The organism is Inconstantimicrobium porci, from assembly GCF_009696465.1.
Taxonomy (GTDB): Bacteria; Bacillota; Clostridia; order Clostridiales; family Clostridiaceae; genus Inconstantimicrobium; species Inconstantimicrobium porci.
In genome coordinates this window covers 57672-115342 of record NZ_VULX01000006.1, presented here as the reverse complement: position 1 = coordinate 115342, position 57671 = coordinate 57672, and the positions used below count along the sequence as shown (strand labels likewise).

The following is a 57671-nucleotide window of genomic DNA, read 5'->3' as shown; positions in this document are numbered from 1 at the left end:
TATGTGTCTTTCGCCAACTTTGGTTTTTGCGGGAGAAAAGGATCTTATATTTTCTTCATCGAAGCTTTTAAAGGCTGCAAAGGATTCATTCTTTAATAGCAGTATATACTTAATTAGAAATTGTGCGCATATTGCTTTTTTATCAGATAACGTATGTAGAGAAATTAATAAAGAAATCATAAAATTTCTTAAAGAAGATGATGATGTATCAGTAATAAAATATAAAGATGTGGTAGGATAAGCATCATGTAATTATGGTATATGCACTATGCATTTCTTTATGCTATAATGTTGTCTTAGAGGTGAACATTATGGCAAAAAATATTTCGATTTTAGGATCTACTGGTTCTATAGGTACACAGACATTAGAAGTTGTCCGTGATTTAATGAATATAAATGTAATTGGTCTTACAGCTAATACTAACATAGATTTAATTGAAAAACAAATTGATGAATTTAATCCAAAAGTTGTAGCTATTATGGATGAAGATAAGGCAAAAGAACTTACTGAAAGAGTTAAAGGCAAGGATGTAGAAATCTTGAGTGGACTTAATGGCCTTGTAAAAGTAGCAACTCTTGATGAAATTGACACAGTCGTGACTTCTGTAGTTGGTAATATCGGACTTAAGCCTACTTATGAAGCAATAAAGTCTGGCAAAGATATAGCTCTTGCAAATAAAGAAACTCTTGTTTCAGCTGGTAAGCTTATTACAGATGCAGTTAAAGAATATAACGTAAAAATGTATCCTGTTGACAGTGAACATTCTGCAATATTTCAGAGTTTACAGGGCAACAGCGGTAATAAGATAAGGAGAATACTTCTTACTGCTTCAGGTGGTCCATTTAGAGGTAAGGACAGAAATTATTTAAAAAATGTAACAGTAGAACAAGCACTTAACCATCCAAACTGGTCAATGGGAAGGAAGATTACAATAGATTCAGCGTCACTTATGAATAAAGGGCTTGAAGTTATTGAAGCTAAATATCTTTTTGATGTTGATGTAAAGGATATTGAAGTATTAATACATCCACAAAGTATTGTACATTCTGCTGTAGAATATGAGGATGGAGCAGTTATGGCGCAGATGGGAGAACCAGATATGAAGGTTCCGATACAATATGCGCTTACGTATCCAAAGAGAATTAAGAATGATTATCCTAAGGTAGATTTTGGCTTTAGAAATAGTCTTACTTTTGAAAAGCCTGATATGGACACATTCAGATGTCTTTCATTAGCATATAAGGCTCTTGAAATTGGTGGAACAATGACCACTGTACTTAATGGAGCTAATGAAGTTGCTGTAAGTAGATTCTTAGACAACGATATTAAGTTCCTTGAAATTGCAGAAATTATTGAAAAGACAATGGAAGCTCATACAGTACAGTATGATTACACTATTGATGATTTACTGGAAGCCGATAAATGGGCTAAAGAGTATGCATCTAAAATAGTTATAAAATAGAAAGATTTGGGCACACTAATCTATACATATTTTATTATGGTAGAAAGGTGTGCTTTTCTATGAAAAAAGTTGTTATTATTGGCTCAGGTATAGGGGGGCTCTGTACTGCCGCCAGGCTTTTAAATGAGGGATTTGATGTTACTATAATAGAAAAGGAATCTACAATTGGAGGAAAGGTGAATGTAAAGTATGAAAAAGGCTTTAAACTTATTGATGAGGGTAATCTGACATATTACCCAAGCTTGTATATTTATTATCCAAGTGCAGTGGATGATACTTTATGCAGTGATAAGAATGATACAGTGATGAACATAATGGTGCGTGGGCCAAACTTAAAGGTTAGCAGGATTAAGTGGAATATAAGTGAAATTCAGAATTACAGAAATGTGGTGATGGATACAGTCACTAAAATAGAAGGCCTTAAAGATATTGAAAAGCACATTAAATTTGAAGGCTACCTAACACCATATGATCTTAGAGACAGATTTAATTCATATTATGGAACAGCATTTGGTCTTTCACCTGCACTGTATCAGAGTATTTATTTACGACCACATTTAAAATCAAAGGAAATAAGCAACCTTTATTTTATAGGTTCGTCTACACATCCAGGTAATGGCGTTTCGATTATAATTGATGGGACTAAAGTTTTAACTAAGATGGTCATTGATGACAATAAATAATTCCCCAAATATAGTTGACATTGAAATAAATACATGTATAATAATAACTAATAACATAATATTCGGTAAGTTGATCTTATTAAGAGTGGCGGAGGGACTGGCCCTATGAAACCCAGCAACCTGAAAGAAATCTCATTTATTTTTTTCGTGGTGCTAAATCCTACAGGATTGTTTCCTGAAAAATAAGAAGATTTATTGGGGTAGTAGCCTCATTTCTATTTGCAATAAACACTTCTTATAGAAGTGTTTTTTTATTTCATAAATTCTTTGATTTTTCTACAATTCTCAGGTTTTTTTAAAATTAAGTATGTATTTATGATATATGTTCTTAAACTTATATACAAGCAAACTTATCGGGATACTATGAATTACATAATTACTTAGGGGGGATACTTTTGATAGAACTAAAAAATGTATCAAAAACTTTTGCTAAAGGAAAAGAACATGTAAAAGCAGTTGATAACGTTAGTCTCTCAATAAAGGATGGCGAAATTTATGGAATAATAGGTTTTAGTGGTGCAGGAAAATCCACACTAGTACGCTGTATTAACTTACTTGAGAAACCAGACTGTGGAGAAGTTATTGTGGATAATATTGACCTTATGAAATTAAAAGAAAAAGAACTTAGAAAAGTTAGACAGCATATAGGTATGATTTTTCAACATTTTAATTTAATGAAGTCTAGAACAGTTTTTGATAATGTTGCATATCCACTAAGACATACTGGACTATCAAAAGAAGATATTAAAGAAAAAGTAAGTTCATTACTAAATCTTGTAGAATTAGAAGATAAAGCAGCTTCATATCCATCGCAGCTTAGTGGTGGTCAGAAGCAAAGGGTAGCAATTGCAAGGTCTCTAGCAAATAATCCTGACATATTGCTTTGTGATGAAGCTACTAGTGCACTGGATCCTCAGACAACTTTATCAATATTAAAGCTGCTTAAAAGTGTAAATAAAAAACTGAACATTACAATTGTTGTTATAACACATGAAATGGAAGTGATTAAAGAAATTTGTGATACTGTTGCAGTTGTTGAAGATGGTCATGTTGTTGAACAAGGTAGTGTTTTTGAAGTGTTCTCAGATCCTAAACAGCAGATTACAAAGAAGTTTATTTCAACTACATCAAATATTCAGAATATATATGAACTTATTAATCAGAATGAATCAATAGTTCAGCTTAAAGAAAACAGCAAAATATTAAAGCTTAAGTATTTAAAGGACAGTACATCAGAGGCGATTATTCAAACATCTTAATTATTTACTAGTGTTAGCTGAAATAACTGCTGGATTTCTTGTTTGTATCCATATTGTTCCTGGTCCTTGGAATCTACAAACAAGACCTTCGCCGCCTGCTATTGATCCAAAGAATCCAGTTGCAAGTTCAGATGTATATCTCATGCTGCTGTCCCAAAGCACTAGATGATTTGAATCTACTATATATGTTTCTCCTGCAGCTACTTCTTTTTTATGGATTGCTCCATATGCAGATATGAATAAAGTACCAATTCCGCTTGCTTCCATCTGTATAAGGCCTTCTCCTGATAACATTCCATTAAAGCCGCCTGACTTTGTGTTGACATTTATGCCATCAGAAGATGCAAGGAAAGATGATCTTCCAAGTCTGTAGTTTCTTGAGCCATCCATCTCAATAACCTGTATATCTCCTAAATATTGAGGAGATAAAAGAAGTTCTCCATCAGCTTTAGCTCTGAACTTCTGTACAAACATTGCTTCTCCTGAGAATAGTCTACCAAGAGTCTTAGAAAGACCACCTGTTTTTGCTTTTATTTCGAATACATCATCCATTGACACCATAGCACCTGATTCCACAGTGTAGACCTCATTCTGCATGGCATTAATTTTAAGCATTTTGTTAGTGTCTCCATATAGTAATTCGTATTTCTGGTTCATAAAAAGTCCCCTTTCAAATATATTAACTTTAATAATTTTTAGCTATTCTTAGCAGTTCTTTAGTAAAGAAATCAATCATACCGTTAATATCGTTTATGTCGTAATAATTCTTAAGTTTCAGCTCTATTGCACCTGAAAGATTGCCCAGGCTGTGGCAGAGATTATAAAAATTGATTCTGTTTTATGAAGCTGAATTTAATGAAATTAAACTATAATATTGTCTAAGTTCCCAAGAAGTAAATGTATAATTATCTCTTGCGTAAAGACTTACTGACATTATGTTTAGTACATTTGTTATTTTATTATATATGTTAATATTGTCACTGTCATTAACTTTTAAGTGTTCAATTTTTTGTGTATTTTCTTTTGATTAAGCTATGAGGTTATAGTATGCTGATAATTGATAAAAAACATGTTTCTGTGATAATATAATTTTAGAAATCAGATTCTTAAATCATGATAATTAAAAAATATAAATAACAAAGGAGAAATGAATTATGGACAAATTACCAAACTGCCCTAAATGTAATTCAGAATATACTTATGAGGATGGAAGTTTATTAATATGCCCTGAATGTGCCTACGAATGGACTCCAGGAAGTGAAGAATCAAACGAGGATGTACTAGTAGTAAAAGATTCTAACGGTAACATTTTAAATGATGGAGATACGGTTACTGTTATCAAAGATCTTAAAGTTAAAGGTGCTTCAAACCCAATAAAGAAGGGTACTAAAGTAAAAAATATCAAACTTGTTGAAGGAGATCATAACATCGACTGCAAGATTGACGGGTTTGGTGCAATGAGCTTAAAATCTGAATTTGTAAAGAAAGCATAATTTATTGACTAAGTTAACAGGTAAATAGTATATTGGCCTTTTATAGCCAGTTTATTATTTACCTGTTTTTTTGTTTACAACTTGACAAAAATGGAAAAATATCAGTATATTGCGAGAATGAAATATATTTAGTTTTTTTAAGAAGTATATATTTAAGATACTATCTTATTGTATCTATTATGTTTTCTCTAGACTTTATATAAGCTCGTACCTCAGATATTGACAAAGTGCGAATTTTAAAGTTTTCATCTGCCATGTTCATTAACGTATCTTTATCATCATTCAATATTTCTGTAAGTGCACTATTATTTGCTGTGTTATATATTTCATATTCTGTGTATACAGGTGTCATAATACTTTTATATTGATTACATGCTGACTTCAAAGCATTTTGATCATTTGTATCAATATTAGCAAACACATCCATGATTTTATTTGCATAATCTACGTTAGTAGCTACTGCAACATTTTGAAATTTATAATACTTATTATTTGAATTAACATATATTTTTATACCTTGTAAATTATAAAGTGCCTCATTTTGTCCTTTAATAACATTAGCGATTTTTGTAGACATAGATGATTTTAATAAATCTCCTTGTTCTTTATTAAGATTTTTTTGAACATAAGAACTTACTTTACTTTTTACAAGCCCCATTTCAGCATAATCTCTATAAACGAGAGTACTTCCAGGATTTTTTAGTATTGATTTTGCATTACTGAATACTCTTGACGCATCGCTTAATTCTTTGAAAGTAAAATCAACGCCGTTCACTGTAAATTTAGTTTTTAAATTATCAAAATTCACAGAAGCTCCCTTAGATGTAGTTTCTTTAATTTCTTTTATTAAATCATTTATACTTGATTTTAGAGATGATTTATCGTTCACAATTGTGCTGGCAGTACTAAAATTCATTGTAATATCTGTTAAAAAATTTTCCACATAGTAGTTGTAATATTCTGGTTCTTTATTCCGTGATTTATCTAATAAAACATCTTCAAATGATTTATCTAAGGTGCTTCCGTTTACACTTTCATAATGATGAGAAGAAAAGAGCTTGCCATCATTATCAATGCTGTCTAGCGAATATCCTAAATGTGTTACCAATTTAATTTCCTGAGCTCCATCGTGGGATACTATATTCGAGTAAGTTATTGCCATTATTGTGTCCTTTGCTAGATTTTTTTTCATTAGAAAGTTTATATCCGTTGAAGTCGTGTGCATTTTGAGTCATGATATTGGTGTTTAAATTATTTATCATATTAACACTCCATTCAAATTGATTTATATAATAATATTCGTACGTTTATCCCATATATTTACATATAAGTATAAAGTTATGCTAATTCATGTGCTCTTTTCCCCAAATACAAAGTTCATTTAGTACTTTATATAGAGATTGGCCTCTACTTGTTGGATTATATTCTACTTTGGGAGGTATTTCAGGGTAGGATTTTCTTGTAATTAAGCTGTCAGCTTCTAATTTCTTTAGCTCTTCAGCTAAAACCTTATGGCTTATGTTGGGAATTCCTTTTTTTAATTCACCATATCGTATATGACTATTCTTTAAAATGTGCCACAGTATTATAGCTCTCCATTTGCTACCGATAACTGTCATGGCAAATCCTATAGAACAGTTAAAATCTTTTTGCCTTTTTTCTTTATCAGGAAATTCTGATATGATCTCAGTATTCATAAGTTTTCCTTCTTTCTAATTGGTAAGTATCTTACAATAAAGTGCGTACTAGTAATAATACTAAGTATGATTATAATTAATTATATGATATCTAGAATTTAAATTAATTGTCAATATTGATAATACCGATTAGGAGGAGAGTAAAATTAGAAAGTACAATTTATATCAAATAGATGCTTTTACAAAGGAAAAGTTTAAAGGAAATCCTGCAGGAGTTATTACAAATGCAGATGGACTTACAGAGGAAGATATGCAGCACATAGCAAGAGAGCTTAACAACTCAGAAACTGCTTTTATATTCTATGATGACTGCAAAGAATATGATCATCAAACAAGATTTTTTACTCCTAAAGAAGAAGTACCTATTTGTGGACATGCAACTATAGCTGCTCATTATGCACTGGCTTACGAAAAAAAATTGAAGAACTGTACAGTATATCAGAATACTAAAGCTGGTATACTTCCTGTAGAGATTATTAAAGAAGATGATGATTACAGGATTATAATGACTCAAGGAAAGATTGAATATGGAGAAATTATTGATGGGGAAAGCAGAAATGAACTTCTAGCTGCGCTTAATATAGCGGAAAAAGATATCAGAATAGGTTTTCCTATACAGATTGTCTCTACAGGTCACTCAAAAGTGATGATATGTATAAACGACAAGAATTTGTTAAACTCATTGCAGCCGGATAATACTATGCTCACAGATTTAAGCAGTAAAATTGGCTGTAATGGATACTACGTCTTTACATTAGAGGATGAAAACAGTGACATCCTTGTTCATGGCAGAATGTTTGCACCAGCTATCGGCATTGACGAGGACCCGGTAACAGGTAATGCTAATGGACCTCTTGGTGCATATCTTGTCAAACATAGACTTGTCAAAAATGATAACAAGTTATTCTGCTTTAAAGCAATGCAGGGGGAAGCTATAGGCAGAGATGGCATAATCAATGTATCAGTTAAAATTGAAAATAATGAACCTTATCAGGTAAGCGTGTCAGGAAATGCTAAGATAATCTTTGAAACTTATATTTATATATAGGATTTAGGCTTGTTTTACAGACAGAATCTGTATTGTTGTAAAAGAATGTTAATGTAGATAGTGCATAAGGGGGAAAAAAATTAAGCAGATCTAAAGTTATGTGGGAAACTATGAGATGGATAAAAGAAAATATAAAATGATATATAAAGAAGACAAAAAGAGATGTAAAGATAAAATGCGATTTTGGGCTGCTTATTTACTTAATCGTACAATTAATAGTGTGTACTATAGGATTGCTAAATTAATAGTAATCCTATTTCTTTTGACAGTAATTCGTGTATAGTAAGCGGTTTCTAAATTTTCTCAAAAATAAATATAGAAGCCTTTACAATTAAATAGAAAGCGTTTACTATAAAATTATAGTACTAAAATGTTATGGGGGGATAATGAAATGGATGAGATACAGTTATTAAAAGAAAATTTTATAAAAATATTTAATGAGGATTTTGAACATGTTTATTTTTCACCAGGTAGAGTTAATTTAATTGGAGAACATACAGATTACAATGGTGGACATGTATTTCCATGTGCTTTATCTATAGGAACATATGCACTTGTTACAGAAAGAAATGATAGAAAAGTTTGTGCTTACTCTATGAATTTTAAAGATTTAGGAATTATAGAATTTAGTTTAGATAATATGGTTAATGACAAGAAAGATGACTGGGCTAATTATCCAAAGGGAGTCATGAAGATTTTTGAAGATAATGGTTATAAGATGAAAAATGGTTTTAATGTTCTATTCTTTGGAAACATACCAAATGGTTCTGGACTTTCATCATCAGCTTCACTTGAAGTACTTACTGGAACAATAATCAATGATTTATTTGGATTTAATGTTGACATGATTGACATCGTTAAGATGAGCCAGGAGGCTGAAAATAATTTTATCGGAGTTAACTGTGGAATCATGGACCAGTTTGCTGTTGGAATGGGCAAGTATAACAATGCAATCTTACTTGACTGCAACACTTTAAAATATGAATATAGTGAAATTGACTTAAAGGGTTATAAAATCCTTATAGGAAACACTAACAAGAAGAGAGGACTTGCTGATTCTAAGTACAACGAAAGAAGAAGCCAATGTGAAACTGCTCTTCATGAAATACAAAAAATTAAGAACATAAATGCTCTTGGAGAGCTTACAGAAGAAGAATTCGAAGAAGTTAAAGATGTTATAACTGACCCAGTTAACAGAAAGAGAGCAAAACATGCAGTTTATGAAAACCAGAGAACTATAAAGGCAGTTAAGGCGCTTAAAAGAGATAATCTTGAGTTATTCGGAAAACTTATGGTTGATTCCCACAATTCATTAAGAGATGACTACGAAGTTACAGGTATTGAGCTTGATACTTTAGTTGAACTTATATTAAAGAATGACGGAGTAATTGGTTCACGTATGACAGGAGCAGGCTTTGGTGGATGTACAGTATCTATTGTTAAGGATGAATCAGTAGATGAAATAATCAAGAATGTTACACCTGCATACAAAGAAAAGATAGGATATGAGCCAAGCTTTTATGTAGTAACAATTTCAGATGGAGCAAGAAAGCTTCAATAAACTAAGGAGAGATAATTATGATTAACTATGAAATAAACAGACTTATAAATTTTGGACTTCAGAAAAGACTTATCAGTAATGAAGATGTGATATACAGCACAAATATGCTTCTTGGACTTTTAAAAGTTGATGAATTTGATACGGTTGAAGTAAATGAAAGACTTGAAACTGCAACACCAATCTTAGAAGAAATTCTTGATTATGCAGTAGAGAAGAAGCTTATTGAAAATACTGTGGTAGAAAGGGATCTTTTCGATACTTACGTTATGAACTGTCTTATGCCAAGACCTTCAGAAGTAATTGCGAAGTTCATGAAATTTTATAGTGATTCTCCTGAAAGTGCAACAAAATACTATTATGATTTGAGCATAGCTTCTAATTATATTAGAAAAACAAGAATAGATAAGAATATTGTCTGGAAGACTGTAACTGAATATGGAGACCTTGATATCACAATCAACCTTTCTAAGCCTGAAAAGGATCCTAGAGATATAGCAAAGGCTAAACTTGTAAAGTCAACTTCATATCCTAAGTGCCTTCTTTGCAAGGAAAACGAAGGCTTCTTTGGAAGCATGAATCATCCTGCAAGACAGACTCATAGAATTATTCCGTTAAAGCTTAATGGCGAAAACTACTTCATGCAGTATTCTCCATACGGATACTATAATGAACACTGTATTATTTTCAATGCAAATCATGTTCCTATGAAGATAAACAGAAGAGCTTTCATAAATCTATTATCATTTGTTGATGTTCTTCCTCATTATTTTGTAGGATCAAATGCTGACCTTCCAATAGTAGGTGGCTCAATATTATCACATGATCATTATCAAGGTGGGCATTATACTTTTGCCATGGAAAAAGCTGAAGTTGAAAAGACATATAAGATTAAAGGCTTTGAAAATGTATCTGTGGGCAGAGTTAAATGGCCAATGTCTGTATTAAGATTAAATGGTGAAAATAAAGACGAAGTTGTAGATTTAGCAGACCACATATTAACATTGTGGAGAAACTACAGTGATGAATCAGTGGAGATTTTAAGCCACACTGGCGATGAGATGCATAATACAATTACTCCGATTGCCAGAAAGAGAGAGGAAAAGTACGAACTTGACCTTGTTTTAAGAAACAATAGAACAAGTGAAGAACATCCGCTTGGAATATTCCATCCACATAGTGAAGTTCACCACATTAAGAAGGAAAATATTGGCCTTATAGAAGTTATGGGACTTGCTGTTCTTCCTGCAAGATTAAAGAATGAACTTGATATCTTGAAAGAAGATTTAGTTGATGGCGTTAAAGATATATCTTCTGATAAAAGAGTTTCAAGCCACGCTGACTGGTACAAGATGATTGTGGAAAAATACAACGACATCAATGAAAGCAATGCTGAAGATATACTTAAGGAAGAAGTTGGCCTAGTATTCAGCACAGTATTAAGCCACGCAGGTGTGTATAAGAGAAATGAAAAGGGTATGGCTGCATTTGACAGATTTGTTGAAGCACTATAAAGGGTGAGTAATATGACACTAACAATTGTAGATGTTGCTAAAGAAGCAGGTGTATCATCAGCAACAGTATCGAGAGTCATGAACGGAAATTATCCTGTAAAGGAAGAAACGAGGAAAAAAGTCCTTCAGGCTATTGAAAAACTAAAATTTATTCCTAATATGCAGGCACGAGAACTGACTATGAAGCAGTCTACTATTATTGGTGTTATAGTGCCTAGTATAAATAATATGTTCTTTCCTGAAGTAGTTAATGGTATAGAGAAACAGCTAAAGGAATATGATTATTCATTTATTCTTTCATGTACTTGTGATAATAGCTCTGAAGAAAAACGTTGTATTAATAACTTCCTGTCAAGAAATGTAGCAGGAATAATAGTTGTCGATCCAAGCACTGAGAACATTGAAGATAAGTTTTATGATAATATATCAGGCTTTATGCCAATTGTATTTATAAATGGATATAGCAATGTTAAGAATGTGTCTTCAGTTTCTAATGATGAAGCTGAAGGTGCATCTGCAGCAATTGACTACCTTATTGATAAGGGAAGAAAGAATATTCTATTTGTAAGAGGCGATGGAAGTTACTCTTATGATATTAAGGAAAAAGTATATATTGATAAGATGAATTCCATAGACTCTTTTAATGAAGACAATATAATTAATATTGGTTCAGGAAATGGAACAGAAACAGTAGATAATACTGAAAAAATACTAAAAGAGGTACTTGCTATAAGAAAAGTAGATGCAGTATTCTGCTGTAATGATCTTATGGCATGCGGTGTGCTTAATGCCTGCAATAGCCTTAACATAAAAATTAAGGATGATGTTTCAATAATAGGCTTTGATAATATAGATTTAAGTCGTTTTGTAAGTCCTAAGCTTACAACTATGGATCAGAACATGGACCTTCTTGGAATCAATGCAGCAATGCTTCTTGTTGAGAAGATAAACTGTGATAATCAGTACAGCAAAAAAGTACTACTTGATAATAAGATGGTTATTAGAGAAACAGCATAGACAGGTCATAGGTTACAGGATATAAATATTAGATATATTTATAATAAATTGAGTATGAAATCCAGCAGAGGCTGGATTCCTTTTTCTAAGAAGGAATTTAAAAAAGATTATCACTCTGTAACATTTATTATAGATAAAGACCTTAAGAATAAGACTTTACTGGCTCATCCTAATGTTAATACGATGACTGTAAGTATGGAATATAGTGACCTAATTAAGTATATTGAATATCATCATAATAAATATTACGAAATATAAAAGTGATACAATAAGAATGAATGGCATATTTGTATATAAATACGAACAATAAAAGTTATATGTAGATAAATGTTCTTGACACAAGACTATGTATGCTATAAAATGTAATTAATGATGGTCATATGACTGACGGAAGTGGAGTTACCACATGGAGTATGATCGTAAAGCAAGCCGACCGTCTGGGCAGAAAAGCCTGGATTAAAGTCGGCTTTTTTTATTAAATCGAATTAAAGGGGAGTTATTATTATGGCAAAAGAAGTTATTTTAAAGTATGGATGTAATCCAAATCAGAATCCTGCGAGAATTTTCATGACAGACAGTGATCTTCCACTTGAAATACTTAACGGAAGACCTGGATATATCAATTTCCTTGATGCATTAAACTCATGGCAGCTTGTTAAGGAACTTAAAGAAGCAACTGGCCTTCCTTCAGCTGCATCATTTAAGCACGTAAGTCCTGCTGGAGCTGCAGTTGCAGTACCAATGAGTGAAACATTAAAGAAGATTTATTTTGTAGATGATTTAAAACTTTCACCACTTGCTACTGCTTACTCAAGAGCAAGAGGAGCAGACAGACTTTCTTCTTATGGCGATTTTATAGCTCTTTCTGATGTATGTGACGAAGAAACAGCGCTTCTTATCAAGAGAGAAGTATCAGATGGAGTAATTGCTCCAGGATACACTGATAAAGCACTTGATATCTTAAAAAGCAAGAGAAGAGGCACATACAATATAATCAAGATAGATCCAGAATACAAACCAAATCCTATAGAAAGAAAACAGGTTTTCGGCATAACTTTTGAGCAGCTTAGAAATGAAGTTAAGTTTGATGACTCTATATTTGAAAATATACCTACACAGAATAAAAATCTTACTAAAGAAGCTAAAAGAGATCTTATCATATCTATGATTACTTTAAAGTATACTCAGTCTAATTCAGTATGCTATGCTAAAGATGGACAGGCAATAGGTATTGGTGCTGGACAGCAGTCAAGAATCCACTGCACAAGACTTGCAGGAAACAAGGCTGACATCTGGTACTTAAGACAGAATCCAAAGGTATTAAATCTTCCATTTAAGAAGGATATAAGAAGACCAGACAGAGATAATGCAATTGATGTTTATATTTCAGAAGAACATGATGATGTTTTAAAAGATGGAGCATGGGAATATTACTTCACAGAAAAACCTGAAGTATTTACTAAGGAAGAAAAGATTGAATGGTTAAAAGGCTTAGACAATGTAGCACTTGGTTCTGATGCATTCTTCCCATTTGGAGATAATATTGAACGTGCACATAAAAGTGGAGTTAAATTTATTGCTCAAGCTGGTGGATCAATTAGAGATGATAATGTTATTGAAACTTGTGATAAATATGATATAGCAATGGCGTTTACTGGGATAAGATTATTCCATCATTAATATATGAAATAGTCCGAAAAAGGGTTGTGATTCGTATAAATATTATGAATTACAACTCTTTTTGTATATATTTAAAAAGAATGAAGTTTCTGTAATAATTTTATCAGAATCAATAAAAAACTTTATTTATAGTGTAATTTATTACCGAATCAAATGATAAATTATGGATAAATATATAAAATTTTCTTAAGAAATAATAAATTTTACCGATAAGTATAAATATATTATTAAATTTTATGGAGATGTTGTTATGAAAAAAGCTAAGCGAAGTATTAAGAGAGATTTATTATTTATGTCAATTATCCCTAGAATTGTATTGGTGACTATAGTATCATTGGTTGCTGGTATTACTTTAAAGTTAAATATGGTAGATGAAGTAGAAGATGGCCTTAAATGTACAGTAGTTACCACTATTAACGTTTTAGAAAAAGGTTCTGAGGGAGATATTACGAAAGATTCATCAGGTAATTTAATGAAAGGTGAGTTTATACTTGGACAAGACAATAATTTAGTTGATGGAATTAAAAAGCTTACTAATACAGATATATCTATATTTTCAGATGATATTAGAATTACATCGTCCGTTTTGGATAATAAAGGTAAAAGAGTTCTTGGAACAAAAGCAGATGATAAAGTAATTGAAAAAGTATTGAAGTCTGGTGAATCATATTTTGATCAAAAGGTAAATGTAGAGGGAAGAAACTATTTTGGTTATTATTCACCACTTAAAGATAAATCAGGAAATACTATAGGTATGGTGTTTGCAGGTAAACCTTCTGCAGATGTTGAAAGAGTCGTTACGAAAAATAATATTATAATTATATGTATCGGATTAATTGTGACACTTATTGCAGGTTTCTTAGTATTTAAAAAAACTACAAAGATTTCAGATGCATTGGAAGTAGTATCAAATCATCTATTAGATATGTCAAATGGTGACCTAACTAATACAATAGATAATAAATATTTAGCAAGACAAGATGAAATAGGCCTTATAGCTAAAACATCTCAGGTATTAAAAGATAATTTAAGAAATTTAATTGGAAAAACTGCTAATGCAGTTGAACTTTTAACAAGCAATTCAACTGACCTTCAGGTGATGTCTAAGGATTGCTTTGAAAGTACAAAATCTGTTGATGCAGCTATGAATGAAATATCTGGTAGTGCAGTGTCACAAGCAGAAAATACGCAAAATGCTTCAAAACAATCAATAGATATGGGTGAATTAATAAAAGTTATATATAGTAGTATTAAGAGTATGCAAGAAAATACTGATAGTATGAGCAGTGCAGAAAGTGAAGCTGGAAGAATTGTTGAGGAGTCTACAGAATACAATAATATTACTATTGCTTCTGTAAAAAGAATTGCAGAACAAACAGATATAACAAATGAGTCTGCAAAGAAGATAAGAGAAGCTATTGCACTTATTACAGATATTGCAGAGCAAACTAATCTTTTATCACTTAATGCTAGTATTGAGGCTGCAAGAGCAGGTGAAGCTGGAAAAGGATTTGCAGTTGTGGCAGAAGAAATTCAAAGTCTTGCTGAAGAATCAAATAAATCTGCAAAAGTTATAGAAAAATCAATATCTGAATTGATCAAGGAATCTGAAACAACTGTTAAAATAATGAAAGATGTTGAGAATGCTGTTAATAATCAGAAAAACGTAATCAATAATACTAAAGACAAATTTAATGTATTAAGTGATGGTGTAACAAAATCTGTTGATGAAATAAATAAGATAAGTATTCAGACTGAAGGCTTAGATAAGATAAAGGAAGAAATGATTGATATACTTAATAATTTATCTGCAATAGCAGAAGAAAATGCTGCATCTACAGAAGAAACATCTGCATCTATGAATGAATTATCTAATACAATTGAAAATGTAAGCGCAGCATCAGATAAGTTGAAAGAATTAGCTGATGAATTAGATAAGAGTATATCAGTATTTAAATTATAAAAATAATTTAAGTTTTAAATACTTTATTTATGTATATTTTATAGAAAGGTATTATAACAATGTCTTGTTTTTTAGTTATTAAAGAAGATGATTTACTCTGTGCAGTATTTAATGAATATGGCGAAAACTGTACAGAGTTAAGATTATAATTTTTCGCCATCATTGAATTCTGCAGTTTAAGAAATTGTAAAATTACTTAAAGGGGAGAAATCAATGAAAAATTATAAATATAAAAATTTTATATTCTTTTGGATTAGCCAATCTGTTTCGGAACTTGGGAGTTCTATGACTGCTTATGCATTAATTATTTGGGCATATACTAAAACAAATTCTGTTGTAGCAGTTTCTTTTATAACATTTTTTTCTTATTTGCCGTATATACTTGGAAGTATTTTTGTAGGTCAATTTGTAGATAAACATAATAAGAAAAATATAATGCTTATATGTGATTTAGGTGCAGCATTATGTTCAATAGTAGTCTTAGTTCTTGTGGTAAATGAAAAACTAGAAATATATCAAATTTACATTGTTAATTTAATATTAGGTTTTATGAATTCATTTCAATCACCAGCAGAAGATATTGCTGTTGGAATTATTGTTGATAATGATTTTTATTCAAGAGCAAGTGGTATGAATTCATTTTCAAATTCGTTGAATACTGTTTTTACACCTGTGATTACATCATTTGTAATGTCTTTTATAGGGCTAAAAGGAGTAATAGTTATTGATCTCATAACATTTACATTTGCATTTATATTTCTTCTTTTCTTCATAAAAATTCCTGAAGAAATTAGTTCAAAATGTACTGAAGGTGTATTTAAAGGTGTTGATCATGGAGTTATGTTTTTGAAGAACCATAAACTAATTTTATATCTTATAATTTCAATAGCAGTTTTAAATTTAATTTCTACATTGACTTATGAGAACATATTGACACCTATGATTTTAGCAAGGAGTTCAAATAATTATAGTATTTTAGGCATAGTGAATGGAGTACTAGGCTTGGGTGGTATACTTGGAGGATTTTTTGTGTCTATAAAGAAATTAAACATTGATAGTAAAAAATGATTTATTATTGTGCAGCAATATCATTTCTACTTGGTGATTTCTTTATGTCAGTTGGAAGAACATGTCCGTTATGGTGTTTTGCTGCTTTAGCTGCAAGTATTCCAATGCCTTTTATAGGAGCTGGTCAGAATGTAATTTTATATACAACTGTCCCTACAGAATTACAGGGAAGAGTTTTTACTGTAAGAAATGCTCTTCAATATTGCACTATACCTATTGGTACATTGTTAAGTGGTTATTTGGCAGATTATATATTTGAACCAATGATGAAAACCCAGAATGATTTTTGTAAAATCCTACAAATTATAGTGGGAAGTGGACATGGCAGTGGAATGGCTGTTATGTTTTTGTGCACAAGCATTTTGGGGTTTATGGTAAGTATAGTAAGTTATAATATTGTGAAAAAATTATAATTAATATTCTAGGAAGGTTTTATGAAGAGGAGAATTTATTATTTAGATAAGATAAAGGTTTTATTATGTGTTTTAGTTATATGTTTGCATACAGCTGTTGCTTATGGTGCATCAGGATCATGGTTTTATAATGAAAAGAATAATAATTTAGTGGAATGTGCAGTGCTAACAATGTTTGCTGCCATTTGCCAATCTTTTTTTATGGGTTTATTTTTCTTTATATCAGCGTATTTTACACCGTCATCTTATGATAAAAAAGGATGCAAGAAGTTTTTCTTAGATAAGCTTAAGCGACTTGGAATTCCTCTTCTTATTTTTTATTTTTTTATAAATAGTTTAATAATGTATTTAGTTAGCTATTTTCAGAATGGATATAAGATATCATTTCTTAAATACTGGTGTAACCTTAATAGCTTTGGACAAGGGCCTTTATGGTTTGTGCAAGCACTTATATTATTTAATATTGGGTATATAATAGTTAGAAAATTAAAAAAGAGTACTATTAAAATAAATAAAGTCACTGATATCATTATCATGAAGTTGATTATAATAATTGCTGTAGTCTCTTTTATTGTTAGAATAATTATTCCCATAGGTAAAGAGTTCTGTGGCATGCAGTTTGGTTATTTTTCTCAATATATAGTACTTTTTATATGTGGATGTATAGCTTATAACAATAATCTTTTAGATACAATAAGCAAAAAACTTGTTAATAAGTGGTTTATTATAGCACTTATAAGTATTCCTCTTATGCCTGTTATTTTATATTTTGGAGGGGCAATAGATAATATACAGGTGTTCTTTGGTTCATTATCATGGCAATCACTTGCTTATTGCATATGGGAGCCAGTTATGTGTATGGGAATTTCTTTAAAGCTGATTACATTATATAGGGACAAATATGATTACAAATCTACTATTACGTCAAGATTAGCAAAGTGTACTTATCCTATTTTCATAATTCATGCACCTATAAATGTAGCAATAGAGTGTCTATTGATGAATGTTAAAATAGATTTATTCATTAAATTTATAATCACAGCTTCATGTACATTCGTGATAGCCTTTGTATTAAGTGAAGGATATTACATGGTAAAAGAAAAGATTTTAAAATAAATATGGGACTGGTTTAAACCAGTCCTTCATTTTTAAGCCTTTCAAGACTTTGATCCATTGACTGCTGGAGTTCATCTGTAACATAATAATATAAAGCTATCTGCATAAGTGCATTAATAGCCTGTCTGATTTCTACAGCAATATTTTCTTTTTTTGGTTCACCATGTTTCTGACGTTTTATACCACTGTTTTTCCATATTATCACCTCAATATACTTTAATCACACCACTTATTGTAAAAAATACAAATGTAATAGGAAAAGGCAGGAATTTTTTTATCCTGGCTTTAAGAATTATAATAGTTTTAGTAATTCTGTGTTTTTTAAAAGATCTCCTAATGTTACTTTATCTATTGGAACATCATTTAATCCTCCCATATGATATAGTAATTCCTCAAACATTTCCTTACCAGTACATTCTTGCAATGTTTTATTAATATAATTTCCTTTTGAATCAAGATTTAATGCGTAAGCCCATAATACTTTTACATTTTTAGGTTGGTTAATAAAATGAGGATCCTTTGGAACAACCCAGCTCATCAACCAGTTAGAATCTTTTATTGTTACAAGTCCACCCATACCAGGTTTGTCCCCAGTAATATTTTCAATATAAGGTAATACTATATTATCATCTTTTAAAGTTACAGTAAATGAAATCCATTTAGTTTTTGTTATATCAGTACAGAACTTTTCAGGATGTCCAAAGTTGTCAGCTTTCTTTGAAAGTTTTTCCCATACTGAGAAACATCCTTTATCATCAGAAGTATTAAGTACAGCTGAGTTGTTTATATCACCTCTGGTAGTATTCTCTGTCATAGATCCGTTAGTAAATAGCACAATATCTTTATCATTAACATCAATTCTAAAATCTTTAGTATCTTTAATGTAATGAACAGCAGTAGCAGTTTTTTTGTTATCATTAATGTCAAAGTCGATATCTACAACCTTACAGCCTGTCTCGAAACATACATTTTTAGATTTTAGCCAAGTAATTAATGGAAGTATTAAAGAATCATATTGGTTATATTCAGTATAAAGAATTCTTTTCAATTTATTCATACCGTCTATTAAATGCATGAATCTTTCCATATATCTTTTCATTTCTACTACTGAATGATATTTTTTGAATGCAAACATAGTGCACCAAAAATACCAAAAGTTAGTTTTGAAGAATGACTTAGAGAAGAACTGCTCAACAGTTGTTGGACCAAGGGCTTCTTCAGTAAGCAAATGAAGTTTTGTAAGTTCCATTAGATGTTGTTTGGATAAACCAAGTGATGAAAATCACACTTTTCTCCTTGATTTTGTACAAGATGACAATGTGATTCTATAGGTTCTTTAATGTTCAACTCTCTAAATTCATCAAGAACAGTTCTATTTGTGTCTGTTAATGATGGAATAAAACTAAACAAATCCATAAAGCATTCAAAATGTTCTTCTATTTCTCGGCCCCCTCTTGCAGTATAGCCAGTTTCAGCAATTCCAGCACCATCCATAGAACCTCCATAAATAGATGATTCCTCAAGTATGTGGATATTGTTTCCTTTCATGTGAGCATCCCTTAATAGAAATGCGGCGGACGCTAGAGAAGCTATACCGCCTCCAATTAAATAAGCTTTTCTTGCATCAATGTCTTTTGGCACAAGAGTGTTAATTTTTTTAGAGAATTAGCTAATGCAATTTCAGGCAGTTCGTTAGTTGACATTTTGTCTCACTCCTTTTAGATGAGTAAACAATTATTTACCATTATAATATCATATGCATACAATTATTACAAAATATGATAAAATATAATTGTTCAGAAATTAATTGATATTGTATTTTAATCAAATTTAAATGATAAGATTGGGGCGTTAACATGATAAAGAGAATACTTATAGGTACGACTAATCCTGCAAAAAAACAGAGATTTATGGAAATATTAAATGATTATGACTGCGAAATAGTAACACTGGATGATCTTAACATAACTGATGAGCCTGAAGAGTTAGGAAATACACCAATTGAAAATGCAAAAATTAAAGCAGAGTTTTATTCGAAATTTTGTGATAATGTTATCTGCCAGGATTCTGGACTATATTTTGCAGATATGGATGAAGATGATCCTAGGCAGCCTGGGTTGTACATAAAAAGAGTCGGTAATGAAGTATTAAGTTATGAAGGCATGATTACATATTATAGTAATATGGCAAAGAATTTTGGGGGAAAAGCTCTAGTATATTATAAAAATGGAACAGCTGTATTTTCAGATAATTGTTTTAAAGAGTTTATGGCTGATGATAAGACGAATAAAGCAAGAGGATTTTATCTACTTGACCATCAGATATGTGAGCCTATACCTGGTTGGCCGCTTGATAGCATAAGTCAAGATATTGAAAATCATGATAAAGAAACAGAAAATCTTTTGAGAGAGTATGATATTAAGTTCAGAAAATTTATAATTGACTCTTTTAAATTGAAAAAAATTGAAAAATAATTATAGGAGATGTTTAGTATGAAATTTTTCTTAGACACTGCAAATGTTGATCAAATAAGGGAAGCAAATGAAATGGGAGTAATCAGCGGTGTTACTACAAACCCATCACTTATTGCAAAAGAAGGCAGAGACTTTAATGAAGTTATTAAAGAAATTACTTCAATAGTTGATGGACCTATCAGTGGCGAAGTTGTAGCAGAAGATGCAAAAGGAATGATTGATGAAGGAAGAAAGATTGCAGCAATCCATAAAAATATGATTGTTAAAATTCCTATGACTGCTGAAGGACTTAAAGCAGTTAAGGTTCTTTCTAAGGAAGGAGTTAAGACTAACGTAACTCTTGTATTTTCGGCAAACCAGGCACTTCTTGCAGCTAATGCTGGAGCAACTTATGTAAGTCCATTCCTAGGCAGAGTTGATGATATTTCAATGGATGGGATGGAAATTGTAAGAACCATTGCTGAAATCTTTGATATCCACGGAATAGGCACTAAGATTATAGCAGCTAGCGTAAGACATCCACTTCATGTAATTGAAGCAGCAAGAGCAGGTGCTGATATAGCAACAATACCATATAAGATTTTAATGCAGATGATAAAACATCCACTAACAGATCAAGGACTTGAGAGGTTCAAAGCAGACTGGAATGAAACATTCAAGAAATAACTTATTTGTTGAATACGTCTTGTTTTATTATTATTATTAACAAAGGTTTTAATAATTTGTTTTAAATGCATCTAAAGAACAATTATTTTATTACGATAATAATTTTAGTTTAAAATAAGTAATTACTGGAGGTAACGTTATTATGAACGATAATGATATATTATTAGAAGCTGGCACAGGAGAAGTAGAAATTATAGAATTCGTTGTTGATAATACAAACTATGCGATTAATGTTGTCAAAGTTAGAGAAATAATTGATATGCCTGAAAGTGGTATAACAAAGCTTCCTAATCCAAATAAAGAAATTGCAGGTCTTATCTTATGCAGAAATGAGATATTAACATTAGTAGATCTTAAGTATATATTATCTGGAAGCAAAGCTAGTATGACAAACAAGGTAATAATTTGTGAATTTAATAATATAAAGGTAGCATTTAACATTGATGAGATACTAGGTGTTCATCGTATAAAATGGAGTGATATAAGAAAGCCTGATGATTTATCTGCAGCGTCATTATCAGTAGGTAATATACTTCTTGGTGATAAAGTAATATTGATGCTTGACTTTGAAAAGATAGTAACTGATATTTGTCCAAGCTGCGGAATTAGTGAAGATAGACTTGTTTCTGTAGACTACAAGGATAGATCAGGAATACAGTTAGTACTTGCTGATGATTCAGCATTAATAAGACAGCTTTTAAAGGATACTTTAACTAAAGCAGGATTTAAGAAGCTTAGAGTCTTTGACGATGGAGAACAGGCTTTCAATTATCTTCTTTCATTAAAAGAAAAGGATGGTGCTGATTTTATAAAGGAAGCACAGATGCTTATTACAGATATCGAAATGCCTCAGATGGATGGATTGACTCTTACTAGAAAGATTAAGGAAGACGATGTATTAAAGAAGCTTCCAGTTGTAATATTCTCATCTTTAATTACTGATGAATTAAGGCATAAGGGAGAATCTGTAGGTGCTGATGCTCAGCTAAGTAAGCCTGAAGTTGAAGAACTTGTAGATAAGATAGATCATTTATTAAATATTTAATTATATATCTTTTATGATTTTTTTAGCACTCTGCTGTTATGCAGGGTGCTTTTTTATGGTATAGGGAATTCATTGGAAAAGGTTAAATTATTCTTAACAAGATTTAATATAAAGTTAATATTGTTAAAATATAATTACTATAATGGAATATATTCGCTGATATGGTTTGTTATAAAATACATAATAAAACTTTTGATTGTCATACAATATTTACGACATTGATTTGGTAAAGATTATAAAAAGTAGTAATTAATTAAATAAGTGAATGATTCTTTGATTATTACATGCATTATTCGTGCTAATTAGTAAAATACCACTAAATTTAGACTTTTACAAAAATAACATTCGATGTTATTGTATAATTGTGCTATCAAATACAAATTTGATATATAAACTTTAAGGGGGATTTTAAATGTTAAATCATTCAAAAAAATGCAGCCTATTATCATTAATAGTTGCATCAGCTATGACTTTTTCATTAATTACACCAATGCCAGTAAAGGCTTCGGCAAATGATGAAAATAATGAGAGTGTAGTAAATTTGCAGATTTTATCTACAACAGATACACATGGTAGATTTTTACCATATGATTATGCAATTAATGCAGAAAACACTTCGGGAAGTCTTGCTCAGGTTTCTACAAAGGTTAAAGAACTAAGAGCAGTAAACCCAAATACTATAATGGTTGATGCAGGTGATATCATTCAAGATAACTCAGAATCATTGTTTTTAGATGGAGAGTCAAATCCTATGGCTACAGCCATGAATGAAATTGGTTATGATACTATTACTCTAGGTAACCATGAATTCAATTATGGTATTCCAACCTTAAATAAGGTTAAAAAACTTTTCAAGGCAACTGTACTTTGTGGTAATGTCTATGATAAAGATGGTACTACTTTAGGTGCTCCATATAAAGTTGTTGAAAAGGGCGGCGTAAAAGTAGGTATAGTAGGAATGGTTACACCTAACATAACAAGATGGGATGGACCAAATCTTTCTGGATGTAAAGTTACAAATTCAGTTGACGAAACAAAGAAAGCTATTTCAGAATTAAAAAAGCAGGGAATTAATACAATTGTGGCAGTTGATCACATGGGAATAAATCAGGAATATGGTACTAAAGGTTCAAGTGCTATTGATATATTAAATGAATGTCCAGAAATTACTGCATTTGTAGCAGCTCATTTCCATAATAATATTTCAGGTAGTTATTATTATAATGGAAAAGTATATTCTTCAACAAAGAAAGGTATTTCAGTTATATCAAATGATGGTACTGAAGCAACAGGAACTGTAGAGGCTTACAATGAAGCAAAAGAAAAGGGTACTGTAATAGTTGAAGCAGGAAAATGGGGACAAAACTTAGCTCAAATAAACTTAAAACTTACTAAAAATAAAGAAGGTAAGTTTGAAGTTGCTAATAAAGGTCAGGATATTACAAGTACTTCTTATAGTTTAAAAGGTGTTGAAGCTGATCCAGTACTTGTAGAAAAGCTTAAGCCATTTAGTGAGAAAGCTATTGCAGATGCCAATACACCTATCGGAACATTAAGGGATGGAGATCTTGTTCCTGAAAATGAAGTTAAAGGCATTGAACAGGCAAAACTTCAGCCAACACCAATGATTGATTTAATCAATAAAGTACAGATGTACTATGGTGAAAAGGTTGCTAATCACAAAATTGATGTTTCTTCAGCAGCAGCATTTAAAGATGGTGCTAATATAAAAGAAGGAACAATTAAAAAGTGTGGTACGGCTGATATTTATAAGTTTGATAATACATTATATGTATTAAAGATTTCAGGAAAATCATTAAAGAAGTATATGGAATGGTCAGCTTCTTATTATAATCAGTATTTACCAGGAGATTTGACTGTTTCATTCAACAAGTCTATGCCTGGATATAATTATGATATGTTTACAGGATTAAAATATCAAGTAGATATATCTAAAGAAGTAGGAAAAAGAATAACAGGACTTACTAAGTATGATGGTACACCAATTAATGATGAAGATGAATTATATCTATCATGTAATAATTACAGAGCAAGTTCACAGCTTTTATCATTAGGACCTGTATTTAAAGATCAATCTGAACTTCCTATATTAGTTGGAAAATCAGAACAGACTGAGGGCCTTGGTGATGGAAGAATAAGAGATCTTATTGGCTCTTATATTAAAGATGTTAAAGGTGGAACTATTACACCTGAATGTGATAATAATTGGAGTGTTATTGGCAACAATTGGAATGTGCAGAAAAGAGCATTGGCTGTAGCTGCTGTCAATCAAGGAGATATAAGTCTTTCTGGAATTGCTGGTGAACAGACTTCTAATAATTCAAAATCAGTAACTTGGTCAGACGTTAAAGATGTACTAGAGAAACATGGCAAAAAAGTTGTTGATGTTGTATCATTCAATGATTTCCACGGTAGCCTTGAGAATTCAGGTAAGAATACAGGAATGTCTAAGTTTGTAAATTCAATAAAAGAGTATAAAAATGCAAATAAAAACACAATTGTTGTATCAGGTGGAGATAACTATCAAGGCAGCGCTATGTCAAATTTAACTTATGGTAAACCTGTCTCTGCAATGCTTAAACAGATAGGTATTACTGCTTCAGCTGTTGGTAATCATGAATTTGATTGGGGTACAGCACACTTAACAGAATGGAGCAAGGATGGTAACTTTGATTTCTTGGCATCAAATATTTATGATAAGAAATCGGGTAAACCTGTAAGTTATGCTAAACCTTATAAGATAGTTGATATGAATGGAGTAAAGGTTGGATTCGTTGGATTAACTACTCCAGAAACAGAATATAAAACTAAAGCAGAAAATGTTAAAGACATTGAATTTAAGGACCCTGCAACTGCAGCTAAGGAATGGGCTGATAAGTTGAAATCAGGAAGTCTTCCTGAAGGAAAAGCTGATGTTGTAATAGCACTTACTCATATTGGATCATCTCAAGATTCAGATGGAAAAATAACTGGCGAAGTTGTAGATTACAAATTATGTGATGTTGGAAATTTAGATGCTATAGTATCTGCTCACTCTCATCAGCCTGTTTGTGGATATGTTGATGGTAAAGATGCTAAAGGAAAAACAGTCAAGAAACCAGTTGTACAGGGATACTACAATGGTAGATCTTTAACAGATATGTCTATAATATTTGATCCAGAAACAAATAAACATGTAGTTTTACCAAGTCTTGACAACTTATATCAGAGACAAAACACATTAAAAGATGATGCTGAAGCATTAAAGACATATAAACAATTTGAAGAAGAATTAAAGCCAACATTAAATAGAGTTGTTGGTATAACAGATACTGACTTAACTCATGATTCAAGAGGACATCACGGTACTTCTGTACTTGGAAAATGGGTTTGTGATGTAATGAAAGATGCTGCTAAGACTCAGATTGCTATGACTAATGGTGGTGGAATTAGAGCATCAATTAATAAAAGAAGTATAACTATGGGGGACCTTTATACAGTAATGCCATTTGATAATACTCTTGTTACAATGAACGTTACTGGTAGTGAAGTTAAGAAGCTTATAGAACATGGTATTTATAATGATAATATAGGTTGGATTCAAGTTTCAGGAATTAAAGTTTATTATGATAAAAATAAGGAAGCAGGAAATAGAATTTCTGCTATGTGTCTTGATGATGGAAGCAAAATTGAAGATAATAAAACTTATTCACTTGTAACTAACGATTTTATGGCTACTAATGGTGATGGATATAACTTCGATAATGCTAAGAATGTAGTTGATACAGGTGTCCCTGTAAGAGATGCAATGGTAGAAGCCTTAGAGAAACTTACTAAGGAAGGAAAACACCTAAACTACAATTATTTTGAACCTTTAATAGATGGACAAGCACCTGCTAATAATAGCGGAAATAAAAATCCAGGTACTGGAAATCAGGGTCGGGATGATAATAAACCAGGTGCTGGTAATCACGATGATGATAAGCAAGGTCAGAAACCAGGAGAAGGAACTACTACACCTGTAGTTAAACCTAATGATAATAACAACAGTAATAATAAGCCACAGACTGGAAAGCCTGCTGACAAGAACAATGGTTCAAATGGCAGCACAAAAGGTAAATCAGATAAAAATGCTGTTACAGGTACAATGCCAAAAACAGGTTCAATGGCTGGAGAAGGTGCAATGGCAGCTGTAGCAGTTGTATTACTAGTTGCAGGATGTGCTATAATAATCGACAAGAAAAAGAAAGCAGCTTAATTATTTAAAAATTAATAAGTAAATGGAGGGCGTAAGCCTTCCATTTGTTTTTGGTAATTGATTAAGAACAGTTTGTTATTTATAATTGTACATGTGTGAGGGGGTGTCAGAATTTGAAAAAAACAGATCATAGTAATACAATTCCCTTTGAGTCTGTTAAGGTTGGAATATTACTTGCCATCGTTGGCGGATTCTTAGATGCATATACTTTTGTTGGCAGAGGTGGTGTTTTTGCAAATGCGCAAACTGGAAACATAGTACTTATAGGTATCGAAATTTATAATAGAAATTTTCATAAAACATTGTTTGCAGTTGCTCCAGTACTTGCATGTATACTTGGTGTCATTTTTGTGGAAATTATAAAGGAAAAATGCCCTAAAAAACTTGCAGAAGAATCAGAAACAGTAATAATTATTGTGGAAATTATAATATTCTTTTTTATTGGGTTTATACCTAAGTCTGTTAATGATTCAATTGTAAATATAATAGTGGCTTTTGTGTCATCTGTTCAGATTGCGTCGTTTAGAAGGCTAGTAGATTCACCATATAGTACAACAATGTGTACAGGTAATCTAAGAACTGCTACACAGTCAGCATATATAGCTATAACTAAGAAAAATGAAAAAGCTTTTGAAAAATCTATAAGATATTTTAAAATTGTTGGCGGATTTTTAATTGGAGGATTTTTGGGGGCTATGATGACATCATACTTTGGAGTTTCATCGATATGGTTTGCATCTATTGTGCTAATAATTACAGTAATTGTAGTAAAAATAGATAAAAGAAAACATGCTTAGTTTAACTAATTTAATTTATTATGATACAATAGGTGTAGGTAATAAATAATACAAGAGAAGTGTTATTATTTGTTTTATACAATGTAATTATTTCAATTAGTTTAGGAGAGATATAAATGAGCATTAATAGAAATTCTAAATGCTGGTGTGGCAGTGGTTTTAAATATAAGAAATGTCATCTTGCATTTGATGAAAAAATTCAGGAATTATATAATCAAGGCTATGAAGTGCCTAGCAGGGATTTGATAAAGAATCAAAAAGAAATTGAAGGTATTAGAAAGAGTGCAGAAGTTAATAATGCATTGCTTGATTATCTTGAACAAAATATTAAAGAAGGCATAAGTACAGAAGAAATAGATAAAATGGCTTATGAATTTACAACTGCTCATGGAGCAATTCCTGCAGATCTTGGTTATGAAGGATTCCCAAAGAGTCTTTGTACATCTGTAAATAATCAGATATGTCACGGTATACCAAGTGAAGATGTGATTCTTAAGGATGGAGATATTATAAACATTGATGTAACAACAAATTTAAATGGTTATTTCTCTGATGCATCAAGAATGATAATGATAGGAAATGTATCATCAGAAGCTAAAAGGCTTGTTGAAGTTGCTAGAGAATGTTTATATGAAGGAATTAAGGCTGTAAAACCTTGGGGATTCCTAGGGGATATCGGAGCTGCTGTTCAGGAACATGCTGAAAAAAATGGTTATTCAATTGTTAGAGAGTTTGGAGGACATGGTGTTGGTCTTGATATACACGAAGATCCATTTGTATCTCATGTTGGAACAAGAGGTACAGGAATGATACTTGCTCCAGGCATGGTATTTACAATTGAACCAATGGTAAATGAAGGAACATTTGAATTATATATTGATGAAAATAATGGATGGACATCATATACTAAAGACGGTAAACTATCAGCTCAGTGGGAACATACACTGCTTGTAACAGAAGAAGGTGTAGAAATAATTTCTAAGTAGAAAAAGATCAGCAAGTGCTGATCTTTTTTTGTAATCATTATATTATGGATTTATGAGTAAAACTAAAATATATTTATATTTTTAAGTGCAATTGTTTACCAGAATAATCCAATTCGTATAAATTACAAAAATATTGCAAAATAAAACATAAAATTGAAAATTAAGTAAAATGGTTGTATAATTATATATATTAATGGGGTTATATGAAGGGAAAATAAAATGGTCAAAGTATCAAAGGAATTTAAATTAATATCTGCAATTGCTGTAATATCAGTTATTCTTTCTTTTATAGTGCATGGTAGTATTCAAGCAGAAACGTTAGTGACAACCTTTAGTGTTTTTACGGGTTCATTATATGGTGCTGCTTTAATTATGATTTATAATACAGATAATAAGTACATTTCGAAGTTTTATAAGTATTTAACAGTTGGATTTTCAGGATCTGCTATTTTAACTATATCATTCATTTTGCTATTTAAACAGGGATTTAGCAGCATTAAGGTATTAAATATGCTTGGCAAAATGTTCTATATTACTTCATTTTATCAGCCATGTACACTAATATTTTCTTTTAAAAATCAAGATAAAGAAATTAATTATCAAAGATTAATCTTAATCAATATTGTGTTTGTTCTTACAAGTTTGGCAATAAGTTATAGTGATAAAATAGCCTTTTTTAATAATGTTAAGGCTCTTGAAGTAAGTATAAATAGAGATATTGTTATATTGTTACTTGCTTCATGTTATGTTTATGCATGGTATTTGGCAAATTCAAAAAAAAGTAATAAGAACATTGAAAAAAGGATATTATTTTATATAAATAACTATATTATTTCTAGGGTTTTTATACTTATTGTTATTATTGGTACTAACCCATCTAAATCAACTCTTAGAATATTGTTCATGTATCTATTAATTCTGATAGGTGATTATTTTATGGTTAAGATTTTGGTGTCAAAAATAATTTGTCAGCCTGAACAAATAATTTATAAAGAACTGCTTGATAAAAGTAATAGTTTAAAAGAAACAGTTATAGAACTTTCAAAAGCTAAAAAAGATATAGAAGATAATGCTGAAAAATCATTAAAGGTAATTAACAATATTCCTGTTGGAATCTTAGTGCTTAATGATTCTAAAATTTCTTTTGCCAATGAAGAACTATTAAAAATGTTTAACATAGTTGATAAAAGAGTTTTAATAGGTAAAAAGTTAACCGATCTCATTGAAAATAGCAATACAGATTTTAATATGGCAATGTATCATGATAAAAAAATCGAGAAATTAAATTTCTCATTTAATAATGTGAAATTAATATGTAGTTTGCATCTGGTTAAGGTAGAGACATTAGGTGGCGATGATCATATTGCAATCGTTGAAAATCTCTCTGCAAAAATCAGTATCCAAAAACTTCATGATCAGATGGAGAGGCATAAAGAGCAGGAAGTGGTAAAGGATGACTTTCTTGCAAATCTTTCGCATGAGTTTAAAACTCCTATAAATGTAATATATTCTGCAATTCAGATGGAGGACTTAAGTAAAAGAACAGGTAATATAAGTGCGATAACAAAATATAATGATATTATTAAAAAGAACTGTTATAGGCTTATAAAACTTATCAATAATTTTATTGATGCAACAAGATTACAACAAAGAACAATTAAGACAAGTTTTAAAGCAATTAATATAGTATCATTAGTAGAGGATACCACAATGTCAGTTATTTCTTATGCTGAGAACAAAGGTCTTACTATGACATTTGATACAGATAATGAAGAAATATATGTTAATGCTGATAATCTATTGATTGAAAGAGTTGTCTTAAATCTGATTTCTAACGCAATAAAATATAACAAGGATAATGGGCATATAGATGTACTTATTGAAACAAACGAAAATGAAGCTTGTGTAAAAGTTAAAGATACAGGGATTGGTATTTCAAAAGAACATCAGAATAGGATGTTTAATAGATATGAAAGACTTGATAAAAAGCTTGCAAGAGAAAAAGAAGGCAGTGGTCTTGGTTTAAATATTGTTAAGGAGATAATTGATCTTCATAAAGGAAGAATTGAAGTAATAAGTGAAGAGGGTGGAGGTACTACAATTTCCTTTAGTCTTCCTATATTAAAGGAAGGTGAATTCAGTTATGATTATAATGATACAAGTAACTGCGAAATAGACAGTAAATTAAAATATACAGCTGAAGTGGAGATGTCAGATATAATGGAATAATAAAATTAACGGCATATAATTAGAGATTAAATTATGTGCCGTTAATAATATTTAGAGCTTTTTTATATAACATATATTCTTCGATTATAATATCATCAATAGTATTCTGCATATTTTTATTTATGGATATTAATTCATTAATATTTGATGATGCACATATAGAACTTTCAAATTCTGAAGCTGCACTGAACATATCGCTGGCTATTTTCTTTTCTTCATCTGTAATATTTAAAAGTAAATCAAATTCATTATGCAATAGTTCATTTGTATCTAATTTAAGAAGTAAATTACTGAAGAATAAATGATAGAATTGTTAGTGAATTTATCATGCTTTCAAATTTGATTTAATATTCACATTCCTCAAGGTCTTGACACAATATATGTTCTAGCATAGAGGAAGCGTTAATTGGACTTTTAATTGAGTCTCTGACTAAGTTAATCTCATTTTCCTTACTAGTGATTTTCTTTGAGCTGCTTAATAGGTCAGCTTCACCTGAGAGTATAGATGAATTTGATCTTTCAATTGAGGCTATGGAACTTATAATGTTTTTATTCTCTGAAATGAATGTTGAAATACGCTGGCTTTCAGGAGTGATTATAAGTTCATTCTGCGATGGCATTTTAAGTTGTACATTGCATCCATTTGATGTACTCTCAAGAAATTTATCATTATTTACATACATAAAGCGGCTTCTATTCCAGCAGGTATTGGTATTGTAATTGTAAATGCAACTCTTGCACCGACTACTAATGGTTGTATTACGGTAGCCATAAAATCTCCTCACTTTATATCCAAGATTTATAATGTTAGGAATATTTAATAACATTATATTGTAACTTATTAGATATAATGGTTTTTGGTTGCTATTAAGAATTATAATAGGCAGGAAATATAGAAGAATATATAGAAAAGAAGATACTAAAATATATAATTAAAAAAGGTAGTTTTTCCATACTACCTTTTAAAATATATTTATTTAATTTCTGATGTTTTTATTCTTTCAATGTGTAGAGCAAGATATCCAACCTCTACCTCGTCTACAGGCTGTTTTAATTCATGTGCTATTTTATCACATATATTTAAAGCTATATCATATGAATTCGGAAACTGTGTTTTTGTGTACTCATTTATATCAACATGAAGTTTTTCATTTTGTTTTAATCTTACTATCATGAATTTCACATGATTCATTAACCTTGAGTATGAAAGCGAATCGGTTTTTATTTCAATGTTAAATTTATCTTCAACCTTTTCTATTGTTTCTCTTATTATCATTGCAATTCGCATTGATTGTGATACGTTATCGCTGGTTAATGCTGAATGTATGTGAAGGGTAATGTAACCAACTTCATCGTTGCTAATTTCAGCACCTGTTCTTCTTTTTATAATCTCTTTTCCTTTAAGGGCTACTTCATATTCATCTTTAAATAGAGATTTAATATCATCAGAAAACGGGTTATTAACGACCAAATCCTTTTTCAATCTTTCAATTGAAAATGCAATATGATCAGCTAAAGTAACAAGTACTGAATTATCAATTTTTTTAAATCTTTTCTCAGCGATATTTAAAATTTCGCTAGCTATTTCTAGGTATAACGGCTTCATGTTATCAATTAAATCTAAAGAATTACCTTTTTCTGTTTCTTTCTGTAGGCAATAGCACTTTGAGTTTTCGATATTATCAAATAAATCATCTATTTTTCTGTTGAATCCTATTCCTTTGCCTAGAAATACTATTTCATTATCAGATCCATCTGTTGCCAATATAGCATTATTATTCAACACTTTTATTACCCTAAACATTTTCAGTTCTCCTTTTAATATTTAATAAATTTTGCCGTTTAATGAATAAATGATATGCAATAAAAAAAGGCATTATTACCAACTTTATGATACTAATGTCATCTAAATCATTTACAAAAGTACTCTGTTTTTTTCTATATTAACATTTTGAAAAAATAAAGTCAATAATTATTGTTTTATAAATTATTGTTTAAAATATAGCCAATAAATTGAAAAAGTAATAATTATTGAACAAAATAAAGCTGATTCTGGAAAAAATATGGAATATAATGTATAATTAATTATAATATTGTATTAGAGTATTATTTTGCTCTTGAAATAACAAAATAATTTATAGTTATAAATTATTGATGGGAGGAAACCATTATGCAGATAAGCTGGTGGACAATGGGATTGCCGATACTTAGAAATATGGGTATTAATCAATTTAATATGAATAGATGTATGTTTAGATTATCAACAGGAAAGCGAATTAATAGCGCTGCTGATGATCCCGCAGGTCTTGCTATATCACAGAGAATGGAATCCCAAATTAGAGGACTCGAAATGGCTAAAAGAAATTCAGAAGACGGCATCTCACTTCTTCAGACTGAAGATGGATATTTGGATAGTGTACACTCAATTCTACAGCGAATGAATGAACTTGCCACTCAATGTGCCAATGGTACATTAAAACCTGAAGATAGGAAATATGCTGATATTGAATTTCAACAACTTAAAGCTGAAATTAATCGTATTGGCAGGGATGCTGAATTTAACGAAATGCCATTATTTGATTCAACTAGAAATAGTAATATTGATAAAAGTGACAATACTATTAAGATTCATGTTGGTGCAAACAGTAATCAGAATATTTCTGTAAAAATGCATGATATGAATGCAGCTCAAATAGGTATAGGTGATGCTAAAATTGATACACAGGAAAATGCACAAAAAGCTATGGATGCTGTAAAAAATGCTATAAACGATGTGTCAAGAAAGCGTGCTGTTATTGGTGCAACTATGAACAGACTTGAGTTTATAGTTCAGAATCAGGGTAATGCAATTGAAAATTTGACATCTTATCAATCAAGAATTTTGGATGCCGATATAGCTAAAGAAGCAATGGAGTACGCTAAAAACAACATCCTCATGCAGGTTGATCAGTCTTTAGTGGCACAAGTAAATAAACAGGGACAGAACATGGTAGACATGCTAAAGAAAATGTTAGGACAATAATTGAAGGCTATAAGTATATTCTTTATGAAATGCAAATTCATTCTTTAGTAATATGAGGGCTGCAGGACATATGAAGAAACGACCTGAAGAGACCGCTGGGAACAAGGTCGGCTTCGTAATATGTCTTGTAGCCCTTTTTTTATATTTTCTTATGTAATATAAGATTAAGTTTTAAATTTTGTACATATCCTTTGTCATTTTTTTAATAGATACCTAAATCCTTTTTTTGTTCTAAAGATTGATGATATGAGTATTACACCTAGAGCTAATGAACCAGCATTTGATAATGTTGTTACACCATAGTCTATAGCTTTAATGTAGTTTCCTGTTAAGAACTGATACATGCTGTTGTAAACACCATAGCCTGGAACTAAAGGTATCAGAGCACATATACTTAAAATAGTATAAGGTGTGTGGTATTTTATCGCACAAATCTGACAGAATATGCTGAACGATAATGCTGCAATAAAGTATGCAAGATTATCACTGCTTCCAAGGTTTAAACATAGCTTGTATGCAAACCATCCTATTGAACCTGCTATGCCTGATAAAAAAAGGTATTTTCCCTTAATATTAAATAGTATGCCAAATCCATAAGCAACAAAAAATGCCGCAATCACTTCTATAATCATAATTTAATCTCCCTCTACATCATTAGTAATTGTATTACAAGAAATGTTCCAACAGCAGTTGATACTCCAACAAATAAAGCTTCAGCTGCATTAGTAAGTCCAGCAACAAGTTGTCCTTCAAGTATATCTCTTATTGAATTTGTAAGCGATAAACCTGGAACAAGCAGCATGATAGTTCCTGCAATAAGTTTGTCTATTCCTTTTATAAAACCTGCTTTTAAAAATATTATAGAGAATAGTGCAACAGCTGCCCCGCATAATCCATTTCTAAAAAAAGGATTAAGATAAGTTCGACATAGTGTTTCTGATATAAATTGTACAATTATTCCGATAAAAAATGCAGCAACAAAATCAGAAGCATTGCCGCCAAACAGTATCGTAAAAGTAGATGTTGAGATTCCTGCATAAAATAATTTCTTTTTCAAAGAGTACGAATCATCTACATCAATATCCTTTAGTTCTTTTTCACATGCTTCTATGGGAAGTTTTTCATTATAGATTTTTCTAGACAATGAATTAATTTTATGTACCTTGTTTAAATTTACGCCTCTAGAGGTTATTCTCTTGACAATTGTATGAATTTTACCTTTATCTATTGCTGTAACAACAATAGAAGTTGTAGATGCAAATACATCAACCTCTTCAATGCTAAATGATTTGCAAATTTTAAATATTGTTTCTTCAACTCTATATATTTCGCCACCACTTTGTAGCATAATCTTTCCAGCTGTCGTTGAAAAATTTAATATTCTGTCTATATCCATCTTTAAACCTCCGTATATTAATAACATCAGTATTATACATTCTTATAAAATACATATCAATAAGTAAATTTACATTAAAAATAATAAAGATTATAATATAAACTATACATTTATATGTTTATCAGGGGGATTATTAAATGATAAGAGATTTAATATTGAAAAACAGATCATACAGAAGATATTATGAAGAGAGAAATATTGGTACAGTAATATTAAAAGAGCTTGTTGACCTTGCAAGGTTATCACCAAATGGTAAAAATATTCAAGCTTTAAGATATATGATTTTCAATGACAGAAATATAAACGAAATAATTTTCAAAAACTTATTCTGGGCAGGTTATTTAAAGGATTGGAATGGGCCTAGAAAGGGAGAAAGACCATCAGCATATATAATTATGTTAAAAGATACAAAGCTTATGGATACAGGAAGTGAGGATGAAGGGATTGCCTCTCAGAGCATACTTTTAGGAGCTGTGGAGAAAAAACTAGGTGGATGCATTATAAGACATATTAATAGGAAAGAACTAAGAACTTCTCTTAACATAAGTGATAGATATGAAATAAAGCTTGTTATAGCTCTTGGTTATCCAAAAGAAGAAGTAGTAATAGAAGAAATAGGACAAGAAGATGATATAAAATATTATAGAGACGAAAATTTTATTCATCACGTTCCAAAGAGAAGGCTGGAAGATGTACTTCTAAGAATAAATGACGACTACGAAATTGTAAAAGCAAATCCTAATGACAAAGATAAGGTGATTACTGTAATTAATAAGACAACAAAAGATCTCCTTTCAAGGAAAATAAATCAGTGGGAGTATCCATGCAATGAAAATGAAATAGAGGATGATATAAAAAACGGAAATCTTTATGTATTAAAGCTTAATGGTACAATTATAGGAACATTTGGTCTTAAATCTATTATTGAGTATTTTGGTATCAACATTGATACAAGTAAAACACTTTATTTATACAGAATAGCATTAGATCCAGATTACCAGGGCAGAAAGATTGGGGCTAAAATAATAACATTCTGTAAAAAGTATTGCAGCAGCAACAACAAAATCATTTATCTTGACTGCTGGAGTGGCAATAAAGCTTTAAGAAATTTCTATTCAAGCCAGGGAATGGAGTATGTAGGTGATTTTAAAGAAAAAGATTACAGCGTCAGTGTGTTCAAGCTATAGTTGTAATAAATGGTGATAAAATATGAAGAAAATTTTGATAATTGAAGATGATGCACTACTGAAAAAATACATGAAAGAATACCTTAATGCTTATGATTATGATATTAGTACTGTAGAGGATTTTGATAATATTGAGAAGATAGTCATGAATGAAGTTTATGACTTAATACTTCTTGATATTAATCTACCTAAGTTTGACGGATTTTATTTCTTGAAATTGATCAGAAAGAAATTGAACGTGCCCGTAATTATTGTATCTGCACGAAGTGAAGAAGGTGAACAGATAAGAGGCATGGATCTTGGAGCAGATGATTATATAACGAAACCTTTTAGTATGGGTATACTGCTTGCTAAGATTAATGCAGTTCTTAGAAGAACTGAAAAAAGCACAGGCACTATATCTGAGGTTAATGATATAAAGCTAGTATATTCGAATATGGAGCTTAATGATGGTGACAGAGTTATTTCACTTACTAAAAATGAGTTTAATATATTGAAGATATTTTTTGAAAATTATAGAAGAGTTATTACGCGGGAACAACTGATTAATGAGTTGTGGGATGAAGATGAATTTGTTGATGATAATACCCTTACTGTAAATATAACAAGAGTAAAGAAGCTTATAAAAAATAATAATCTTAATTTAAATATTGAGACTAAAAGGGGTATTGGATATGTGTTATGCTGATATGATTCTTAGAACACTAAAAAAAGAAAAAGCTGCCATAATATTATTTGTTTGTGGCAGTATATTAATGAATATTTATTACACAATCCTTTCTAATGTAGGCTTTAAACTGTATCCGTTAATTATTAATATGTTTTTCCTTATTTTATATTTATTCTATAAATTTTTTGCTTATAGAAAGTTATATAAATGTCTTGAAGAAGGAGTTACAAGTCCACAGTATAACGGTGGTAAAAACTCACTTTTTGAAGATGTCATTGAAAAGGAAAAAGAAATTCATAAAAAGTATCTATCAGAGATATCTAAGCTTAATGATAGTATAAAGGAAAGAGATTTAATGCTTATTGAATGGATTCATAATATGAAGACGTCTGTCTCTGTTATATCACTTGCTACAGAAAGCATGAAAAGTAAAGAAGGTTCAGACATAAGGTATGAAAACGAGCTATTAAAAAAGAACCTGGAAAATGTTTTAAATGTTTTCAGAATGGATGAATTCAGCAGTGATTATGTGCCTGAGAGTATAAATCTTAATAGTATAGTAAAAGAAGTAGTTAATAGCGAAAAAAGCAGCTTTATATATGGAAAAGTATATCCTAAAAATAGAGTGAATAGTTCGTTAAATATTTACAGCGATAAAAAATGGCTTAAGTTCGTTATAAAACAGCTCATAATCAATGCGGTTAAGTATTCAGAAGCAAATAGTTCTATTATGATTTTTGGTGAAGAATCTGACTCTAATATTACGCTTCATATAAAAGATAAGGGCATAGGTATCAAGAAAAGTGAGATCCACAGAATTTTTGAACCTTTTTTTACAGGTACAAATGGTAGGTCTTCTGATAAGTCTTCAGGTATGGGACTATATATGGTTAAAAAAATATGTGATAAACTACACATATCTGTAGATGTTTCATCTGAGAGCGGAAAAGGTTCAGATTTTTCACTTACATTCAGAAGAAGTGAGAATTGTTAGATCTTTGTGAGATTATGGTTATTACGTGGAAGGTGCTAATTTAAATGCATCTTCCATTTTGTTTAAATGCTTAGAATATGTGTTGCAACACTTTTTTTCAATCTTACATTGGTGTAAGGTTTTGTAATAATAGTCGATTTGGATAATAAAAAGGCAGCATTATACTAAAAACATAGAGACATTTAGGAGGATGATTATTATGAAAATACTAGAATGTAAGAACTTAACCAAAATATATGATGCATATAAAGGGGCTCAGGCTGTAAAGGCAATAAATAATCTCAGCTTTACTGTAAATGAAGGCGATTTTATAGGTATAATGGGACCAAGTGGCAGCGGAAAAACAACTCTTCTTAATATCCTGTCAGGTATTGATACGTGTACTTCTGGCGAGGTACTTATTGGTGGAAAGAATATAACAGCGTTAAGCAAAGATAAACTTGCTCTTTTTAGACGTGATAATCTTGGATTTATATTTCAGGATTTTAATCTACTTGACAGTCTTACTGTAAGAGAGAATGTGGCATTTCCTCTTACGCTTGATAAAGTTAAACCATCTGAAATAGAAAAAAGGACTGATGAGATACTAAAGTATTTTGATATCTATTCTATCAAGGATTCATATCCTTACAATATTTCAGGGGGACAGAAACAAAGAACGGCAGAAGCACGAACACTTATTAAGAATCCAAAGATTATACTTGCTGATGAACCTACAGGAAACCTTGACTCAAAATCATCATTTAACGTCATGGAAAGTCTTAGAAAAATTAATCAGGATAAGAATTCAACAATAGTCATGGTTACCCATGATCCTTTTGCTGCATCATTCTGCAAAAACGTTATTTTTATAAAAGATGGACAAATTAAATTACAGATTGATTCAGATGGGGCGCGAAAGGATTTCTACGATAAGGTTGTTGAATCACAGATGATTATAGGAGGAGAGAATTAATGGACTTTTCTTCTTTAATTAAAAAGAATATTAAGCATAACATTAGGAATTATACTGCATTTCTATTTGGTAATATTATTATTCAGTGTATACTATTGATGTTTTTCACATTAGCTTTTAGCAGTGAATTTGAAAAAATACCTTCAAGCAGTGCTATCAAATCAGAATTTAACCTTATACTAACAGGCATGGTTTTATTTAGCATCTTCTTTGCTTTATATACAGCAGTTACATTTACAAAGTACAGGGGCAGGGAGTTTGGTGTTTATTATACCATTGGACTTACATCAAAACAGATAATTAAAATACTAAGCTACGAAAATATTATAATATCATTTGCATCATTTATAATTGGTACTATAACAGGTGTATTGTTTTCGAAGCTGTTCTTTATGATAATTTCATCAATACTAAAAACTAGTGAGTACACTGATTTCTTTAATATTAAGGCAGTTGTCATAGTCTTTCTTATTTCTATTGCAATATTCCTTATTTCTACTTTATATCAGCTTTATTATATAAGGAAGACTCCAATTGTCGAAATACTTAAATCAAAAGCAAAGAAAGATATAGGAAAAACAAGCTTCATTACAGGAATTATATCGTTAGTAGCATTTATAGCATCACTTATTCTTTATAAAAAATCTTTTTCAGACACAGAGTATTCATCTACAATGCTTAAAATAGGTTTAGGTGGCACATTTATATCGTTATATTTTGTAATAGGTTTTGCAATGACATTTATTGTTAAAACATTAAAGCATTTTAAACGATTCTATAACAACAATATCCTTTTTATTAATTCATTATCACACAGGTTTTATTCACTTAGAAATGTTTTGTATATAGTTTCAATAATGACATCAGGAGCTATAATATTTACTTCGCTTTCATACAGCACATATAAAAGCGTAAAGATTACTACTGATACAAAGTATAAATATGATCTTAGCTTTGTTGTTCCTTTAAATACTTCAGAGTCTAGGATAAAAGAAATCTTAAAGGATAATGATATTAGAGTAAAACAATATAATGAACTTGAAGGTTTAAATGTCTTTGACTTAAGAGTGACTGGTGAAGATTTAATCCCTCATGGCATATCGCTTGTGATAAGTGAAGATTCATATAGGAAGTTTACAGGTGAAAGTTTAAACTTAAGAGATAATGAACTGCTTTATGGCAAATTATCAGACAGCGGACTTTTTAAAAATTCAAATATACTGTTTGACTGTTCTAATGTAAAAAAAACCAGTACATTTTCAGAATATAAAAAGAAAATACCTGAAAATAAGTATATGTTCTTTGAACAGCAAAATAAGAAGTATAATAAAACATTGGTTACAAACAGCAGTGCTTCAAAGTATTTTATAAGAGGTATTAATATCACTGTCAACAATGAAAACTATAAGAAGCTTTCTAATATGTGTAATGAAGAATCTAAAACTAAAGATATTCTGCTAAATATTGATCCGTATGACTACAATTACTACAAAAAGAATTTACAGCAGGATCTTAAGAAGGAATTTGGTGATAAATTTGCTGATACACTATGTATTAAGCAGGAAGAATTTGATGAATTCTTAAAATCAAGTCAGTTTAATTTATTCACATATTCATTCCTTGGATTCATGTTCCTTATAGGAAGCTCAGCTATCCTTTACTTTAAGACTATTGTAACTTCTAGGGAAGATGTAGAAAGAGCATTAAAGCTTTCAAGACTTGGTCTTACAACAGGAGAAATACTAAAGATCTCATATAAAGAACTGGCAGCAACATTTTTACTACCGCCATTACTGGCTATACTAATTATAGGTTATTTTCTGAAGAATATGCTTAACTTAATTCCAAATGGTGAAGTACTGTTTTATAACTGCTTTCATATATTTGCATTATATGTAGCTATTCAGATAATATTCTACGTTGTGACAGCCTACAAATATAAAATCATAATAAAAGACATATAAGATATGGTATAAGGTCACAGGTTTGTTAAGTAAATCTGTGATCTGTTTCTTTTATCGTTAAATTTTTATATACGTTTATAATATTTAAATTAATTGCCCACACTAATATAAGTGAAAAATATCATTAATTTATAGTAGAGGATTTTGAAATCATGGAACAAAAGATAAATGAACAATCATTACAGGAAAAACTTCAGGAAGAAAAGTTCAAAAAGATGACAGAGTCAAAAATTCCAGGACTTATTATAGAACTTGGTATACCAACAACCATCAGTATGCTTATAACATCATTTTATAATATGGCGGATACTTTCTTTGTGGGTAAAATCGGCACAAGCGCTACTGGAGGTGTGGGTGTAGTATTTTCACTGATGGCTATAATTCAGGCAATGGGATTTACATTCGGTCATGGAAGTGGAAATTATATATCAAGACAGCTTGGTAAACATGATTATGATGATGCATCACAGATGGCATCAACAGGCTTTTTTTCAGCACTTATAGCTGGAACACTTTTTGGAATTACAGGACTACTTTTTATAAATAAACTTGTAGAAATATTGGGGGCAACAAAAACTATAGCACCTTATGCAAAGCAGTATGCTATGTATATATTAATTGGTTCTCCATATATGACAGCTTCACTTGTGCTTAATAACCAGCTGAGATATCAAGGGAGTGCATTTTATGCTATGGTAGGCATAGCAACAGGCGCTGTAATTAATATTGCACTTGATCCTATCCTTATATTTGTATTTAATATGGGAACAGGAGGGGCAGGCCTTGCAACAATCATTAGTCAGTTTGTTAGCTTTCTCCTTTTATTAAAAGGATGTACAAAAGCTGGTAATCTAAGATTGCATTTTAGGGATTTTAATCCTAGTGTAAGGCTTTATAAGGAAATTATAAGGGGAGGACTTCCATCTTTCTGCAGACAAGGCTTATCTAGTCTTGCAGTCATTGCGCTAAATTTTGCGGCAGGTATATATGGTGATGCTGCCATTGCAGCTATGTCAATAGTGAGTAAAGTAACTTCATTTTGTTATGCTGCAATAATGGGATTTGGTCAGGGATTTCAGCCAGTATGTGGATTTAATTATGGAGCTAAACTATATGGAAGAGTACGAGAAGCTTTCTTTTTCTGCATTAATGTGATAACATCATTTGTCATTGTGTTATCTATAATTTGTATTACAGGTGCACCTTATATAATTCAATTTTTCAGAAAGGGTGATATGACTGTTACAGCTATAGGTACAGCAACATTGAGAGCTCAGGCGCTTGTTTTTCCACTTGTGGGCTGGATAACACTAACTAATATGATGCTTCAGACTATAGGCAAAGCTGTAAGTGCCTCTATACTTGCTATGGCAAGACAAGGAATTTTCTTTCTGCCATTTTTAATGGTACTGTCTTATTATCTAGGACTTACAGGTATAGAAATAGCACAGACTGTAGCAGATATTGCAAGCTTTCTTCTTGCACTGGCTCTTGGAATAATTGAACTTAGAAAACTGAAATTATTAGAAAAGCATGAAATGTAGAATTTACATTATAAATTCTTAATTAATATGGTATAATAGCTTACATTGTGAGGTGAGTTGTTATGAAAATTAATGATTTAGAGAATATTATTACTAAGCATTCTTCTTCATCTATGAGAAAGAATGCTTTATGTGTTTTAAAAAGTAGCAGCATTAAATTGACTGGAAAAGCATTTAAAGAATTTTATTCTATATATGGCAGAGTAGATGATAATGATGTGTATGTTAAAATCAATACTTCTAAATCTATAATTGAGAAAGTATCATGTACATGCAGTCTTCATCGAAGTTATAACGGAAATAAGATATTTATGTGCAGCCATATAATTGCATGTCTTTATAAATTCATAAACTATAATAAAAAAGTAGCTAAAAAGAAAGTCGATAATAAAAAAAGATTAGAAAAGAATAGCAAGCCTCAGCAGATTAAATCACAGACTATAACTACTCAAAAAGAATCTAAACCTGCTACTGATAACAGATACATCAAAATAAAGAGGATTAAAAATAATGATAATATTTTTTATGAATGCAGGAAGTTTCCGTATAAAAATAAAGAGATTATTAAAGATACTGAGATAAAGGAGTATGTTTTATCCCTTGGTGACAGAATAATTAAGTTTACCTATGATTACATTGAAGTTTCCTGTAAGGCTAAAAATAAAAATCTGGATCTTTATTTTACAGTCAAAGAAGATGATGAAAGTCTCATTGTTACAACTCATAAAAAGTTACCTTTATCACTAAGTAGTGATAATGATATCTTTTTCTATAATAATGATATTTTTGTGCCAAGTAGTAAGCAGCTTAAATACTACCTTCCATTATATGATGAGCTTAAAGCTAAAAATGTAATTAAGAGGCACCTTACTATTGAAGACTTTGAGAGTATAACTGATTTGCTTTTTAAAGTAAGTAAGAATGTTGATATACGTGAAGAAGTCAGGGAGTTTGTGTTTAATCTAAGCACTATTGAGCTTAATCTTTATGATGAAAATGGTGAAATTTACTGTGATGCTTATGTAAAGTATTTTAGTAAAAAGTACAACTTGTTGGATATGCATGATAGGAAATATGAAAGTATATTAATAAAGCTAGAAAGTCACAATTTCCCAGTAAATGGTAACAGACTAAAATTTACTGGAAATGATGATGATTTGTTTAATATACTTACTAAACAGGACAGCGCGATAAATTCTATAGGAAATGTGAATTTAAGTAGCAGTTTAAGGAAGATGATTCTTGGTAATGATGATATAAGTTTAAACATAGATAACGATGATGATAGACTATTTATGACATATGATATTAAAGGATTATCAAGAGAAGAAATTCTTCAGGCTTATGAAAGCTATAAAAATGGCAACAGATACTTTAAAACTTCATCACATTTTCTAGATTTAGAGGATGATGCTTTTATCAGTCTTTTTAATATAATCGATATCTGTAAAGAAAATGATAGATTAGAAATTGACGAAGATAAAGAGTTGTATGTATTTTCTGCATCTAAAAACATTAATAAAGTACGTGGAATTGATAACTTAAATCATGTGAAAGAAATATTGAGTTGCGATTATGCGGTCCCTGATAATTTAAATGCAACATTAAAGGAATATCAGGAAGATGGATTTAAATTCTTAAAAAGATTATACAAATTAGGCTTTGGTGGAATACTGGCAGATGAAATGGGTCTTGGAAAAACGATTCAGACTATTACTTTCCTGCTGTCAGAAGAAAGCAGAAGATTTTTAATAGTATCTCCATCATCACTTATCTATAACTGGAAGAGTGAAATTGAAAAGTTTGCTCCAAGTTTAAAGGTAGGAATAATATACGGTGTTCGCAGAATTGATGTACTTAATAGCTATGAGGAATATGATGTGCTTTTAACAACATATACTACACTTAAAGCTGATTTAGAAGCATATAAAGACAAGTTTTTTGATGTCTGCATCATTGATGAAGCACAAAACATTAAAAACTATAAGAGTCAGGCAGCTGAAGCAGTGAAATCTGTTAATAGTAATGTGAACTTTGCACTTACTGGTACACCTATTGAAAATAATATAACCGAGCTATGGAGCATCTTTGATTTTGTTAATAGTGGTTATCTTGGTACAATTGAAGAATTTAAAAATAAATATTCATATAACATTGAGCTTCTTAAGAGTATGACTGAACCATTCATACTTAGAAGAACAAAGTCAGAAGTCAACATAGGCTTAAAAGAGAAGAAAGAAAAAATAAAGCTGATACCAATGACTAGAAATCAGCGGATTCTCTATAATTCATATGTTAAGTCTATAAAGAACGAACTTAGGATGAGCAAAAATAGTATATCTATTCTAACCTATCTTACAAAGCTTAGAGAGATATGTCTTGATCCAGCACTTATTGACGATGAATACGATGGAGGCAGTGGCAAAATAAATGAACTGCTTAAGATTGTAAACATGAATAAGAATAAAATGCTTATATTTTCACAATTTACTGCTGCTCTTGATAATATTGAAGAGGAATTAAAAAAGCTGGATATAAAATGTTTCAGGATAGATGGAAAAACACCATCTAAGACAAGAATTAAGAGAGTAAATGAGTTTAACAGCTTTCAAGGTGAAGCTATATTTCTTGTTTCGCTTAAAGCGGGGGGAACAGGTTTGAACTTAACTTCTGCCTCTACAGTTATACATTTTGATCCTTGGTGGAATCCTGCCTCTGAAGATCAAGCAACTGACAGAGCACATAGAATAGGTCAGAAATCACAAGTAAATGTTATTAAACTTATTGCAAAATCCACAATAGAAGAGAAGATTGTTTTACTTCAAAATGAGAAGAAGTCACTTATAAATGATATCTTATCAAGCGAACTTAGTGATGCTAATCGAATAAACAAATTATCAAATGAAGAAATATTGAAGCTTTTATTTTAATTTTGCCTAATTGATAACAATTTAGTACAATAATAGTAAGAGGTGACCAATTAAAATGAATGCAATAAATCACTTTAAAACAATAACTAATCATAAACTTCTTGTAATGAAATACTGCTTTAAGGTAGGTCTTATTAAGCAGGGACTTCTGCATGATTTATCAAAATATACGCCTGTGGAGTTTTCTGCAGGTATTAAGTACTATAAGGGTACAGTTAGTCCTAATGGAATACAGAAAAGAGTAGAGGGGTATTCTGCGGCATGGCTTCATCATAAAGGTAGAAACAAGCATCATTTTGAATACTGGATAGATTATGGACTTGATCCTTCAAAAGGTCTTATAGGAATGGATATGCCTACAAAATATGTTGTAGAAATGTTCATAGATAGAATGTGTGCTTCTAAAAACTATCAAAAAGAGAATTATAGAGATGATAGTGCACTTAAGTATTATGAAAGAGGCAAAAGTCATTATGTTATGCATGAGAATACAGCAAGGCTTCTTGAGAAGCTTTTAAAAATGCTTGCAGACAAAGGTGAGGATTATACTTTAAATTACATAAGAAAAGAAATTCTGAAGAATGCGTAAAGTTTAGCATTCTTATTTTTATCTTTATCACTTAAAATCCAAGAAAAGAATACAAGTTTCTCTTAAATATTTTTTGTATAGCTAACGAGTTGTAATTTATATTAAAATAAAGGAATTAGCAAGTAGAACAATTGCTAATTCCTTGTTTGGTATATATTGTTTCTATAATTGTCATTAAGACTTGTACAAAAAATTAATATCTAATTAAGCATCCCGATGCTACTATTCCTGCACCAACTGTCCATAAAATGATATAATCCTTTAGCTAATGTATTAGAAAGTCCTTTTTCAGGAAAAGTTATATATTTGCTAAATTTGTTAAATGAGAAAGTTGAATTGTCAATGTAATCACTTATGTCATTTTCTTTATTTTCGAGAAGTAGTGCACAACCAGACTCAGCAAAGTTTGTATATGTAAGTGCGTCAGTAGGATCAGCATTTCTGAAAAGCTGATCTGCTCCTACAACTAGAGCATATCTTATTCTTTTGTTACTTTTCATTGTTCTAGCAACCTGGTCAAGAGCAATGATTAAGCCTGTACAATTTGCATTTAAATCATATGCTACACATCTTTTGCTTAATTTTAGTTCATTATGTATTTTCATTGCACATGTTGGAGATAGATACTCTGGTGTTGTGGCAACTGAAACAATAAGATCAATCTTGTCTTTGTCTATATTAGATGCTTGTACTATTTTTACAAAATTTATATTATCATACATTTTACTAATTGTTAAGCTATATGTAAATATATGTTTGCTTGCAGTTGTTTATAATAAAAAAAGCAGGATATATGGTAAATTGAATGATTTAAGAAACATTTTAGCAGCATATGTAAATTTATGCGCTTTAGTGCCTGTTGTATCCTGCATATAAATGGCTTATAATATAATAAATAGTAATAATTGAAAGAAAGTGATATGATTGAACAAAATGATTAAGTTTGCTGCAGCTTTTACATTTGCAGCTTTTTTGGGCGTACAAGATGTACAAGCTATCGAAGTTACAAAAGAATATATTAACAAAAACCGATCTTATCAGAATTTAAAAGCAATAGGTGTAGTTATCCACGATACTGATGCACCTGGTGGAACAGCACAGAATAACAGGGATTATTTTAATAATAATTCTGTTGATGCATCTGCTCACTATTTTGTAGATTGGAATAAGGTTATACAGACTATACCTGAAAATGAAGTAGCATGGCATGCAGGACGTACTGCAAACCATAAGTATTTATCTATTGAGATATGTGTTCCATCAAAGCACAATGCTTATCAATTTAACAAGGCATATAATAACGCAGTTGATCTTACAGTGGACATGTGTAGAAGATATAATTGGAAGGTATCAGACATATTTTCGCATGAATGGTGTTCTCTCAATTATAAAGAAACTGATCATACAGACCCAGTTGCGTATTTTAGAGAATATGGTAAATCAATGGATACTTTTAGAAAAGATGTAGCTAGAAAATTAAGTGTTGCTGACAATAATGGTATTAGCGATAGCGAGGTATCTAAAGCTGCTAGCTATCTTGGAGATAATGCAAGAAAAGTACAGTATTTACTAAACTGTTTTGGATATAATCTCTATATTGATGGACAGTGCGGTAGACGTACAACTCAGTGTATAGGGTATTTACAGACAAGACTTGATATTTATCCTGATCATCTTTTTGGACCTAAAAGTATTAAAAAGGCATTAAGTCAACTTGATATAGCAGAAAGAGGATGTAGATTCATAAATGAGACAAAACTAATACAGTATATGCTTGGTGTAACGCCTCAGGATGGTATATTTGGTAACAAAACTTATGCAAAAGTAGTTGAGTTCCAAAAGAATCATGGTATATATCCAGATGGTAGAGTAGGATTTAAGACATTCACCAAATTATTTGAGCAGAATAATGCTGTTGTAGCTCCAAATCCTGGAACAAATAACAAGCCTGACAAGCCAGCTAAGCCAAGTCAGCCAACTATACCAACTCGAACAAATCCAATGGATAATAATGCTAGAAAGGCTGCTAATTATCTAGGTAATAAAATTACTAAAGTTCAGTATCTTTTAAATTGTTTTGGATACAATCTTAATGTTGATGGAAATTGTGGAAAACATACAGCTCAGTGTATAGGAGACTTACAAAAGAGACTAGGTCTTAATTCAGATTATCTTTTCGGGCCTAAGAGTTTTCGTAGAGCGATTAATAAGTTGGATATAGCTGAAAAAGGTTGCAGATACACAAATGAAACTAGACTTATTCAGTATATTCTTGGAGTGACACCAAGGGATGGTATATTTGGTAACAAGACTTATGCAAAAGTTGTTCAGTTTCAAAAGTCTCATGGTATATGGCCAGATGGAAGGGTTGGAGTTAAAACATTTAATAAAATGCTTATATAATTTATTAAGGATATCTTGCTATGTAAGATATCCTTATTTTTTATACAAAAAATATATTTCTGTTCCATAGTTCATTTCCTTTTCATAATTTTATATTAGGGCATCTATATAATGTTTGTTAATTATAAAAATATTAAACGAAAGAAGATGAAAGAGTTATGAAGGTTTGTATAGGTTGTGGACATTGTTTGTATGGTGCTGATACCGGTGCCAGGAGCTATTTAATTGAGGAACAAGAAACTAGAAAGGTACAGGATGCAGTAATTAAATATTTAGAGAAAGACGGCATAAATGTAAAAAAGGCAAGAATCGACCAGGCTGCCAGTGTAAGTGAATCTCTCTCTTACAGAGTTAATGTATCAGATAATTGGGGAGCAGATCTATACGTTGAAATCCATCTTAACAGCGGCGGAGGTCATGGTACTGAAACTTTTTGTATTGGCAATGGTAATGGCAGAAAATATGCAACTCAGATAGTTAACAGTATTGCAAAATTAGGATATACAAATAGAGGTGTTAAAGATGGCAGTCATCTCTATGTTGTTAGAAAGACACTGGCAAGTGCAGTGCTTGTTGAATGCTGTTTTGTTGATAGTCAGTCTGATGCTAATATGTGGAATGCTGATAAGATGGGTAGAGCCATAGCAGAGGGAATATTAGGACATGATGTTAGCTCAGATGACGAAGTGAATGTAAAGATCGCAAATGCTTACCTAGGTACTAAGCTTAACATTATGAATGTACAGAAGTTATTACAGTTATGCGGATATTCTTTTTTCACAATTGACGGAATTTGTGGAGCTAAGACTACGAATTATATAGGTGATTTTCAGAAAAAGAATGGCTTAGGTATTGATTACAAGTTTGGACCGAAATCCATTGGTATAGCACTTGATATAATCATGAAGAAAGTAAAATAATGAATTAGGGCAGCATGCAATAATCTGTGCTGTCTTTTTGTATATGTATTTATTAAATTCATCAAAATCACCATAAATTTTTTATATAACAAAGTGGTCATCTGTTAAAAGATGTCCTTTATTAATTCCGCGTTCTTTCTTTCATTTCATCATTAACATGATAATCCTGCTGAGGTAATAGACACCAAAATAAGCTTTATACAAGGAATACTAAACGGACTTGATAAGCTTAAATCTAATGCATTTTTAAAGTTAATGATTAAGAAATATTGTAGCAATAAGACCTTACAACAGAAATACAGAAGTATTATTCTTAGAACAGCTGGAGGAACTTCTGAAAATGGTAAGGTTCCAGTTGTGTTTGCATCAAAGGATGAACAGATTATACAAATAGAAGTAGATGTTAAGGACTTTGATGGATCTATATTGAGCTATATACTTGTTGATGGATAAGAAGCTGGAAAAGAACAGCTTGCAGAAGAATCTCAGGCTACTTTTGACTTAAAAGGTGATATTCTAAAGAAAGGCAAACATAAAGTTGAAGTAGCACAATTTGAAGATGATAAAACAGATGGTAAAATATTAACTATTGTACTTTTTTGTCTAACATTGTACAATGTAAATATGTTCTAGAGCTTGTATTAATTTTCTAGATTGAATTATTCTAATGGCTCTATTACTTAATCATACAGAGTAGGTATTTGTGCGTTAAGTGTCAAGGGAACGGGAAGTTGTCTCTTGAACGAAAGACGATTTAGTCTGCGGTACAAGTATTGCATTCCGCTGTATTTAAAAGAGATCTCTCTTTTAGTTCGGCAATCAATATTTATACTTTTTGAAATTATTTTTCAAAGGCTGAATTACAAATTTTAGAATGATTCTAAAAATTATTGAAAGGAGAGATTAATTAATGAAAAGACTGATGATTAATGTAGCATCATCATCAAAAGAACTTGCTAATGTTAGAAACATGGTTTTATGTGCTCTTCTGATAGCAATTAAGCTTGTTATTGGACTATATTCAATAGCAGTAACGCCATATCTTAAAATCAGTTTTAGTTTTCTGGCATCTGCAGTAATCGGAATGATGTTTGGTCCAGTTGTAGGAGCTGCATGTGGTGGCATAACTGACATACTTGGTTATATGATAAAACCTATGGGGCCATTTTATATTGCATTCACATTTATTGCAGTTATTTCAGGTTCGTTATATGGTTTTCTATTATATAAAAAGAAGATAACTCTTACAAGATGTATAATAACTGAGATAATAATGATGGTGTTTATAAATCTTATTTTGAATACTTATTTTTCAAGTGTGCTATATGGCAAAGGGTTTATGGCAATAATATATCCTAGATTTATAAAGAATTTATGCCAGCTACCTGTTAATATAGCTATGCTTTATACTGTTTTAACATTTGTAAATAAAATAACTAAATCAAATAACCTTTCTGTATAGAAGCTTTTATTCAAGTTTTTTGAATAAATTATAGGCCTCCTGGGAAATATAAGTATATATTTTCTCAGGAGGCTTTTATATGAATGAAAATAAAGCTATAATCGAAAAACTTTTATGCAGCATTTTGTCAGATGCATTTGAAATAAGATTTTGGGATAATACTGTAAAAAAATATGGAGACGGAAAAGTGAAGTTTACAATCATCTTTAATGAAAGTATTTCAATTGCACATATACTTGAAAATCCTTCTGTTACACTGGGTGAAGCATATATGGACAAAAAAATAGATATAGAAGGCAGCATAGAAGATCTCATAATGTCTGTATATAAAAACAAAAGTAAGTTTCATCATTTTAAGGGGATGCATCTTGATGTAATCAGAAATGCAGTCGACAATCTTAAATCATCATCCTCTTCAAATATCGAGCATCACTATGATATAGGTAATGATTTTTACAAATTATGGCTTGATAGAAATATGATCTATTCCTGTGCGTATTTTAGAGATCAGTCTGATTCTCTTGATTTGGCACAGGAGAACAAACTTGAATACATATTAAAAAAGCTTAATCTTTGTGAAGGGCAGAGCCTACTTGACATAGGATGTGGTTGGGGACAGCTTATAATCAAAGCAGCAAAGAAATATAAAGTTAAAGCTTTGGGAGTAACTTTAAGCAGGGAACAGTACGAAAAGGTGCAGTATAAGATCATTGAAGAAGGATTAGAGGATCGTGTTTCAGTTAAGTTATGTGATTATAGGGAACTTAAAGATATTAGCTTTGACAGAATAGTCAGTGTTGGCATGGTTGAACATGTTGGCAAACATCATTTAAAAGAGTACTTTAGTAGAATTGATGATCTTTTAAATGATAAAGGTTTGTCATTGTTACACTGTATAACAGCTAAAGATCATGGCTGCAGCAACTCATGGATTGAAAAATACATATTCCCTGGTGGATATATACCGGCAATTAAAGATATAGTTAAATATATTGCTGAAGAAGGCTTTGAGATATTTGATGTAGAGAATTTGAGATATCACTATGCAAAGACTTTGGAAATATGGTTAAAAAATTTTGATGAAAATATAGAAGTTATAAGACAGACTAAAGACGAAAGATTTATAAGAATGTGGAGGATGTATTTAGGTGCTTGTGCAGCGTCTTTTAAATGTAGTAACATAACTATTCATCAGTTTGTATTCACTAAAGGTATTAACAATGAACTTCCATGGACACGCGACTATTTATACTAATATTTTATGATTATTGTTAACAAAGGGACTTGTAAATAAATTGCAAGTCTCTTTTTTGATAATGTATAATAATTATCATGTAGAATAATACTGTATAGTAAAGTAATTGCAGGAAGAGGGTATTGATTATATGGGAGAATTTAGATTGATCGGTGTAGGAGCTACAGCTGAAGTATACGAATATGATAAGAGAGTTTTGAATCTGCAGTCAAATTTAAACGATGACTTTAAAGGTGAACTTATTGAAGATTTAAAAAGAGAGATAAATAACTATGAAAATTGATAGACTGCTTTCAATAACAATTCACTTGCTTAACCATAGGAAGACTAGTGGAAGAAAACTTGCAGAACATTCCAATAAATTCGTATCATGGCGATGACTTTCATTTTACTACGCTTAAGCAAATGACAGATGCTATAAATGGCTGTCTGTATTGTTATAATATTAAGGACTTTGTGAGAATGACAATAATAAATAATGATTCAAAAGAAAAAATAGGTACTGTAGAGATGTTTAATAGAGGACAAGCTGAATGCTATGGGGTTCATGGTGTACTTAGGATTGATATTAGAAGCAGTTTTGAAAAGGAGAACATAATAAGTTCAATTCTTGATATTGTTGATAATAATTTCTATGAGCTGTTTAATGTTGATTTTATTATGACGAAGGCCGTAAATGATGCTAATGAAAGGATAAAGGCATTAACTAAGAGTGGTTATAAAAAAGCTGTAAAATTTGAATTGGAAGATTATTATTATAAAAAATGTACTAATATTAGATAATAAGTAGTATAATAATAGTGTATACTTACATTGTATACAATCTATCAAAAATGATGGGGGAATGAACTTATATGGACGACGCGCTCTCGGTTTTAGGAATGCTGGTATTTAGTTCAGCAATAACTACATTCATTTTATTGAAATGGATGACTAAAGACCCTGAAGTAAATGATACTAAAGAAATTAAGAGATAATTAATAAAAGGCGCAGAGCTGACTTCAATTTCAGTTTCTGCGCCTTTAATGTATATGATATGATATAATACATTCATATAATAAAATCAACTTGAGGTGATTTAATGCCAAACATCTTTGATGGACTGAACAGATTGTCACACGAAGAACTTATAGATAAAATAGTTATACTTGAGTCCGTAAACATTAAGAATTTTTCAAAGCCAGTGTTTCAGTCTGTGGGAAAGAAAATAATTAAGACAGTTAATTTTTTAGGAGATAAGCTAGGAAAAAACCCTAATATTAAAGAAATCGAAGTTAAAAATGTATGTGACATAATGAGAGAAAAAAAGCAGGAATTGAATTCTCTCAGTATGAATACTTTGAATGAACACCTAGTTAATGCATTGATAAATAAACTAAAATTAAATAATTTCAATATGTCTGATGATGCACTTTCTGCTTATGTAATTGGTGAAGCTGCAAAGCTGTATGATCTTAGCGACAATATGACAACTGCAAATAAGGCTGATTATATTTATAATCAACTTGAGAATCCATCAGAGCTTGCAAGGATAAAAAGTAGCTTTACATCATTTAATCCTATAAACGGCAGTAGAAAGTTAAATAGGGAAATTCTCAGTTATATAGTATATAGTTCTATTCTTTCATTTGGAAAGTGTTTTACTCCAGAGAATAAGAGTCTTCCTAGTTATGTAGAGGGTGATGAGGAACTTAAGAAAAATAATGAAGATGATGATTTTATATCCTTTAAGAATTATGTAAAGGAACTTAAAGATAACGCTGATTTCTATGATGAGAAGATTAAAGAGCTTATTGAAGATATTAGTGATCAGAAATCAAAAATAGATGGTTACAAAGCATCTATAGAAAATTCGCAGTTTAAGATTGCTGAGTACAGGAGAGATAAGATTGAACTGCAGTCTATAATCGATAAAAAGAATCTAGAAGTTGAATCAGCAAAAGCATCAGTTATTAATAGCGATAATCAGCATAAGATCAATAAAATGGAAGATGAGCTTGACGATTTATATGATGAACTTGAGTTTACCAATGATGAGATATCTGCACTTTATGAAAAGATAAAGGACTATGATACCGAAATTCCAAATGCTGAAGATAACATTAGAAAGATTGAAAGTAACATAGAAGAGGTAAAGAAAAAATATGAAATTGCAGCAAAAGAATATGATTCTGTAAACTATAATTTAATCCTCATAGAAGAAAAACGTAAAAATAATTTAAAAGAAAAGTGGTCTGCATTTAAAAAATGTCAATTTGATGATATCATCTTTTCTGTATTATGTATGCTGAGATTACGTCAAATCTATGAAATTGAAAGGGCACTAGTAGAGCTTGAAAGCCTTAATGATTATACATCTATCAGTATTGGCACAATATCATATAACAAAGCTGACTATGAAAATATAAAGGTGAAGATTTCAGAAGATGGGACAGCACGTATCATTTATAAGTGTCCAGCTAATATTAATGAAAAAATTCAAGTTGCAGGAATAATGATAGAATAATTTAAAATATATAAATTTTAAAACTCTTTTTTTTAATAACAAAGAAATTGCACTTAAAAATATCGTTTTTAATACCATAAAGTCTTGAAAATAAGGGTTTATACATTTGTGTAAAATAGTGACAGAATGTGATTTCGTCCTTTAGTTATCAAGAGGGCGAAAGACATATGAAGAAACGACTTGGAGCGTGTTGGGGCGGATTCTTCGTAATATGTCTTTCACCTTTTTTTGCATTAAAGTTTATTAAGCGGGTTAACTTTTACTGCATTTCTTATCATATCATTATCAGTATGAGTATAAATCTGTGTTGTTGAAATATTTTCATGCCCTAAAATTTCTTTGAGTACAAGTATATCTACCTTTCCGTATTTATAGAGTAGAGTAGCAGCAGTATGTCTAAGTTTATGTGTAGAAAGCCCTTGCCCTGATATTCCAGCATTCCTAAGTTGTTTTTCAACAATTTCCTGAACAGTGCGTTTTGCAATTCTATTTCCTCTTTCTGAGATGAATAAAGCTTCTTTTTCAGTAGGCGAGGATAGAGAGTCGAGTTTTGCTTTTCTATCAGGTAGATATGCTTCAATGGCGGAAAGTGAAGATTCGTTAAGATAAACAAAACGCTCTTTATCTCCTTTGCCAATGATCCTTATAGTATCGTTCTTAATATGAGAAATATCGATGCTACAAAGCTCAGCTAGTCTTAAGCCACAGTTTAAGAATAGTGTAAGGATGCAGTAATCTCTCGTATAGTTACGGCTTTTAACGCTGTCTAAAAGATTCTGCGCTTCAGCAAGATCCATATACTTAATCTTTCTTTTACCTATCTTTGGATTATCAAGATCGAGTGAGTAATCAATATCGATAACTTGAAGTTTTCTATGCAGAAAAGAGAAGAAGGCCCTTAAACTTGCTATTTTCCTAGAAATAGTAGCACTACTGTTTTTTAGTTGTTTCTTTGAAAAGACTAAGAAATCGTACATTTCAGTTAGAGTGACCTGTTTATAGAAATCATCCTTAATATCGCTAACATTTATTTCTTCAAAATGAGTATTTTTATCACATAAATTTCTTTGTATTTTTAAAAATCTAAAAAACATCATCAGATCTCTTGAATAACTTAACGTTGTATTCTCAGAAGAACCTTTGACAGAATCCATATAAGTATTAAATGCTTTAAGTCTTAATGGATATTCGCTTTTTAAATTTGTATCTTTAATATGATCCTTGCCCATTATTTCACCACCTAAATAGCATTATATCAGATTTTGTATTGTTTGATAAATATGATTTGATTAAACAATTATTATAATAGTATAATAATTGTTATAATATTATACCTTAAATGTGTAATATTAACATTATAAGTAGGGGGATATTTTTGAAAATTAAAAAAATCGGTATTATCTTTGCAATTATAGCTGTATTATTTTTATGCGTAAAAGGATTTATACAGCCTACAAATATTGCTAAGAGGTTTCTAAATGTTGAAATATCAAAGTATACTAAATATGGTTCAAGAGATGTAGCTGACAAATTTAATACAATGTCACGAAATGTACAATCAGTTATTAATAGAGATACAGAAAAGTACAGAAATAAGCCAGAATATAAAAATGTTGCAAGGATATATAGGAAAAATTATCATGAGGCTAAAGCACTAAAACCTATTCAGTATTATAACGGAAGTGATAGGGTATGGTTTAAAGGACCAAACACTAAACCAAGGGTGTTTAAAGATGTTACACTGCAAATGACATTATCGAGAAATAAACAGTCACTTTCTAATCCTCAGATGACAATTCATTTTGATAAGCCATTTAAGGCGAATGGTGATGACTTTAAACAGATGCTGCCATGTGCTACAGATGAACAAGTTGATTATGATGAATTAGATAAAAAACTCTCTGACAAAGGATTTTATAAAGATGAGAAAAAAACTGTTGATATTAAAATGAAAAAATGTAATTTAAGATTTTATCATCTAGATGATGCTGTAGGTGTATATATTACATTTTAAAAAATACAATAATAACAAATAAGGGGAGATAGAAATAACATAGCGCATAATATAGATTATGCGCTATGTTAGGTCTAAAATGAAAAGAGAAGTGCAAAAAATCAATAATTACTTCTCTTTATTGTTATTTCTTTATCTTGCTGTTTTGTAGATAAAATTATTAATCAAAAATAATTTTATCTTTAATTTTTTCAACTTTATCTTTCAAATTATTTTTTTGAATAAATGCAATTAAATATTTATAACATTCTTTATCGTACTGTATTTTGCTGCAGTTATATAATTCATCTGTTATTTTCTTGAATTTTTCACTGCTTAAATTTTTATGATCCTTATAGATGATGAAATTTTCATCTTTTATAACAGTAAAAACACTATCTAGTTTGTTTAAGCTTAAGGCGTTACAAACTGGTCTTATGTCAATATTTTGGACACAAAAAGTCAAACTTTTTTATATTACACTTCTAGCCAGTAATTCACATTGATCTGGAGTCATGTAATTAATCGAAGAGTGTAGTCTTTTTCTATTATACCAACCTTCAATATATTTAAATATTGCTATATTAGCTTCTTCGAAGGTACGATATGTAGTTCTATAGATTTCTTCCTTCTTTATTGAAAAGTGGAAAGATTCTATGCATGCATTGTAATATGGACAACCTTTTTTACTAAAAGATTGTGTAATATTAAATTCTTTACACAGTTGCTTTAAATCATTACTAATATATATAATATCTCCTACCCATTTTTCATTAATAGATGTAGTTGTAAAATCTCTCTTCAAAACGTTTTCCAAACCTTCTGCTACTTTTTTATTTGAATGCGGTTTGTATTTTTTTACTGTTATTGCACAAAGCCCAAGTTCAGTCATTCTTCTTTGAACTCTTTTCAATGATACATTGAAGCCTTTTAATTTAAGTATATGGTGGATTCTAGGAGCACCATAGATGCCTTTATTAGCTTTATATATACGTATAATAGCGGATTTTAATTCTTCATTTTAACCTCTTTTCTTATTGGCAATAGTAATGATATATTTTTTAATATATCATTACTGAAACACGTACATCTCCTGAATTATAATTAACACCAACAACAGTATGTCCATATCGCATTGAAGCTCCATGGATAACATCTTCACTTGCTTTCTTCTCTAGTTGTTCAATATCGACTTTTTCAGTAGCCACAAGATTGATGTACTCTTCAAAAAGTGTTCCTTTAAGTTTATAACCATTCTTTTTAAGATCTTCAAGTTTACAACTTTGACTTATACTACCACCTACAGATTCAACTTTTCTAGTGCTGTTTGGTAAATCCGCTAGGGTAAACCATGCGTTATTATTTTCATATATTTTTTTTAGAATATGTTATTAATATAATAATTTATTAAAAAGTATTATAGGTATAAAGTAAAAAAATCAGTTAAAATATTT

The 57671-nt window shown here is 30.6% G+C and carries 55 protein-coding genes, 2 pseudogenes and 3 riboswitches (1 of these 60 only partly in view); of the genes and pseudogenes, 41 read left to right on the top strand and 16 right to left on the bottom strand.

Annotation, left to right across the window (positions count from 1 at the left end):
• The 4 genes from FYJ33_RS06560 to FYJ33_RS06545 form a co-directional block, all read left to right on the top strand.
• A protein-coding gene (locus tag FYJ33_RS06560) for an alpha/beta fold hydrolase (protein WP_154530945.1) crosses the window boundary here: on the top strand, positions 1-241 show its final stretch. 665 nt of this gene lie to the left of the window's left edge; the window shows 241 of its 906 coding nt (coding positions 666-906); the start codon falls outside the window, past its left edge; its stop codon occupies positions 239-241.
• 70 nt (positions 242-311) lie between these two features.
• Positions 312-1463 (top strand): 1-deoxy-D-xylulose-5-phosphate reductoisomerase, encoded by a 1152-nt coding sequence (locus FYJ33_RS06555; protein ID WP_154530944.1) that lies wholly within the window; start codon positions 312-314, stop codon positions 1461-1463.
• A gap of 59 nt (positions 1464-1522) precedes the next feature.
• Positions 1523-2146, top strand: coding sequence for a phytoene desaturase family protein (locus FYJ33_RS06550; protein WP_154530943.1), 624 nt, complete (start codon positions 1523-1525; stop codon positions 2144-2146).
• A 73-nt stretch (positions 2147-2219) separates the two neighbouring features.
• Positions 2220-2335: riboswitch (SAM riboswitch) on the top strand.
• A gap of 206 nt (positions 2336-2541) precedes the next feature.
• Positions 2542-3405 (top strand): methionine ABC transporter ATP-binding protein, encoded by an 864-nt coding sequence (locus FYJ33_RS06545; protein ID WP_154530942.1) that lies wholly within the window; start codon positions 2542-2544, stop codon positions 3403-3405.
• Here the strand turns inward: FYJ33_RS06545 and FYJ33_RS06540 are convergent, their stop codons facing one another.
• The gene (locus tag FYJ33_RS06540) at positions 3406-4062 is read right to left on the bottom strand and encodes a TIGR00266 family protein (protein ID WP_154530941.1); all 657 of its coding nucleotides are present in this window, start codon (positions 4060-4062) and stop codon (positions 3406-3408) included.
• 497 nt (positions 4063-4559) lie between these two features.
• Between FYJ33_RS06540 and FYJ33_RS06535 the strand changes: the two genes are divergently transcribed.
• Complete coding sequence (locus FYJ33_RS06535; RefSeq protein ID WP_154530940.1) at positions 4560-4898, top strand: zinc ribbon domain-containing protein YjdM; 339 nt, start codon at positions 4560-4562, stop codon at positions 4896-4898.
• Between the two features lie 160 nt (positions 4899-5058).
• Here FYJ33_RS06535 and FYJ33_RS06530 read toward each other — a convergent pair whose 3' ends face one another.
• On the bottom strand, positions 5059-6090 hold the full coding sequence (locus tag FYJ33_RS06530) for a hypothetical protein (RefSeq protein ID WP_154530939.1): 1032 nt from the start codon (positions 6088-6090) through the stop codon (positions 5059-5061).
• A gap of 151 nt (positions 6091-6241) precedes the next feature.
• Positions 6242-6595, bottom strand: a complete 354-nt coding sequence (locus FYJ33_RS06525) for a winged helix-turn-helix transcriptional regulator (RefSeq protein WP_154530938.1) — start codon at positions 6593-6595, stop codon at positions 6242-6244.
• 145 nt (positions 6596-6740) lie between these two features.
• On the opposite strand from FYJ33_RS06525, the gene FYJ33_RS06520 reads away from it, so the two are divergent.
• The 10 genes from FYJ33_RS06520 to FYJ33_RS06475 all read left to right on the top strand — a co-directional run bounded on the left by FYJ33_RS06520 (position 6741) and on the right by FYJ33_RS06475 (position 17972).
• Positions 6741-7643 (top strand): PhzF family isomerase, encoded by a 903-nt coding sequence (locus tag FYJ33_RS06520; RefSeq protein WP_277643194.1) that lies wholly within the window; start codon positions 6741-6743, stop codon positions 7641-7643.
• A 391-nt stretch (positions 7644-8034) separates the two neighbouring features.
• Positions 8035-9204: a galactokinase gene (locus FYJ33_RS06510; RefSeq protein WP_154530937.1), complete on the top strand. Its 1170-nt coding sequence runs from the start codon at positions 8035-8037 to the stop codon at positions 9202-9204.
• A 17-nt stretch (positions 9205-9221) separates the two neighbouring features.
• Positions 9222-10715 (top strand): UDP-glucose--hexose-1-phosphate uridylyltransferase, encoded by a 1494-nt coding sequence (galT, locus tag FYJ33_RS06505; RefSeq protein WP_154530936.1) that lies wholly within the window; start codon positions 9222-9224, stop codon positions 10713-10715.
• A gap of 12 nt (positions 10716-10727) precedes the next feature.
• Positions 10728-11732: a LacI family DNA-binding transcriptional regulator gene (locus tag FYJ33_RS06500; RefSeq protein WP_154530935.1), complete on the top strand. Its 1005-nt coding sequence runs from the start codon at positions 10728-10730 to the stop codon at positions 11730-11732.
• 54 nt (positions 11733-11786) lie between these two features.
• Positions 11787-11990: a YbaK/EbsC family protein gene (locus tag FYJ33_RS06495; protein WP_154530934.1), complete on the top strand. Its 204-nt coding sequence runs from the start codon at positions 11787-11789 to the stop codon at positions 11988-11990.
• A gap of 112 nt (positions 11991-12102) precedes the next feature.
• Positions 12103-12182: riboswitch (ZMP/ZTP riboswitch) on the top strand.
• A gap of 54 nt (positions 12183-12236) precedes the next feature.
• The gene (locus tag FYJ33_RS06490; RefSeq protein WP_154530933.1) at positions 12237-13412 is read left to right on the top strand and encodes a phosphoribosylaminoimidazolecarboxamide formyltransferase; all 1176 of its coding nucleotides are present in this window, start codon (positions 12237-12239) and stop codon (positions 13410-13412) included.
• Between the two features lie 250 nt (positions 13413-13662).
• Positions 13663-15375, top strand: coding sequence for a methyl-accepting chemotaxis protein (locus tag FYJ33_RS06485; protein ID WP_154530932.1), 1713 nt, complete (start codon positions 13663-13665; stop codon positions 15373-15375).
• A gap of 213 nt (positions 15376-15588) precedes the next feature.
• Positions 15589-16443, top strand: a complete 855-nt coding sequence (locus FYJ33_RS06480) for an MFS transporter (RefSeq protein WP_235900790.1) — start codon at positions 15589-15591, stop codon at positions 16441-16443.
• Positions 16440-16856 (top strand): MFS transporter, encoded by a 417-nt coding sequence (locus FYJ33_RS16290; RefSeq protein ID WP_235900789.1) that lies wholly within the window; start codon positions 16440-16442, stop codon positions 16854-16856. The genes FYJ33_RS06480 and FYJ33_RS16290 overlap by 4 nt, the downstream gene beginning before the upstream one ends.
• Positions 16857-16877: 21 nt before the next feature.
• The gene (locus FYJ33_RS06475) at positions 16878-17972 is read left to right on the top strand and encodes an acyltransferase family protein (protein WP_154530931.1); all 1095 of its coding nucleotides are present in this window, start codon (positions 16878-16880) and stop codon (positions 17970-17972) included.
• Positions 17973-17985: 13 nt separating this feature from the next.
• On the opposite strand, the gene FYJ33_RS06470 is transcribed toward FYJ33_RS06475, so the two are convergent.
• Positions 17986-18177, bottom strand: coding sequence for a hypothetical protein (locus FYJ33_RS06470; RefSeq protein WP_154530930.1), 192 nt, complete (start codon positions 18175-18177; stop codon positions 17986-17988).
• 87 nt (positions 18178-18264) lie between these two features.
• Positions 18265-19613, bottom strand: a pseudogene (locus FYJ33_RS06465) (oleate hydratase).
• Positions 19614-19828: 215 nt separating this feature from the next.
• Between FYJ33_RS06465 and FYJ33_RS06460 the strand changes: the two are divergent.
• The 7 genes from FYJ33_RS06460 (at position 19829) to FYJ33_RS06430 (ending at position 30427) form a co-directional block, all read left to right on the top strand.
• A complete protein-coding gene (locus tag FYJ33_RS06460; RefSeq protein ID WP_154530929.1) occupies positions 19829-20446 on the top strand; it encodes a non-canonical purine NTP pyrophosphatase in 618 nt (205 codons plus the stop codon).
• Positions 20447-20464: 18 nt separating this feature from the next.
• Positions 20465-21112 carry a fructose-6-phosphate aldolase gene (gene fsa, locus FYJ33_RS06455; protein WP_154530928.1) on the top strand — a complete coding sequence of 216 codons (648 nt, stop codon included), beginning with the start codon at positions 20465-20467 and terminating at the stop codon, positions 21110-21112.
• Between the two features lie 142 nt (positions 21113-21254).
• A complete protein-coding gene (locus FYJ33_RS06450; RefSeq protein ID WP_154530927.1) occupies positions 21255-22157 on the top strand; it encodes a chemotaxis protein in 903 nt (300 codons plus the stop codon).
• Positions 22158-22569: 412 nt separating this feature from the next.
• A complete protein-coding gene (locus tag FYJ33_RS06445) occupies positions 22570-26415 on the top strand; it encodes a 5'-nucleotidase C-terminal domain-containing protein (RefSeq protein WP_154530926.1) in 3846 nt (1281 codons plus the stop codon).
• A 113-nt stretch (positions 26416-26528) separates the two neighbouring features.
• Positions 26529-27212, top strand: a complete 684-nt coding sequence (locus FYJ33_RS06440; RefSeq protein WP_154530925.1) for a YoaK family protein — start codon at positions 26529-26531, stop codon at positions 27210-27212.
• A gap of 116 nt (positions 27213-27328) precedes the next feature.
• The gene (locus tag FYJ33_RS06435; RefSeq protein ID WP_154530924.1) at positions 27329-28198 is read left to right on the top strand and encodes a methionyl aminopeptidase; all 870 of its coding nucleotides are present in this window, start codon (positions 27329-27331) and stop codon (positions 28196-28198) included.
• A gap of 219 nt (positions 28199-28417) precedes the next feature.
• The gene (locus tag FYJ33_RS06430) at positions 28418-30427 is read left to right on the top strand and encodes a sensor histidine kinase (protein WP_154530923.1); all 2010 of its coding nucleotides are present in this window, start codon (positions 28418-28420) and stop codon (positions 30425-30427) included.
• A gap of 31 nt (positions 30428-30458) precedes the next feature.
• Here FYJ33_RS06430 and FYJ33_RS06425 read toward each other — a convergent pair whose 3' ends face one another.
• The 3 genes from FYJ33_RS06425 to FYJ33_RS06415 all read right to left on the bottom strand — a co-directional run bounded on the left by FYJ33_RS06425 (position 30459) and on the right by FYJ33_RS06415 (position 32231).
• Positions 30459-30683, bottom strand: a complete 225-nt coding sequence (locus tag FYJ33_RS06425) for a hypothetical protein (protein WP_154530922.1) — start codon at positions 30681-30683, stop codon at positions 30459-30461.
• Between the two features lie 88 nt (positions 30684-30771).
• A complete protein-coding gene (locus tag FYJ33_RS06420) occupies positions 30772-31110 on the bottom strand; it encodes a hypothetical protein (RefSeq protein WP_154530921.1) in 339 nt (112 codons plus the stop codon).
• Positions 31111-31400: 290 nt separating this feature from the next.
• Positions 31401-32231: a PRD domain-containing protein gene (locus FYJ33_RS06415; RefSeq protein WP_154530920.1), complete on the bottom strand. Its 831-nt coding sequence runs from the start codon at positions 32229-32231 to the stop codon at positions 31401-31403.
• Between the two features lie 366 nt (positions 32232-32597).
• On the opposite strand from FYJ33_RS06415, the gene FYJ33_RS06410 reads away from it, so the two are divergent.
• A complete protein-coding gene (locus tag FYJ33_RS06410; protein WP_154530919.1) occupies positions 32598-33449 on the top strand; it encodes a flagellin N-terminal helical domain-containing protein in 852 nt (283 codons plus the stop codon).
• 194 nt (positions 33450-33643) lie between these two features.
• Here FYJ33_RS06410 and FYJ33_RS06405 read toward each other — a convergent pair whose 3' ends face one another.
• Positions 33644-34081 carry a threonine/serine exporter family protein gene (locus FYJ33_RS06405; RefSeq protein WP_154530918.1) on the bottom strand — a complete coding sequence of 146 codons (438 nt, stop codon included), beginning with the start codon at positions 34079-34081 and terminating at the stop codon, positions 33644-33646.
• Positions 34082-34095: 14 nt separating this feature from the next.
• Positions 34096-34845, bottom strand: coding sequence for a threonine/serine exporter family protein (locus tag FYJ33_RS06400; protein ID WP_154530917.1), 750 nt, complete (start codon positions 34843-34845; stop codon positions 34096-34098).
• A gap of 137 nt (positions 34846-34982) precedes the next feature.
• Between FYJ33_RS06400 and FYJ33_RS16825 the strand changes: the two genes are divergently transcribed.
• From FYJ33_RS16825 to FYJ33_RS06360, 8 genes are all read left to right on the top strand, one after another.
• A complete protein-coding gene (locus tag FYJ33_RS16825; RefSeq protein WP_154530916.1) occupies positions 34983-36032 on the top strand; it encodes a GNAT family N-acetyltransferase in 1050 nt (349 codons plus the stop codon).
• 22 nt (positions 36033-36054) lie between these two features.
• On the top strand, positions 36055-36720 hold the full coding sequence (locus tag FYJ33_RS06390; RefSeq protein WP_154530915.1) for a response regulator transcription factor: 666 nt from the start codon (positions 36055-36057) through the stop codon (positions 36718-36720).
• Positions 36707-37696 carry a sensor histidine kinase gene (locus FYJ33_RS06385; protein WP_154530914.1) on the top strand — a complete coding sequence of 330 codons (990 nt, stop codon included), beginning with the start codon at positions 36707-36709 and terminating at the stop codon, positions 37694-37696. The genes FYJ33_RS06390 and FYJ33_RS06385 overlap by 14 nt, the downstream gene beginning before the upstream one ends.
• Positions 37697-37895: 199 nt before the next feature.
• On the top strand, positions 37896-38651 hold the full coding sequence (locus FYJ33_RS06380) for an ABC transporter ATP-binding protein (protein WP_154530913.1): 756 nt from the start codon (positions 37896-37898) through the stop codon (positions 38649-38651).
• On the top strand, positions 38651-40615 hold the full coding sequence (locus tag FYJ33_RS06375) for an FtsX-like permease family protein (protein WP_154530912.1): 1965 nt from the start codon (positions 38651-38653) through the stop codon (positions 40613-40615). The genes FYJ33_RS06380 and FYJ33_RS06375 overlap by 1 nt, the downstream gene beginning before the upstream one ends.
• Positions 40616-40767: 152 nt before the next feature.
• The gene (locus FYJ33_RS06370) at positions 40768-42159 is read left to right on the top strand and encodes an MATE family efflux transporter (RefSeq protein ID WP_154530911.1); all 1392 of its coding nucleotides are present in this window, start codon (positions 40768-40770) and stop codon (positions 42157-42159) included.
• Between the two features lie 62 nt (positions 42160-42221).
• On the top strand, positions 42222-45089 hold the full coding sequence (locus FYJ33_RS06365; RefSeq protein WP_154530910.1) for a DEAD/DEAH box helicase: 2868 nt from the start codon (positions 42222-42224) through the stop codon (positions 45087-45089).
• A 55-nt stretch (positions 45090-45144) separates the two neighbouring features.
• Positions 45145-45678 (top strand): DUF5662 family protein, encoded by a 534-nt coding sequence (locus FYJ33_RS06360; RefSeq protein ID WP_154530909.1) that lies wholly within the window; start codon positions 45145-45147, stop codon positions 45676-45678.
• A gap of 200 nt (positions 45679-45878) precedes the next feature.
• Here the strand turns inward: FYJ33_RS06360 and FYJ33_RS06355 are convergent, their stop codons facing one another.
• A complete protein-coding gene (locus tag FYJ33_RS06355; protein WP_154530908.1) occupies positions 45879-46400 on the bottom strand; it encodes a beta-ketoacyl-[acyl-carrier-protein] synthase family protein in 522 nt (173 codons plus the stop codon).
• 250 nt (positions 46401-46650) lie between these two features.
• Here FYJ33_RS06355 and FYJ33_RS06350 point away from each other — a divergent pair, with 250 nt between their 5' ends.
• From FYJ33_RS06350 to FYJ33_RS06315, 9 genes are all read left to right on the top strand, one after another.
• Positions 46651-48081, top strand: a complete 1431-nt coding sequence (locus FYJ33_RS06350; protein ID WP_206046630.1) for a peptidoglycan recognition protein family protein — start codon at positions 46651-46653, stop codon at positions 48079-48081.
• A 158-nt stretch (positions 48082-48239) separates the two neighbouring features.
• Entirely contained in the window at positions 48240-49001 is a 762-nt protein-coding gene (locus FYJ33_RS06345) for an N-acetylmuramoyl-L-alanine amidase (RefSeq protein WP_154530906.1), read from the top strand.
• 255 nt (positions 49002-49256) lie between these two features.
• Positions 49257-49454 carry a hypothetical protein gene (locus FYJ33_RS06340; RefSeq protein ID WP_154530905.1) on the top strand — a complete coding sequence of 66 codons (198 nt, stop codon included), beginning with the start codon at positions 49257-49259 and terminating at the stop codon, positions 49452-49454.
• A 234-nt stretch (positions 49455-49688) separates the two neighbouring features.
• Positions 49689-49789: riboswitch (THF riboswitch) on the top strand.
• 122 nt (positions 49790-49911) lie between these two features.
• Positions 49912-50463, top strand: a complete 552-nt coding sequence (locus FYJ33_RS06335) for a folate family ECF transporter S component (protein WP_154530904.1) — start codon at positions 49912-49914, stop codon at positions 50461-50463.
• Between the two features lie 79 nt (positions 50464-50542).
• On the top strand, positions 50543-51718 hold the full coding sequence (locus FYJ33_RS06330) for an SAM-dependent methyltransferase (protein WP_154530903.1): 1176 nt from the start codon (positions 50543-50545) through the stop codon (positions 51716-51718).
• A gap of 130 nt (positions 51719-51848) precedes the next feature.
• A complete protein-coding gene (locus FYJ33_RS06325; RefSeq protein WP_154530902.1) occupies positions 51849-52001 on the top strand; it encodes a hypothetical protein in 153 nt (50 codons plus the stop codon).
• Positions 52002-52048: 47 nt separating this feature from the next.
• A complete protein-coding gene (locus FYJ33_RS06320) occupies positions 52049-52501 on the top strand; it encodes an N-acetyltransferase (RefSeq protein WP_154530901.1) in 453 nt (150 codons plus the stop codon).
• Positions 52502-52572: 71 nt separating this feature from the next.
• On the top strand, positions 52573-52695 hold the full coding sequence (locus tag FYJ33_RS16645) for a hypothetical protein (protein WP_268891447.1): 123 nt from the start codon (positions 52573-52575) through the stop codon (positions 52693-52695).
• A 104-nt stretch (positions 52696-52799) separates the two neighbouring features.
• Entirely contained in the window at positions 52800-54224 is a 1425-nt protein-coding gene (locus FYJ33_RS06315; protein WP_154530900.1) for a coiled-coil domain-containing protein, read from the top strand.
• A gap of 233 nt (positions 54225-54457) precedes the next feature.
• Here FYJ33_RS06315 and FYJ33_RS06310 read toward each other — a convergent pair whose 3' ends face one another.
• Positions 54458-55453: a tyrosine recombinase XerC gene (locus tag FYJ33_RS06310; protein WP_154530899.1), complete on the bottom strand. Its 996-nt coding sequence runs from the start codon at positions 55451-55453 to the stop codon at positions 54458-54460.
• A 146-nt stretch (positions 55454-55599) separates the two neighbouring features.
• On the opposite strand from FYJ33_RS06310, the gene FYJ33_RS06305 reads away from it, so the two are divergent.
• On the top strand, positions 55600-56238 hold the full coding sequence (locus FYJ33_RS06305; protein WP_154530898.1) for a hypothetical protein: 639 nt from the start codon (positions 55600-55602) through the stop codon (positions 56236-56238).
• A 160-nt stretch (positions 56239-56398) separates the two neighbouring features.
• Here the strand turns inward: FYJ33_RS06305 and FYJ33_RS06300 are convergent, their stop codons facing one another.
• The 4 genes and pseudogenes from FYJ33_RS06300 to FYJ33_RS06290 form a co-directional block, all read right to left on the bottom strand.
• The gene (locus FYJ33_RS06300; protein ID WP_154530897.1) at positions 56399-56683 is read right to left on the bottom strand and encodes a hypothetical protein; all 285 of its coding nucleotides are present in this window, start codon (positions 56681-56683) and stop codon (positions 56399-56401) included.
• Positions 56684-56689: 6 nt separating this feature from the next.
• The gene (locus FYJ33_RS06295; RefSeq protein ID WP_268891448.1) at positions 56690-57022 is read right to left on the bottom strand and encodes an integrase core domain-containing protein; all 333 of its coding nucleotides are present in this window, start codon (positions 57020-57022) and stop codon (positions 56690-56692) included.
• Between the two features lie 57 nt (positions 57023-57079).
• A pseudogene (locus FYJ33_RS16640) lies at positions 57080-57223 on the bottom strand (IS3 family transposase); the annotation flags it as partial.
• 55 nt (positions 57224-57278) lie between these two features.
• The gene (locus tag FYJ33_RS06290) at positions 57279-57425 is read right to left on the bottom strand and encodes a hypothetical protein (RefSeq protein ID WP_154530895.1); all 147 of its coding nucleotides are present in this window, start codon (positions 57423-57425) and stop codon (positions 57279-57281) included.
• Positions 57426-57671: the final 246 nt, after the last annotated feature.

Bases quoted from the DNA above. Each gene is read 5' to 3' on its own strand.
- FYJ33_RS06555 (WP_154530944.1), top strand. From the start codon at position 312: ATGGCAAAAAATATTTCGATTTTAGGATCTACTGGTTCTATAGGTACA.
- FYJ33_RS06550 (WP_154530943.1), top strand. From the start codon at position 1,523: ATGAAAAAAGTTGTTATTATTGGCTCAGGTATAGGGGGGCTCTGTACT.
- FYJ33_RS06540 (WP_154530941.1), bottom strand. From the start codon at position 4,062: ATGAACCAGAAATACGAATTACTATATGGAGACACTAACAAAATGCTT.
- FYJ33_RS06535 (WP_154530940.1), top strand. From the start codon at position 4,560: ATGGACAAATTACCAAACTGCCCTAAATGTAATTCAGAATATACTTAT.
- FYJ33_RS06530 (WP_154530939.1), bottom strand. From the start codon at position 6,090: ATGAAAAAAAATCTAGCAAAGGACACAATAATGGCAATAACTTACTCG.
- FYJ33_RS06525 (WP_154530938.1), bottom strand. From the start codon at position 6,595: ATGAATACTGAGATCATATCAGAATTTCCTGATAAAGAAAAAAGGCAA.
- FYJ33_RS06510 (WP_154530937.1), top strand. From the start codon at position 8,035: ATGGATGAGATACAGTTATTAAAAGAAAATTTTATAAAAATATTTAAT.
- galT (WP_154530936.1), top strand. From the start codon at position 9,222: ATGATTAACTATGAAATAAACAGACTTATAAATTTTGGACTTCAGAAA.
- FYJ33_RS06500 (WP_154530935.1), top strand. From the start codon at position 10,728: ATGACACTAACAATTGTAGATGTTGCTAAAGAAGCAGGTGTATCATCA.
- FYJ33_RS06495 (WP_154530934.1), top strand. From the start codon at position 11,787: ATGAAATCCAGCAGAGGCTGGATTCCTTTTTCTAAGAAGGAATTTAAA.
- FYJ33_RS06490 (WP_154530933.1), top strand. From the start codon at position 12,237: ATGGCAAAAGAAGTTATTTTAAAGTATGGATGTAATCCAAATCAGAAT.
- FYJ33_RS06485 (WP_154530932.1), top strand. From the start codon at position 13,663: ATGAAAAAAGCTAAGCGAAGTATTAAGAGAGATTTATTATTTATGTCA.
- FYJ33_RS06480 (WP_235900790.1), top strand. From the start codon at position 15,589: ATGAAAAATTATAAATATAAAAATTTTATATTCTTTTGGATTAGCCAA.
- FYJ33_RS16290 (WP_235900789.1), top strand. From the start codon at position 16,440: ATGATTTATTATTGTGCAGCAATATCATTTCTACTTGGTGATTTCTTT.
- FYJ33_RS06475 (WP_154530931.1), top strand. From the start codon at position 16,878: ATGAAGAGGAGAATTTATTATTTAGATAAGATAAAGGTTTTATTATGT.
- FYJ33_RS06460 (WP_154530929.1), top strand. From the start codon at position 19,829: ATGATAAAGAGAATACTTATAGGTACGACTAATCCTGCAAAAAAACAG.
- fsa (WP_154530928.1), top strand. From the start codon at position 20,465: ATGAAATTTTTCTTAGACACTGCAAATGTTGATCAAATAAGGGAAGCA.
- FYJ33_RS06450 (WP_154530927.1), top strand. From the start codon at position 21,255: ATGAACGATAATGATATATTATTAGAAGCTGGCACAGGAGAAGTAGAA.
- FYJ33_RS06445 (WP_154530926.1), top strand. From the start codon at position 22,570: ATGTTAAATCATTCAAAAAAATGCAGCCTATTATCATTAATAGTTGCA.
- FYJ33_RS06435 (WP_154530924.1), top strand. From the start codon at position 27,329: ATGAGCATTAATAGAAATTCTAAATGCTGGTGTGGCAGTGGTTTTAAA.
- FYJ33_RS06430 (WP_154530923.1), top strand. From the start codon at position 28,418: ATGGTCAAAGTATCAAAGGAATTTAAATTAATATCTGCAATTGCTGTA.
- FYJ33_RS06420 (WP_154530921.1), bottom strand. From the start codon at position 31,110: ATGTATGTAAATAATGATAAATTTCTTGAGAGTACATCAAATGGATGC.
- FYJ33_RS06415 (WP_154530920.1), bottom strand. From the start codon at position 32,231: ATGTTTAGGGTAATAAAAGTGTTGAATAATAATGCTATATTGGCAACA.
- FYJ33_RS06410 (WP_154530919.1), top strand. From the start codon at position 32,598: ATGCAGATAAGCTGGTGGACAATGGGATTGCCGATACTTAGAAATATG.
- FYJ33_RS06405 (WP_154530918.1), bottom strand. From the start codon at position 34,081: ATGATTATAGAAGTGATTGCGGCATTTTTTGTTGCTTATGGATTTGGC.
- FYJ33_RS06400 (WP_154530917.1), bottom strand. From the start codon at position 34,845: ATGGATATAGACAGAATATTAAATTTTTCAACGACAGCTGGAAAGATT.
- FYJ33_RS16825 (WP_154530916.1), top strand. From the start codon at position 34,983: ATGATAAGAGATTTAATATTGAAAAACAGATCATACAGAAGATATTAT.
- FYJ33_RS06390 (WP_154530915.1), top strand. From the start codon at position 36,055: ATGAAGAAAATTTTGATAATTGAAGATGATGCACTACTGAAAAAATAC.
- FYJ33_RS06385 (WP_154530914.1), top strand. From the start codon at position 36,707: ATGTGTTATGCTGATATGATTCTTAGAACACTAAAAAAAGAAAAAGCT.
- FYJ33_RS06380 (WP_154530913.1), top strand. From the start codon at position 37,896: ATGAAAATACTAGAATGTAAGAACTTAACCAAAATATATGATGCATAT.
- FYJ33_RS06375 (WP_154530912.1), top strand. From the start codon at position 38,651: ATGGACTTTTCTTCTTTAATTAAAAAGAATATTAAGCATAACATTAGG.
- FYJ33_RS06370 (WP_154530911.1), top strand. From the start codon at position 40,768: ATGGAACAAAAGATAAATGAACAATCATTACAGGAAAAACTTCAGGAA.
- FYJ33_RS06365 (WP_154530910.1), top strand. From the start codon at position 42,222: ATGAAAATTAATGATTTAGAGAATATTATTACTAAGCATTCTTCTTCA.
- FYJ33_RS06360 (WP_154530909.1), top strand. From the start codon at position 45,145: ATGAATGCAATAAATCACTTTAAAACAATAACTAATCATAAACTTCTT.
- FYJ33_RS06355 (WP_154530908.1), bottom strand. From the start codon at position 46,400: ATGTATGATAATATAAATTTTGTAAAAATAGTACAAGCATCTAATATA.
- FYJ33_RS06345 (WP_154530906.1), top strand. From the start codon at position 48,240: ATGAAGGTTTGTATAGGTTGTGGACATTGTTTGTATGGTGCTGATACC.
- FYJ33_RS06340 (WP_154530905.1), top strand. From the start codon at position 49,257: ATGATTAAGAAATATTGTAGCAATAAGACCTTACAACAGAAATACAGA.
- FYJ33_RS06335 (WP_154530904.1), top strand. From the start codon at position 49,912: ATGAAAAGACTGATGATTAATGTAGCATCATCATCAAAAGAACTTGCT.
- FYJ33_RS06330 (WP_154530903.1), top strand. From the start codon at position 50,543: ATGAATGAAAATAAAGCTATAATCGAAAAACTTTTATGCAGCATTTTG.
- FYJ33_RS06325 (WP_154530902.1), top strand. From the start codon at position 51,849: ATGGGAGAATTTAGATTGATCGGTGTAGGAGCTACAGCTGAAGTATAC.
- FYJ33_RS16645 (WP_268891447.1), top strand. From the start codon at position 52,573: ATGGACGACGCGCTCTCGGTTTTAGGAATGCTGGTATTTAGTTCAGCA.
- FYJ33_RS06315 (WP_154530900.1), top strand. From the start codon at position 52,800: ATGCCAAACATCTTTGATGGACTGAACAGATTGTCACACGAAGAACTT.
- FYJ33_RS06310 (WP_154530899.1), bottom strand. From the start codon at position 55,453: ATGGGCAAGGATCATATTAAAGATACAAATTTAAAAAGCGAATATCCA.